At 39.3% G+C, this 57,671-nt stretch carries 44 protein-coding genes (1 of these 44 running past the window's edge); 14 read left to right on the forward strand and 30 right to left on the reverse strand.

Annotated elements, in window-relative coordinates:
- Window positions 1–210: 210 nt before the first annotated feature.
- The 5 genes from AAC026_RS13415 to AAC026_RS13435 form a co-directional block, all read right to left on the reverse strand.
- Window positions 211–1,077, reverse strand: coding sequence for a hypothetical protein (locus tag AAC026_RS13415; RefSeq protein ID WP_339698919.1), 867 nt, complete (start codon window positions 1,075–1,077; stop codon window positions 211–213).
- A gap of 124 nt (window positions 1,078–1,201) precedes the next feature.
- On the reverse strand, window positions 1,202–2,077 hold the full coding sequence (locus tag AAC026_RS13420; protein WP_339698922.1) for a DUF2279 domain-containing protein: 876 nt from the start codon (window positions 2,075–2,077) through the stop codon (window positions 1,202–1,204).
- A gap of 169 nt (window positions 2,078–2,246) precedes the next feature.
- Window positions 2,247–3,740: a BCCT family transporter gene (locus tag AAC026_RS13425; RefSeq protein ID WP_339698925.1), complete on the reverse strand. Its 1,494-nt coding sequence runs from the start codon at window positions 3,738–3,740 to the stop codon at window positions 2,247–2,249.
- Between the two features lie 84 nt (window positions 3,741–3,824).
- Window positions 3,825–4,772, reverse strand: coding sequence for an endo alpha-1,4 polygalactosaminidase (locus tag AAC026_RS13430; protein ID WP_339698928.1), 948 nt, complete (start codon window positions 4,770–4,772; stop codon window positions 3,825–3,827).
- 159 nt (window positions 4,773–4,931) lie between these two features.
- Window positions 4,932–5,996 (reverse strand): glycoside hydrolase family 43 protein, encoded by a 1,065-nt coding sequence (locus tag AAC026_RS13435; RefSeq protein WP_339698931.1) that lies wholly within the window; start codon window positions 5,994–5,996, stop codon window positions 4,932–4,934.
- Window positions 5,997–6,202: 206 nt separating this feature from the next.
- Here AAC026_RS13435 and AAC026_RS13440 point away from each other — a divergent pair, with 206 nt between their 5' ends.
- Complete coding sequence (locus tag AAC026_RS13440) at window positions 6,203–8,464, forward strand: prolyl oligopeptidase family serine peptidase (RefSeq protein WP_339698934.1); 2,262 nt, start codon at window positions 6,203–6,205, stop codon at window positions 8,462–8,464.
- Here the strand turns inward: AAC026_RS13440 and AAC026_RS13445 are convergent.
- The 4 genes from AAC026_RS13445 to AAC026_RS13460 form a co-directional block, all read right to left on the reverse strand.
- A complete protein-coding gene (locus tag AAC026_RS13445) occupies window positions 8,461–9,558 on the reverse strand; it encodes an MBL fold metallo-hydrolase (RefSeq protein WP_339698937.1) in 1,098 nt (365 codons plus the stop codon). The genes AAC026_RS13440 and AAC026_RS13445 overlap by 4 nt on opposite strands.
- A 56-nt stretch (window positions 9,559–9,614) precedes the next feature.
- On the reverse strand, window positions 9,615–11,681 hold the full coding sequence (locus AAC026_RS13450; protein ID WP_339698940.1) for a M48 family metallopeptidase: 2,067 nt from the start codon (window positions 11,679–11,681) through the stop codon (window positions 9,615–9,617).
- A 222-nt stretch (window positions 11,682–11,903) separates the two neighbouring features.
- The gene (locus AAC026_RS13455) at window positions 11,904–12,755 is read right to left on the reverse strand and encodes a DUF5694 domain-containing protein (RefSeq protein ID WP_339698943.1); all 852 of its coding nucleotides are present in this window, start codon (window positions 12,753–12,755) and stop codon (window positions 11,904–11,906) included.
- Between the two features lie 286 nt (window positions 12,756–13,041).
- The gene (locus AAC026_RS13460) at window positions 13,042–13,728 is read right to left on the reverse strand and encodes a tetratricopeptide repeat protein (protein WP_339698946.1); all 687 of its coding nucleotides are present in this window, start codon (window positions 13,726–13,728) and stop codon (window positions 13,042–13,044) included.
- 224 nt (window positions 13,729–13,952) lie between these two features.
- Here AAC026_RS13460 and holA point away from each other — a divergent pair, with 224 nt between their 5' ends.
- From holA to AAC026_RS13500, 8 genes are all read left to right on the forward strand, one after another.
- Window positions 13,953–14,975, forward strand: coding sequence for a DNA polymerase III subunit delta (gene holA / locus AAC026_RS13465; RefSeq protein WP_339698948.1), 1,023 nt, complete (start codon window positions 13,953–13,955; stop codon window positions 14,973–14,975).
- 96 nt (window positions 14,976–15,071) lie between these two features.
- Window positions 15,072–18,134, forward strand: coding sequence for a tetratricopeptide repeat protein (locus AAC026_RS13470; protein ID WP_339698950.1), 3,063 nt, complete (start codon window positions 15,072–15,074; stop codon window positions 18,132–18,134).
- Window positions 18,103–19,794, forward strand: a complete 1,692-nt coding sequence (locus AAC026_RS13475) for a hypothetical protein (protein ID WP_339607159.1) — start codon at window positions 18,103–18,105, stop codon at window positions 19,792–19,794. The genes AAC026_RS13470 and AAC026_RS13475 overlap by 32 nt, the downstream gene beginning before the upstream one ends.
- Before the next feature lie 85 nt (window positions 19,795–19,879).
- Window positions 19,880–20,686, forward strand: coding sequence for a hypothetical protein (locus AAC026_RS13480; protein WP_339698953.1), 807 nt, complete (start codon window positions 19,880–19,882; stop codon window positions 20,684–20,686).
- Between the two features lies 1 nt (window position 20,687).
- A complete protein-coding gene (locus AAC026_RS13485) occupies window positions 20,688–21,368 on the forward strand; it encodes a MotA/TolQ/ExbB proton channel family protein (protein WP_339607157.1) in 681 nt (226 codons plus the stop codon).
- Window positions 21,368–21,757 (forward strand): biopolymer transporter ExbD, encoded by a 390-nt coding sequence (locus AAC026_RS13490; RefSeq protein ID WP_339607156.1) that lies wholly within the window; start codon window positions 21,368–21,370, stop codon window positions 21,755–21,757. The genes AAC026_RS13485 and AAC026_RS13490 overlap by 1 nt, the downstream gene beginning before the upstream one ends.
- A gap of 2 nt (window positions 21,758–21,759) precedes the next feature.
- Window positions 21,760–22,737 carry a hypothetical protein gene (locus AAC026_RS13495; RefSeq protein WP_339607155.1) on the forward strand — a complete coding sequence of 326 codons (978 nt, stop codon included), beginning with the start codon at window positions 21,760–21,762 and terminating at the stop codon, window positions 22,735–22,737.
- Window positions 22,738–22,932: 195 nt separating this feature from the next.
- Window positions 22,933–24,345 carry an alanine/glycine:cation symporter family protein gene (locus AAC026_RS13500; RefSeq protein ID WP_339699288.1) on the forward strand — a complete coding sequence of 471 codons (1,413 nt, stop codon included), beginning with the start codon at window positions 22,933–22,935 and terminating at the stop codon, window positions 24,343–24,345.
- 66 nt (window positions 24,346–24,411) lie between these two features.
- On the opposite strand, the gene recN is transcribed toward AAC026_RS13500, so the two are convergent.
- The 6 genes from recN to AAC026_RS13530 all read right to left on the reverse strand — a co-directional run bounded on the left by recN (window position 24,412) and on the right by AAC026_RS13530 (window position 30,993).
- Window positions 24,412–26,061: a DNA repair protein RecN gene (gene recN / locus AAC026_RS13505; protein WP_339698955.1), complete on the reverse strand. Its 1,650-nt coding sequence runs from the start codon at window positions 26,059–26,061 to the stop codon at window positions 24,412–24,414.
- Window positions 26,062–26,098: 37 nt separating this feature from the next.
- Window positions 26,099–27,016, reverse strand: a complete 918-nt coding sequence (locus AAC026_RS13510) for a DUF4835 family protein (protein ID WP_339607153.1) — start codon at window positions 27,014–27,016, stop codon at window positions 26,099–26,101.
- Window positions 26,988–28,193, reverse strand: coding sequence for a bifunctional phosphopantothenoylcysteine decarboxylase/phosphopantothenate--cysteine ligase CoaBC (gene coaBC / locus AAC026_RS13515; RefSeq protein WP_339698958.1), 1,206 nt, complete (start codon window positions 28,191–28,193; stop codon window positions 26,988–26,990). The genes AAC026_RS13510 and coaBC overlap by 29 nt, the downstream gene beginning before the upstream one ends.
- A gap of 6 nt (window positions 28,194–28,199) precedes the next feature.
- The gene (locus AAC026_RS13520; RefSeq protein ID WP_339607151.1) at window positions 28,200–28,523 is read right to left on the reverse strand and encodes a DNA-directed RNA polymerase subunit omega; all 324 of its coding nucleotides are present in this window, start codon (window positions 28,521–28,523) and stop codon (window positions 28,200–28,202) included.
- Between the two features lie 2 nt (window positions 28,524–28,525).
- Window positions 28,526–29,356: an outer membrane protein assembly factor BamD gene (gene bamD, locus AAC026_RS13525; protein ID WP_339607150.1), complete on the reverse strand. Its 831-nt coding sequence runs from the start codon at window positions 29,354–29,356 to the stop codon at window positions 28,526–28,528.
- A gap of 107 nt (window positions 29,357–29,463) precedes the next feature.
- Entirely contained in the window at window positions 29,464–30,993 is a 1,530-nt protein-coding gene (locus AAC026_RS13530) for an OstA-like protein (RefSeq protein WP_339698961.1), read from the reverse strand.
- 44 nt (window positions 30,994–31,037) lie between these two features.
- On the opposite strand from AAC026_RS13530, the gene tilS reads away from it, so the two are divergent.
- The 3 genes from tilS to mdh all read left to right on the forward strand — a co-directional run bounded on the left by tilS (window position 31,038) and on the right by mdh (window position 33,905).
- A complete protein-coding gene (tilS, locus tag AAC026_RS13535; RefSeq protein WP_339698963.1) occupies window positions 31,038–32,354 on the forward strand; it encodes a tRNA lysidine(34) synthetase TilS in 1,317 nt (438 codons plus the stop codon).
- Between the two features lie 3 nt (window positions 32,355–32,357).
- Entirely contained in the window at window positions 32,358–32,906 is a 549-nt protein-coding gene (locus AAC026_RS13540; RefSeq protein ID WP_339698965.1) for a cyclic nucleotide-binding domain-containing protein, read from the forward strand.
- Between the two features lie 69 nt (window positions 32,907–32,975).
- Window positions 32,976–33,905, forward strand: coding sequence for a malate dehydrogenase (gene mdh / locus AAC026_RS13545; RefSeq protein WP_053222033.1), 930 nt, complete (start codon window positions 32,976–32,978; stop codon window positions 33,903–33,905).
- 88 nt (window positions 33,906–33,993) lie between these two features.
- On the opposite strand, the gene AAC026_RS13550 is transcribed toward mdh, so the two are convergent.
- The 7 genes from AAC026_RS13550 to AAC026_RS13580 form a co-directional block, all read right to left on the reverse strand.
- A complete protein-coding gene (locus AAC026_RS13550; protein ID WP_339698967.1) occupies window positions 33,994–34,554 on the reverse strand; it encodes a hypothetical protein in 561 nt (186 codons plus the stop codon).
- A gap of 292 nt (window positions 34,555–34,846) precedes the next feature.
- Entirely contained in the window at window positions 34,847–36,742 is a 1,896-nt protein-coding gene (locus tag AAC026_RS13555; protein WP_339698970.1) for a monovalent cation:proton antiporter-2 (CPA2) family protein, read from the reverse strand.
- Window positions 36,739–37,344 carry an NAD(P)H-dependent oxidoreductase gene (locus AAC026_RS13560; protein ID WP_339698973.1) on the reverse strand — a complete coding sequence of 202 codons (606 nt, stop codon included), beginning with the start codon at window positions 37,342–37,344 and terminating at the stop codon, window positions 36,739–36,741. Before AAC026_RS13560 ends, AAC026_RS13555 begins: the two co-directional genes overlap by 4 nt.
- Window positions 37,345–37,459: 115 nt before the next feature.
- Window positions 37,460–38,749 carry a serine hydrolase domain-containing protein gene (locus AAC026_RS13565; protein ID WP_339698976.1) on the reverse strand — a complete coding sequence of 430 codons (1,290 nt, stop codon included), beginning with the start codon at window positions 38,747–38,749 and terminating at the stop codon, window positions 37,460–37,462.
- 115 nt (window positions 38,750–38,864) lie between these two features.
- Window positions 38,865–39,959, reverse strand: coding sequence for an ATP-dependent 6-phosphofructokinase (locus tag AAC026_RS13570; protein WP_339698979.1), 1,095 nt, complete (start codon window positions 39,957–39,959; stop codon window positions 38,865–38,867).
- 208 nt (window positions 39,960–40,167) lie between these two features.
- Window positions 40,168–41,970, reverse strand: a complete 1,803-nt coding sequence (typA, locus tag AAC026_RS13575; RefSeq protein WP_339698982.1) for a translational GTPase TypA — start codon at window positions 41,968–41,970, stop codon at window positions 40,168–40,170.
- Between the two features lie 260 nt (window positions 41,971–42,230).
- Complete coding sequence (locus AAC026_RS13580) at window positions 42,231–44,270, reverse strand: S9 family peptidase (RefSeq protein WP_339698985.1); 2,040 nt, start codon at window positions 44,268–44,270, stop codon at window positions 42,231–42,233.
- Window positions 44,271–44,481: 211 nt separating this feature from the next.
- Here AAC026_RS13580 and AAC026_RS13585 point away from each other — a divergent pair, with 211 nt between their 5' ends.
- Entirely contained in the window at window positions 44,482–45,534 is a 1,053-nt protein-coding gene (locus tag AAC026_RS13585) for an AI-2E family transporter (RefSeq protein ID WP_339698988.1), read from the forward strand.
- A 21-nt stretch (window positions 45,535–45,555) separates the two neighbouring features.
- On the opposite strand, the gene AAC026_RS13590 is transcribed toward AAC026_RS13585, so the two are convergent.
- From AAC026_RS13590 to hrpB, 8 genes are all read right to left on the reverse strand, one after another.
- Window positions 45,556–46,146: an SCO family protein gene (locus AAC026_RS13590; RefSeq protein WP_339698990.1), complete on the reverse strand. Its 591-nt coding sequence runs from the start codon at window positions 46,144–46,146 to the stop codon at window positions 45,556–45,558.
- A gap of 46 nt (window positions 46,147–46,192) precedes the next feature.
- Window positions 46,193–46,978: a formylglycine-generating enzyme family protein gene (locus tag AAC026_RS13595; protein ID WP_339698993.1), complete on the reverse strand. Its 786-nt coding sequence runs from the start codon at window positions 46,976–46,978 to the stop codon at window positions 46,193–46,195.
- Between the two features lie 14 nt (window positions 46,979–46,992).
- Window positions 46,993–48,459, reverse strand: a complete 1,467-nt coding sequence (gene nirK, locus AAC026_RS13600; protein ID WP_339698997.1) for a copper-containing nitrite reductase — start codon at window positions 48,457–48,459, stop codon at window positions 46,993–46,995.
- 206 nt (window positions 48,460–48,665) lie between these two features.
- Window positions 48,666–49,928: an alginate export family protein gene (locus AAC026_RS13605; protein ID WP_339699000.1), complete on the reverse strand. Its 1,263-nt coding sequence runs from the start codon at window positions 49,926–49,928 to the stop codon at window positions 48,666–48,668.
- Between the two features lie 392 nt (window positions 49,929–50,320).
- Entirely contained in the window at window positions 50,321–50,917 is a 597-nt protein-coding gene (locus tag AAC026_RS13610) for a hypothetical protein (RefSeq protein ID WP_339699003.1), read from the reverse strand.
- 69 nt (window positions 50,918–50,986) lie between these two features.
- Window positions 50,987–51,610: a hypothetical protein gene (locus AAC026_RS13615; RefSeq protein ID WP_339699006.1), complete on the reverse strand. Its 624-nt coding sequence runs from the start codon at window positions 51,608–51,610 to the stop codon at window positions 50,987–50,989.
- 34 nt (window positions 51,611–51,644) lie between these two features.
- Complete coding sequence (locus AAC026_RS13620; protein ID WP_339699009.1) at window positions 51,645–53,888, reverse strand: T9SS type A sorting domain-containing protein; 2,244 nt, start codon at window positions 53,886–53,888, stop codon at window positions 51,645–51,647.
- 246 nt (window positions 53,889–54,134) lie between these two features.
- The gene (hrpB, locus tag AAC026_RS13625; RefSeq protein WP_339699011.1) at window positions 54,135–56,618 is read right to left on the reverse strand and encodes an ATP-dependent helicase HrpB; all 2,484 of its coding nucleotides are present in this window, start codon (window positions 56,616–56,618) and stop codon (window positions 54,135–54,137) included.
- Between the two features lie 157 nt (window positions 56,619–56,775).
- On the opposite strand from hrpB, the gene AAC026_RS13630 reads away from it, so the two are divergent.
- Window positions 56,776–57,671 carry the 5' portion of a M20/M25/M40 family metallo-hydrolase gene (locus tag AAC026_RS13630; protein ID WP_339699013.1) on the forward strand. Its footprint extends 412 nt past the window's final position, so the window shows 896 of its 1,308 coding nt (coding positions 1–896); the start codon lies at window positions 56,776–56,778; its stop codon lies beyond the right edge, outside the window.

A 57,671-nucleotide genomic window follows, 5' to 3' on the forward strand; every position in this document is an offset into this window, starting at 1 on the left:
TTACCTGGTTTCACTACAGCATTACCTGTACATACTTTCTGTTGCACTTGTCCTCTCCGCCTTCGCTAAAGCTATGACGGATGACGGCCGTTAGCCGCTATGCTTCCCTATGGTGCCCGGACTTTCCTCTCCGATTTTGATTACTCTAGTCGCAGCGATAAGGTGGCTTGTATCAGCTGCAAAGTTAGGGAAGTATTATGAATTGGCTCTTTATTGATTGATAAACAATTCGCTTAGATCCATGGTGTATGCTTCTGCATCGCCTACCACAACAAAGGCTTGAGTGCCACAGTTTTGGGGCTTAAGTTCTATGGTTTTGTTCACCCCTTCGCTACTTATTCTGAATTTTCCACCAGTCATTTGACCAACTCCAATTTTAAAACAATTGGAATTGTAGGTGATCTGTGTGAAAGAGGCACTCTCGAAACTGATGTTGTCTCGATTAATTCCTGACTTCGTGAATTCAGTAACGAAGTAAAACTCTGTTTCTGCTTGGTTTGTAAAGTCCCATAGGGTGTTTCTATCGGAATTGTATGTGTAAGTGCTAAGGTCATCAAAGGTTAAAGTACCATTATTAACTGTTGATTGAATTTCAGCATATTGTCTGTGCGTACCTCTATTGTTTGTTATTGTTCTATCGCCAGTTACCAATACACTTTCGTATTGATAGTTTTCTAAGGTGATTTCCACCCTTCCAAAAACATTTTCTTTTCGTTCGAAGAGGTTGGCGGTTACTTTTCCGGCCCTGAACCTGCCCATTTCATCTCTACAGCCCGCACCAAAGTCGATCACTACTTGCATATTATTGTTGGTGGTAGTTTTTACTGCGCAACGGGTTCGGAACTCATAAGGGTTGTTTAATTCATGGGTTTGGGTTCCTGCGGCCACACCACGTATGAGTGTAAAGTTGAAAAGCTGTGAGAGTACAATTTTCTCAATGTCATCGTCAATAAACTCGGCAATTATTTCTGTGGCTACTTCTGAATCATATTTTGGAGAAGGGAGTTCTTCCGGGGCTTGGCGACATGATATGCAGGCCATAGAGAGTAAAAGCAAACCGTATTTCAGAGGTTTCATGATGGTTTATTAAGGCTGATGGTTAAATAACTCATAAGCGACATAATATATTACGTTACGCTGAAATTATTTAAATTAATCAGTTATTTATGTTTTCTACAGTAGAATCCTGCTGTTGCTCAACTTAATAAGCAAACCAATGCATCTTCGACTTCTTCGAATTAAACTCGAATGCCGGGGCAGGAATATGAATGCCATCTAAGATAAAGAGCAGCGTTTTGAGCCACTTTTTATCAGTTTCAATGTAAGAAAGGTCGAAATCTACGCCCAAGTAAAGCTGACGGTAACTGTCAAAACCAGCTTGATCGTTTTGTACAATTCTGGCGCGAATCATGTCTTCCGCCCCAAAACCAACGCCCAAGTTCAGCCATTTTGGAAAATTGGATTGCTTTGCGAAAGCATGAATATCTATACTGAACCAATAGGTTTGGCCATTGTAATCCTTAAAGAGTTCTTCTGCCAGCCCATTGCCTAAGAGGTGTCGGCTTTGTTGCGCTAAGGCCGTTCGGTGAAAGGAGAACTTGGGTTTTATGCGTTGCTCATTCCAAAGTAAATCTTGCCCAAGGAAGAAGGCAGAACCAGCCGTGTTGGCGATCATGTCACCATAAGAAAAACCGAAATCAGGTGAAAACCCGTCCAGTATTTCGATGGGGAGAAGTAAACCAGTTCCAGCCACACTCGCCCAAAAAACAGCTTTTTTCTCTTCAACACCAGCCCATTGCAGAAGGCCATCTCCAATGCGCGAAAACTGATAGGTGGAATAGAAGTGCCCAAATTTATCTACTTGATGCCATTCTGCATTGTCATTGAAAAACTTGAACCTTTCCAAGCCTTGTTCTTTATACCAAAGCTGACTGAGCCCGATTAATGTAGCTCCGTAAGTAACGCCACTAACGGTCAGTATGGTGTTTAGCCGTCTATTTGGGATGCTATCATTTTGGAATGCATGTACTTTTGCCGTGAGCAGAAATGAAAGTAGTAATAGGGCAGTCAAGCGCATGGGCAAAGGTAAAACGATTAAGGGGGCTTTTCGAGTGATTTTGAGAATTTAGACCCTTCCTGCGTCAGGGAAGGAAAACAGTCGTCTTTAGGCATTCGAAGCTAAGAATTTAAAGTACCCTCACTTGTAATTCTATGTACAATGTTTTTCATCCTGAGGAACGAAGGATCTAATTCTTGACACCCTTCTTTTTGGAAATGAAAAGCACTTTCAACAAGCCTAAGTTTACTACGATAATGAGTAACAAAGCAGGTAATCCACCTAAATTGGAGAGCATTTTTATACCGTCAATTCCTGCCATACTGACCATAACAAAGGCCACAGCACCAATGGTTAAACCCCAAATGATTTTAATAAAAATGGGTGGTGAAGGGGCTTCTGGTGAAATGCCTGTTGAACTAATGCCGCCCATGGCTTCGGTATTCGAGTCTGCTGCCGTGACGTAGGAAAGAAAAGCGGTAAATAGAAAAACCACGGCCACAATATTACTCCATGGCAATTCTTCAAATACCCGATAAATAATAGATTCTGGTCCTGCTGCTTCTAATAATTTACCCAAACCAATGCCTTGGTTGATTTGCATATCAATGGCTGTTCCGCTAAAAATGGACATCCAAATTACGCCAAACAGGCTGGGTAAAATCCAGTTGACGATCATGAACTGTTTTACGGTATAGCCATAACTCAATCGCCCAAGAAAAAGGGCAGTGATGGGTGCCCAAGCCAACCAGTTAGCCCAGTTAAACGATGTCCAACTTTTTGGCCATGGGTCATCAGGATGATGCATAGAAATAAGACTGAACTCTGGCAGGTTCTGAAAGTACAGCCCTAGTGACTTAATACTCTGAATTAAAATACTTCCCGTAGGGCCAAATACAAAAATGAAAATGGCCAAAATAATGAAGATTCGAACATTAATATCTGACAAAATTCTAATTCCTTTCATTAAGCCTGTAATGGCAGAAATGACAAAAGCCGCCACAATGGTTATAGTTATGAAGATTAAGATGAAATCGGATTCCAGACCAAAAATGCTTTTTAAACCACCTGAGAGTGTAAGGATTCCAGCCCCAAGCGATGCGGCCATACCTGCCACTAAAGCATATAAGCAAATTCCATCAATACCAATGCCTAACCATTTGTGTTTGCCAGATTTGATAAAAGGGTAGAGGGTAGATTTTAAACTAAAAGATCGCTTTTCATTGTAGAAAGCCAAAGCAAACATGACTGCCGGAATGGTGTAAATGGCGTATGGCGTAAAAGTCCAATGTAAATACATTACCGAAAGTGCATATTCTCCAGCGGCAGGAGTGTTGGCTTCAACACCACTAAAACTGGGAGGCGACATTACATGGAAAATGGGTTCGGCTGTTCCCCAAAATATAATGCCGGTGGCAATGGTAGTACAGATTACGATTGAGAACCATCGCCATTTGGTAAGCAGAGGTTTGGCGCCTTCTCCTCCAATTCTTCTTTTGGAAACAGGATGAAGAAATATAATCAAGCAACTCAGTAGCATCATTAGTGTGCCTGCGCTAAAGAGCCACCCGAATCTATCTAGAATGAAATCGTTTATGTGGGTGGTAATCTTTAAGAAATCATTAACATCCACCAAACTATAGACAAGAGCCACCAAAAGTAGAATAAAAGGTGGCCAGAACACTTGGTGTCGAAAACTTTTGAAGATGGATTTTAGGTGATTTTTGGAGCCGATAGTATTAGTTGTTTTGATTTCAAGTTAAGAATTCTACTTTTCAAAGTATTCAAAAGCATCTATAATGTCTAGGTAAGCACCATCAAAACCTGCGTTTAAAATCTTTTTAAGGTATGAGTTTTCGTTGCCATAAATAATAGACTTCCAATCGTTATTCCAGTACTTTACTTTATAATTCCCTTCCCAATTAGAGTTTTCGTCAGCCATCCATTCTGGTGAAGTACTGTGCCAGTCTTCTTGCCAATAATAACGGTAGTCTTCTGCCTCGCCAATAGACAAATATGAAATAACTAACCTACTTCCTCCATTGGCTTTTACTTTAAGTCGGCTCACATCACTAGTATTGAAAGCTGAATCGTTAAAAAAGAAATCTATAATGATAAGGTCATAATTGGTTGCGGCTACCGCATTTATGAATGATTCTTTGGAGTCGAATTTTTCAGGGTTGATAATGTAAAGAAAATTCTTTGCCTTCGATATATGGTCGATGTTTGTGTTGTTTTCAGCATAAACAGGTGCAGGATAACTCGGAATACTGTTGAGCATACGTTCCCGTGAAGAGAAAGAAACAAACTGATTTGAATGATTTTTAACGTATGAGTTACTCATTTTTGAACGAGTAGAACAGTAGTCAGTCACCAAAATAGTATTACCCGCTTTTTGTGAGATATTCAATAGATCAATCAAGCGATTCGTCTCACTTTTGGGTGTTGCTTTATTGTCTCTGTTATAACCATAAAACAGACTTTCTTGTCCATTGGCATCTATGGCATTTAAGTAGGGGGTATGGATAACACCGTTTTCTTCACTGATCAATTCAATTCCATTTTGCGGAATTATCAAAAAATCAGGATCAACAGCTTTAGCATACTCGCTAATTTCTATGACGAAATCTCTCATTTCTTGCCTGTAATTCAGAGACTCATCTATTCCATCATCTTTATTATCCGTATTGCAAGAAGGAATGGGGGTACCAATCATTAAAATTAGGAGTATATAAACAGGCTTTATAATCACTGATTTAAGTTTGGGTTACGGTTTACTAACGAACAATAGCTGAAAGTACATATCGAATTAAGTGTAAACTTAATTTCTCAATCGCTTCCTTTCCATATTGTCAATGGACTTTAACCTTCTATTTCAATTCTCTATCTTCTTACTTTTCACACCTTCAAAAGTTAGTTTTACGGGCTTGATAAAACCATTTTCATCAAACTCCATCTTGTCTAAACTCGTTTGTCTGTGATGTGGGTTGTTAACACCTAACGGCCTACGATGATACACAATATAGTAATCGTCAGAATTAGGACTGATAAGCACTGAATGGTGTCCAGCTCCAGTAGCAACCGTAGAGTCTTGTTGTAGTATTTTGCCTATTCGTTCAAAAGGGCCAGTAGGAGTATCTCCAATTGCATAGGCTACACTATAGTTTGGTCCGCCCCAGCCACCTTCTGACCACATGAAATAATACTTCCCATTTCGCTTGAATACAAAAGGCCCTTCTACATAGTTTTCAGGAGTAATTTCTTTATAAACCTCACCATCGTCAAAAGGCTCAATGCTCAATAAATCATCACTGAGTTTCACGATATTACAATGTCTCCATCCACCATAGTACATGTAGATTTGGCCATCATCATCTTTAAAAGCAAATTGGTCGATGGGCTGCGCTCCGTTATGAAATTCATTGATCAATGGCTTGCCCAATGCATCTTTAAAAGGGCCTGCTGGTGTTGAAGCTACAGCTACCCCAATTCCTCCCGGTTCATCATTACTTTGAATGTCGTTAGCAGAGAAAAAAAGATAGTATTGATCATTTGCTTCAATAATTGAAGGTGCCCAAAGAGAGTATGATGCCCATTTTACATCTTTCACATCTAGTACATGAGAGTGTTTAGTCCAGTTGGTAAGGTCTTTTGATGAAAACGCATTAAAAAAGGTTTGCATTAAGTACTGATTGTTAATGGCATTTTTACGCACTGCCAATTGTTCAGGGCTAAATACAGAAGAAGTATCGGGCTGCTCAAAATGATCTGAATAAGTAGGGTAAATCCAGTATTCATCTCCAAATATGATAGCCTCAGGGTCGGCATACCAACCGGGAAACAGAGGGTTGCCAGAAAATGCGACTTCGCTGACTTCTTTCTTAGCGTTGCAAGAAAGGAGAACTGTAAAAATGAGGAAGGAAAACAATGGCTTTTTCATTGAACTAGGTTGATTTAATCTTCAATATAAAAGGAATTTTGCTAGACCTTAAACTCTGAATCATTTAAGTCTGGTAAACAAAGCCATTTGAATATTTCTGCTGCTGTTCAAGTCTCTTCCATTATTCAAAGTGTATTTACCGCTAGTGTATTTGGCAGGAAGGCTATGATTTTAATGAGTAAATTATTGCTTTAAAACCTTCAGCCATGAAAAAGAACTTATTCTGTAGTACACTTATTTGTTTAGGCTTATTGCTCTCAATGGGCTTGTTTGCTCAAAAAACCAATTTCACAATTGCGGACGCCATCAACGTAAAGTCACTTGGTAGTCAAGCCCTTTCGCCAAATGGTCAATTTTTGGCGGGTACAATTTCTGATGGTCGAAGCAGGTTCGGCACCGACCATTTTAGATTTCGCGACCCTAGCTATTTAAGAACTAGCGCTGGCGAATTGGTGATTATTGATACCAATACTGGTGTTGAAACTCGGCCGTTTACCAGTCCTGTGATGATAACAGGTTTGCAATGGACTAAGGATGCTGAGAAACTGGTTTTCTTTCAACAGAAAGGAGATAAGATGACCATTGCTTACTTTGATATGAAGAGTAAAAAAGTAAGAGAAGTAAAAATGAACGACAGCAGGTCGCTGACCACCAGTAACGGAATGGAACTGCTGCCAAATGGAGATGAAGTAATAGTTGGTGTGAGAAAAGAAGGCTGGATGGAAAAGGCCATGGCTGAATACAAAGAGGCCACGGAAGGTCCGATTGTGGTGTATGATGGTAATGCGCCTTTCTTAAAATGGGATAAAATCAATGTAACTAATGGGCTTACTGAAATTGTAAAAGTGAACTTAAAGTCAGGTAAGGTTGAAAATCTGTTACCAGAATCTGACTATGGCGGATTAAGGGTAGACACTGAAGGTCAGTACTTATCGTATACCGAGAGTTTTCCAATAAAAACTACTTATGACAGAAGTGAAGGCGGAACGGAATACCAAGCAGGATTTAAAGCATTATCCTCAAGTAGTGATCCAACGATATTCTATAAGCGAACAAAAAAACGTAGGTCTTTCAATTGGGACGATGACGGAAGTCAGTTTGTATGGGCAGATTCTGGCAATGTGTACCTACAAACCATTGAAGCGTTTGGGAAGAATGATCCCATTAACCTTACGAAAGGCAAAGCTTTTGAAGATAAGGAGCAGAAGAAAGCCGTAAAATTTTCTGTAATGCGATGGCATCCACAAGGCGAAAAACTTTTACTGAGTTCGAGTAAAGGTTGGTGGACAATAGACACTAATGGTGAAAATCTTAAAATGGTGTATGCCTTACCTGAAGACAAAGAAGAAAAGAAAAATGCGCCTAGTAGAAGTGTAATAAAATGGTCGGAAGACGGTAATTACCTCTATGTCAGCTATTCAGAAAAAGACAAATGGAATCGTGGAATCCAACGCTATAACATCAACAGCGGTCAGTTTGAGAACCTGATGAGCAACAGTAATCTTTACAATGGTTGGCGTTTTGCAGATGAAGGAAACACTGTGGTGTATAGCAAATCTGATGGCGATTACCCTTCTGATGTGTATGTAAATAAGCTTGATTTCAATTCAGAAAAGCAATTAACAAACCTAAATCCATGGGTAGTCAATAAAAAATGGACCAAGACTGAATTGATCACCTACCGAGATGCCGATGGCGTTGAACTTCAGGGCATTCTATACTATCCAGTAGATTACGACCCGAATAAAAAGTACCCGTTGGTATTAGAAGTATATGAAACCTTCTTCGATAACGGTTACCGTTCCAGTCTGAATTTACTGGCCAACCAAGGCTATTTCGGTTTAAGGCCTTCTGTAGACTTAGAGCAGGGTTACCCAGGAGAAGCTTGGCTAAAAGGGGTGACTTCGGCCATTAATAAATTGGTAGACGAAGGGAAAGTAGACAACGACAAAGTAGGGATTCAGGGCACTAGTTATGGTGGTTATGCAGCTTCATTGCTCATTACCCAAACCGATCGATTTGCTGCGGCAATCAATATTTCAGGTAAGGTGAATATTATAAGCTTTCTGGGCGATAGCCCTAAAATTGGCACTAGAAACTATGCTGCGGCTGAAAATGGGCAAGACAGAATTGGTGGGTCGTTTTGGGACGAACCTCTCAAGTACTTCCAAACCACCGCAGTGTATTATGCCGATAGAATTACTACGCCACATTTGTTGCTTACAGGCGAGGGAGACTGGAACGTACCGGGCACGAACACCCGTGAGCTTTACTATGCTATGCGCAGACTAGGTAAAGATGTAACTTGGGTCAACTATATGAATGGCGGACATGGCGCAGGGGGCGCCAGTAACGAAAGTGATTATCATGACCAATGGAATAGGATTTTCGCATTCTACGAAAAGCACTTCAACCCCAAAGAAGAAAAGAAGGAAAGTGATGCCATAGAAGCAGGGCAGGGGAATTAATCAAGCGTTTTCCACCACTGACTGTTAGGCTCTTTACCCATTATGACTACCTCGCCAATTTGCGGGGTAGTGGTTTTTTGACCCAAGCGCTTTGCTTCTGCTGAGCTGCGTTCAATAGGGTCTTTCCAAGTGTGTAAAGACAGTGGAAAGCCAGCCCAATGGACAGGAATCATGATATTTGATTTAGAATCTAGCGCAGCCTGAACCGCTTCTTCGGGGAACATGTGAATGGCATGCCAACGCTCGTTGTATTGGCCACATTCCACAAAAGCCCAATCAAAGGGGCCTAATTTTTCGCCTACAGTTTTAAATACATCGCTTTCACCGCTATCGCCTGTCCAGTAAATGGAATGTGTTGGCGTTTTAAAAACCCAGCCTCCCCAAAGTGATTTGGCCCTGTCGGTTAAGCCACGGCCAGAGAAGTGACGAGAAGGGGTGAAGGTCATGGAAATCCCTTCGAATTCAATATGATCCCACCAGTCAAACTCTTGGATTTGGCTCGTAGGAATACCCCAAGCTTCTAAATGACGCGCCACACCCAATGCCACAAACCATGTATCCACTTTCGATTTCAGTTTTTTAATGCTCGCCAAATCAAGGTGGTCGTAATGGTCATGCGTAAGCAGTATAGCGTCAAGCTTTGGTAGTTGGTCGATGATGGCTAAAGTATTTTCACTGAATCTTTTGGTTTTGAAAGGCGCAATAGGTGAAGTGTCTGGGCCAAGCATAGGGTCGATAAGGATGTTCTTTGAGTCTAATTGAAGTAGCACCACAGAGTGACCATACCATACAAATTTGGGTTTTTCTGGCTCACTTTTCCATGTAGAATTGTCGAAGGGTATAACTGGGATAGGCAGTTTTGGCTTGCGCGAATGACTGTCCCTAAACTGCTCCTTCATAAGCCCAATAATGGAACCAAAGCTCATGTCCATTTCGGTAAGAGTTTCATTCACGAATTTCTTTCCATCCCATTGCTTGGACTGGGTATAACGAGCCTTGTGCGCTTGCGTAATCTTACCTCCAAATTGTGGATTGAAATTGAGAAAGAGCAGAAAGGCCATAATTAAGGCAGCAAGAACAATGAGAAAGAGCATAAGGTAATGGAATGTAGTTACTGATAAACAATACTCTAAACTATAGGTTGAGGTTATTATGCAATCATTGATTTTGTAGCTAGGCCCAGCTGATATGTTAGTAAGTTTTTCTTTATTAAAAAGTAACCCCTAGATAGCAGGTATGCATAATTGTTTAATGCTGTAAACAACACAGTTAAATTGTAATCCAAGTATTTTTCACGCCCAAAGTATTCCCAGTTTTTAGAAAGATATAGTTCCAGTTTTTCTCTTAATTCAGGGGTTATTTCCTCTTTATAATGCTCACTTGTTAGTATATCTTTGATTGCATTTTTGAGTTTTTCTTCAATTGGTTTAATGTGTTGGAAGTTTTTTAATATTCTTTCAAAAGGTAGTGTTTCATAGGTGAAATTAAGAAGCCCGCTTAATTGTGTGTATAGCTCATATTTATTATCAAATTCTTTGTCAAAAATCTCGAACTCTTCATAAAGTGAAGTCAAGCTTGAAATGTTGCCCTGCTCTTTACTTAATTTGTTGAAAAATAGATAAATAGCCTTGTCATTCAGTTCTATTTCATCATTCAATGTTTTTAAATCACTTTGAATTTTTGGCAATAATGATTTCACCTCTTTTCGGCTGTACTTTTTACCGTCATAATCAAAAGTCTTAATGTTTAAGCTCTTGTCAGAAATTTGTTTGAGAACCTCAATATCATTGCGTATAGCAATTTCTTTATAAATCAAACCTACATTATAATCTGAAAATAGAGACTCAATTGGTGCTGTGCTCTGTAAAGAATCTAGGTGTATGGAATCATACCTTTTTGGGCTCTTACTATCATAGTAACCATTAAATACTTCAGGAAAGGAATTAGCATAAAAATCATTTTGAAATTGAGTTTCAAACTCGCTAATATCTATTAAAGATGTTTCAGAGGGATATTTCACCTTGCTGAATATCTTGCTAGTCATTGTCTCTTCTAACAATAAACTGTTTTTAAATATATTCATAGCAGGGATGAATTCTTCATTATTGAATTCGATTTCAGTCAGTTTGAGTTTTTCAACCCTGTCTTCTGTACTAGGGTGGGACGACCATTGATCCTCTATTACTAATTTTGATTTATTATACCTGTTCAACTCTTCCAAAGGGACTAGTGGGAGTCCATTAGTCTGAGGGATATTGCTTCGATTAGCCAAGAGCTGGACAACATAAAGGTGTTCTCTGTAAATGTTACTGGTTTTTACATTTTGTTCAACTCGCTCATCATAAAAACTAAGTACGGAGTTAAATGCATGTTCAGATAATGACATTCTCAGCAGGGCATTAGCCAAGGGTTTATATCCCGTAATATGAGCAGCAATTTCGTCAGCTTGGAACTCCATTTCTCTAGATAAACCTAAATAATTTCGGTTTACCACATCATATAGCTTTCTTAAACACCATTGAATAGCAGCAATAATTTTGACTGCTACTACAACAAAAATTGAGAAATAGCTACTAATGTTAGCCCATTTTTGGATGAGGTTATCGTAAGAATCATTATCGTAGAGTAGGTTATAAATTACATGGTTAACATTATACACATAACTTCCTAGTTTCATTGTTTTTTGTGAAAAATGTCCGAATTCGTGAGCCAATATGGCTTTCAATTCTATTTTAGATATGGTATTGATTAAGCCCAAGCCGATTTGAAGGTTTTTTCTAATGGGGAAAAACATACTCCAAAAACTGGAGTCATAGAAAACAGAAGCGTTCACATCTCCAGAGAGATAGACCTTCTTTGGGAAATCTGTTCCTACTTCTGTTACAATTTCTTCAATCATTCTAAATAGCTCGGGTTCATCTTTTCGGTTTATTTCCACCAGATGCGAGCGATCTATTGTGTGTGACTTAAAAATAAACTTTAACAAAAACATTAAGATAAATAGCCCTGAGCTAGCTACTCCAATACCTAAGGCTAGAGTTACAAGTCCGGGTAGTGCAGTTACTAGATATATACCAGCGTAAATACACAGAACGGTTAAACCCACCGTGAATGTCAGTAGAAGTGCATAAGCAATAGCAAAAAACACTATTGAAAAAATAGCTTTTTTGGCTTGAGATTTAAATTCCGAGGATGGTTGGATTTGACTTATTGACATAGATAATGTATTAGCAAGGTACGATTTGATTACGAATGAAATTTGCTAAAAAGGAGGGTGCTATCCTACTTAATCAGCAAATATTGCAGATTGAAAAATGTATATGAAAAAGTATAAAAATCATCTAAGCTCAGTATAAGCTATTTAACTCTACGCTATTGGATATTTATCAAGGAAGGCGGAAAATTCGATCAGAATTTTTTACTATGTATAAGCCCTTAATTACTTCAAATAATCAAGTGTATTTACCATTTCGAATTTAGGGCTTCTCTCAAGTAATTCTCTTAAAAACGAAGCATGAGCCGCGCCCATAAGAATGAAGACTCTGTCATCTTTAGTCATCGGGATTCGGTTAAGATTTGAGTAAATTCTCAGGTTTCTTTGGTAGAATTTAGTGGCTTCGTCTGCACCTTCAAAACCATCTTGAGTACCTACGTATAGCAGATTATCTGCATTGATGTTGATATTGAAATCCAGAACTTTTGGATGGTTGTAAAACCTCAATTTTTCTAAGAGTGTTAGGTTTTCAAAGTTTTTATCAAGCTCGGCCAACTCAGGTGAATCTTTGAACGGGTTGTTCATGTAATCTCGGTAGGTGGTGGAGTCTATTGTATTGACGATTTGCTCCCCAATCAGATAATTGTAATCCATATAACTGTCGATTCCATATAATTGAGCTAGATTATTCAATCTAGCCACATCAAAAGCGACCATGCTTCTTTCTCCATAATTGGTATTCAATTGAGATGGATCCTTTAGGTATTCCTGATACACCCGATTGATTTCTGCATCATATTGAGGATGGTTTTCTATGCAAATAATGGTGGGTTTAAACTCTGCTAACATTTTGGAAAGGGTACGAATTTCCTCCTGTATTTTACGGTCATCTTCATCAAAATCTACCTTGTTGGCATCTGAGGTATAACCAAAATGGAAGGTGGCTACATTTAGCACTTTAATTTTATCAGATGTTTCCTTGGTTGCTTCAGTTGGTGTCTGAGTAGTTTTCTTTTGGTCGCAACCCAATAGGGTGATGAAGAACAATGACAGTAATAGTGTTGTTGTTTTATGCATGAAATTTTGTGATTTGATCTTATTTGAATTTAGCGCGGAAGATGAAGAAAACTGATTTATGAATCAACGATATGGCGTATTAAAGTATAGAATAGCTAAGAAGATTGAAGATTTGTCTCGTCCCTACAGGACTTTAATAAAAGTGCAGATATGTGTCTCGAAGGGCTTCACCCTTCGTTAGGGTATTAGGTTCTTTAGGGGGCTCTTAATTAAAACCGGGTCATAGACTCTGTCGATGTTAGAAAAGTTAGAGAACCTGTAAAAGGGTTCTGTTAATATCTTAAGGTTAGCCATTCTTCTCACTTACCAAACCTTTGGTAAACTTGGCAAAGTCTTTAAACCCTTCTTTGGTGAAAACAGATTTGACTACTTCCCAGCGGTTAGTAGGTTTGGTCGACTCAGATTTTGGTGCTTTGGTTTCTGTTTTGGGCAGCGGATTGGTCTTTGAAGGGTCATAACCTACAAGGTTATTTGAGCGATCGAAACTTTGTTTTGCTTTGTCTTTATAGCCCAGTTTTTCTTCCACCAAACCTTTGTTGTTTAAAGCAATAGCATCTTCTGGATCTAATTCCACTGCCTTTTCATAATCGGCTATGGCGCCTTCTAAGTCACCCGTTCTGTCTTTAAAAAAGGCACGGCTAGAGTAACGATAAGGATTGGTAGGCTCAAGTTGGAGTGCTTTCTCAAAGTGAAATAAGGCCAATTCATTTTTGTCATTGAGGTGGAGGGCAACGGCATAATCGCCAATAAAAGAAGCATGGGTAGGGAAGAGCTCGGTCAGTTTTTCGAAGTCCGCTAAAGCTGCTTCCAGTTGGCCAATTCTAGAAAGTGCCCTGGCGCGGTTATGTAAACCTGTGGTATGGTTCGGTTCTTTTTCCAGCGCTTTATTAAAGCATTTTACGCCTTCTTCAAACTTTGCATTCTCGCAGTGTTTAACCCCTTCTTCAATCCACTTTTCAACCATTTCTCTCATTTTGTGCAAATATAATCAGTCAACCCAAGCATTCCCCAAATTGATTCCATTGTTCACCAGTTTTTCCTTTTCAGCCTACTTTTCATACTCTTTCTTAGAGATGATTGGAATATTTAGTTTTATGGTCGATGGTTGAAGTTTATTTCTAAAACCAACCAGCAGATACTTGCTTTTGTATATGCTAAAACGGAATGCGAATTGTATATTCGTGACAAATTGATTCCATGAGTTTGCATCCTGATCAGGTCTTACAATCATTAAAATCCGGTGACTTCAAACCAGTCTATTTTTTGCAGGGTGAAGAACCTTTTTACATCGATCAAATCGTAGATTATATCGAGGACAATTGTCTTCAAGAAGCTGAAAAAGGTTTTAATCAAACCATTCTGTATGGTAAGGATGTGAGTATGGCCGAAGTGCTGACCCACGCCCGAAGGTTTCCGATGATGGCCGAAAGGCAAGTGGTGATTGTAAAAGAGGCCAAGGATATTCAGGATTTGAATAAAGAAGATGGCCAAAAATTATTGATTCAATATTTAGAAAAACCTGTGCCCAGTACGGTATTGGTTTTTGGGCATAAGCATAAAAAAGTAGACGGCAGACGGCCTTTAGCCAAAGCCTTGAAAGATAAATCGGTGTTGGTAACCACTACACCATTAAGAGATTACGAGTTGCCTGCTTGGATTGATAAGTATGTGAAGTCTCAGGGCTACAGCATCAATCAAAATTCGGTACAAATGCTGGCTGAATATATTGGAACGAACCTAGAAAGGCTTTCTAATGAAATTAGCAAAGTGATTGTGAACCTTGGAGAAGGGAAAACCATCAACGAAGACCTGATTCAAAAGTACGTTGGGATTAGTAAAGAGTACAATGTTTTTGAATTGCAAAAGGCCATTTCGCAACGCGATATATTAAAGGCCAATAAGATGGTGAATTATTTTGCGGCTAATTCAAAAGCCAATCCTATTATTCCAATGGTGGCGGCTTTGTATTCTTATTACGCCAAACTGCTGATTCTTCACGGAAGTAAAGATCAGTCGGATAAAGGCTTGGCGGCTGCTATGGGCACAAATCCTTTTTTTATAAAGGAGTATAAGCTTGCTGCTCGAAATTACCCAGTAGGTAAGGTAATGCAGAATGTAAGTATTCTTCGCGAAGCAGATTTAAGGAGCAAAGGAGTAGGAGCCGGCAGTATGTCGGATGGAGATATTTTTAAGGAATTGGTGTATCGGTTGATGCATTAATAAATAGGTTGAATAAATTATTCTTGGTGGTAATTGTTCAACAGCAATATTCATAAGAGATTAGAGTTTAGATAAGGAGTGAACAAACAGAGATAAATGAAGCACAAAATTCTTTTGATCGCCACACTGTTTTGTCTTCACGGGTCATTAAACGCACAAAATACACTACATCCATCTAACCCGAATATTTATTTTTCTTCGGGACTGGAGCTTTTGGAGATGGAAAAGTATAGCGCAGCCCGTGATCAGTTTGAGCGATATTTGGCCCAAGGCGATGACGAAATTAAAAAGGCAGATGCTGAATACTATATGGCATTTTGCGCCCTCAACCTAGACAATGGCGATGGAGCACAATTAATATCACAATTTGTAAGAAACCGACCCAACCACCCTAAGGCGGCAAAAGCCTATTATAATTTAGGTGTGGTGAGTTTTAAAAATGGTGATTTTACCACTGCTGAAAGATACTTTAAACTGGTAAACGCTTCGGCTCTGAATGGAGAAGAAAGAGTGGAAACCAATTTTAAAATTGCCTATTCTCTCTATGCTTTAAGACGATACGAAGAGTCTGTTCCTTATTTCGATAAAGCCAAAGGAAGCAAAGGGCCTTACTTTGCTGATGCTAACTATTACGCGGGCTATTTGGCTTATGCTTATAAAGATTACGACAAGGCTTTAGTAGACTTGAAAAATGCAGGCACTACTGAAAAGTATAAGAATAGAGTGCCAATTATGGTAGCTAGTGCTTATTATCAGCAGAAACGTTATGGTGAATTGGTGCAATACGCTTCTCAATTCAAAACAGCAATAGCCGAAAATAGAAAGCTGGATTATCTGTATCAGATCTACCAAATGACCGCTGAGTCTTACTACAATCAGGGGCAGTATAAAGAGAGTTTAGAGTATTATGATTTGTACAGCCAGTTGGCGCAGCAAAACGTAACACAAGAGACATTGTACAGAATGGGCTTTGCTTATTATAGCACAGGTCAGGCTGAAGAATCCATTGAGCAGTTTAAGAAAGTGGCGCTCAATAGCGATACGCTTGCTCAAAATGCTTCGTATTATTTAGGAAGACTTTATGTAGAACAAGAAAACTTCCTTTTTGCCATTGCTGCTTTCGATAAGGCTGCAAGCTTAGGTTTCAATAAAGAAATTCAAGAAGAAGCTGCTTTCAATTCGGCCAAGGTTAATTTCCAAGCCAGTAAATACTCTCAGTCCATTATTGCTTTGGATAAGTTTATGAGAGATTATCCGACCAGTGATTACATTCCTGAAGCAAACAATTTATTGAGTGAAGCTTTTTTGAATACGAATGATTATTCGAGGGCAATTACTTTTATTGAAAGAATTGAAAACAAGTCTGACCGATTAAAAGAAGCCTATCAAAAAGTGACCTTCTTTAAAGGAACTGAGTTTTACAATGCTAGAAAGTATGACAACGCGGTGCAGTTGTTCGATAAGTCATTACAATATCCAATAGATAAGGATTTGGCCACTGCCACATACTTTTGGAAAGGAGAGGCATTTGCCACCGCTCGAAATTATCCACAAGCGATTGCTTCTTATAAGAAAGTGATTACGTCAGGAAGTAGAGATTCAGAATATTTAGTGAAAGCCAATTATGGTTTGGGCTATGCTTACTATAACGGTAAATCATATACAGATGCAAGGATTTACTTTAAGCGATATGTAGATGCGCTTGAAAATGCTCGCGACAAACAAAACTATAATGATGCCCTTATAAGGCTTGCCGATTGCTATTATGTCGAAAAGGAGTATAGCGCAGCCATTAATTATTACGACAGGGCTATTGGAACAAGCAACCCAAATATCGATTATGCTTACTTCCAGAAAGGAGTAGTATATGATTTTGAAGGAAAGCCATCAGAGGCCATTGCTAGCTTAGATGTGGTAATCAATCGTTTTGCTGATTCACGTTATTACGATGATGCCATTTATAAAAAAGCGCAAATTCAGTTAGAAGACCGTCAGTTCCGAAATTCTATTCAAGGTTTTAATCGAATTATTGACAGATTAAGTCAAAGCCCATTTATTCCTTATGCTTATGAAAGCCGAGCTTTGGCCTACTTTAATTTAGAAGATTATGATCAAGCAGAGCGTGACTACAAAACCATTTTAGATAATTATATCACCAGCTCGGTTTCTAATTCGGCATTGCTCGGTTTGCAGAATACTTTAAAGCTTCAGAATAAAACCATTCAGTTCGATCAGTATTTGGCACGTTATAAGAGTGCTCACCCTGAGAATCAGGCTTTGGAAAATATTGAATTTGAATCGGCCAAAAACTTATTCTTTGGACAAGAATACAGTGCTGCCATTGGTGCTTTAGAAGATTATAGAAAGAATTACCCTAACAGTGGTTTAGTGCACGAAGCCAAATACTACCAAGCGGAAAGCTACTATCGTTTGAGCGACACTGAAAAAGCTTTGGAGATGTTCTATGAGATTAATCGTGACAGCAAAATCACTGGAATGGATCGTGTATACGAACGTATTGGTGAACTGCAATTGAAAGCAGGTGACTTTAAAGAAGCAACTAATTTCTACGGTCAATTAGAAAAAGTAGCCAAAAGTAAAAGACAAGAGAACGATGCGTGGTTGGGTCTGTTAGAAGCCCATTACCGATTGAGTGAATACACTCAAATGCGAGTTTACGCTAAGAATATCATTACCAAAGGGTCTGTTACTCAAGAAGCTACTGATAAAGCACAACTTTATTTAGGTAAAGCAGCTTATGCTGAAGGCAATTTTAATGAGGCTATCGATCAATTCTTGACTACCCTGAATACGGCAAAAAATCAGTATGGAGCCGAGGCGCAGTTTATGGTTGGTCAGATTTTCTATCAACAAAAACAGTATCAGCAGTCATTGAATACACTTTTTGAAATGAATGAAAACTTCTCGGCCTATGACGAATGGTTGGGTAAAGCTTTCTTACTAATTGCTGATAACTACATTGCCTTGAATGAGATTTTCCAAGCAAAAGCCACGGTGAATTCAATCATTCAATATTCTCAATTAGATAATATAAAAGAAGATGCGAGAGCCAAACTGAAACAGATAGAGAAGTTGGAGGCAGAGGCGCCATCGCAAGAAGAAGTAAATGCAGACACAACAAGAAAAGGAGGGAACTAAGATGAAAAACTTCAGATATATCGTAACTCTTGTTTTTGGACTGTTGGCTTTTACTGCTTATAGCCAAGAAGAAGGTCAGTTGGAAGAGTCAGAAATTGTAATTCGAAAGGACAGGAAGATTACACTTCCGCCTGCCACTAGAAATTTTGAAAAAATTCCGCAGTTACCAGTGCAAAAAGCGCAGTCGCAACAAACCTATACTTTCCATGAATATGTATTGAGTTTAACACCAATTCAGCCCAATTTTAGAGCCGTTAATTTAACCATTAACCAAAAAGAAAAGGCCATTACTGGCAACTACTTTAAATTAGGTTATGGTAACTATGGAACACTGTTGGGTGAGGCTTATTTAGGTTCTACCCGAAACCCAAACTATCTCTATAATTTATATATAAGACATCGCTCTTCAGCTAAAGGTCCGGTGTTTGATAAAAATTCTGGTGATGCTAAAACCGATGTGGTATTAGGAGGGAAGTTTTTTAATGGCACAAATACTATTTCTGGCGACATTCAATATGGAGAAAGAAAAGTCCATTTCTATGGCTATAATCCAGCATTAGATTTAACACCAGATTTAGTAGAGCGTAAGTTCAACAGTTTTACAGCTAGGGCTGGCGTAGAGAAAACGGCATTGGATGAAGTGACAACTTATCATTTTAAGACGGATTGGAATTTCTTTAGAGATAACTTCGAAGCAAAAGAAAGTCGATTCAATTTTGACTTAGGATTAGGTTATAAATTTTCAGAAGAGCTGCGTTTCAAAGTGGGTGGCCAGGTTACATTTTCTAGCAAGGAAGACACCGAGAAAATTGGCAGAAATTTCTACAATGCTAAGCCGCGTTTAGAATACGCAACTAGAAGCTTCAAAATAAACGTAGGAGCCAACCTTGCCGGAGATAATGATGACTTGACTCAAATTACTACAGTGGCAAAAGATGGTTTTAAAGTATACCCTTATGCTAGGCTAGATATCAACCCAACGAGTAGTATTAATATTTACGGAGGTTATCAAGGCGATTTGGAGTATAATTCCTTCCAGTCTTTTTCTGGAGAAAACGCCTTTTTGCAAAAAGATTTCATTTTACTCAATACAGATAAAGAGAGCGATATTTTCGCAGGAATTAACCTGGACCTGACCAATGGTGTTAGGTTGAATGCTGGCCTTTCAATGGCCTCTATTCAGCGCATGCCATTCTTTACCAACAGTATAACAGATTCTACTAGGTTTGAGGTTTTGTATGACAACGATGCGGTAGATCGCACCAATGTTTATGGAGAAGTAGTTTTCGAAAAAACAGAAAGTGTAAGAAGCGGTCTTCGATTCGATTACTTTGATTACACCCTAAGCGCTTTAGCAGATCCATACCATAAGCCACAGTATCAAGCAGTATTTAATAATATCTTTTATCCAATATCAGGGCTAAAGGTAACTGCTGACCTATATTATATGGGAGGTTTGGTTGGCTTGAATAGAGAAAGCAGCACAAGAGTAGAGATGGATGATATTATTGATATGAACTTGGGTGGTGATTACGATTTGAATAATAAGATTTCTGTGTTTCTACAATTCAAAAATGTTTTTGGAAAAGAATATGAGCGATACCTAAATTACCCATCCAGAGGCATTCAAGTGTTGGGGGGGATTACAGTATCCTTCTAATTTTGTAGATTCGCGTTAGCCAGACCTTTAATATGGTGGCTATATTTTGTTAATTTGAACGAATATCAACCAATAACTATTTCTTATGGCTGCTAAAAAGAAGAACAGTTCTTCGGACAATAATAAAAAAGGAGGCAAAACACCAGCAAATTCTGGTAGAAAGAGAGCCCCTAAAAAGGAAGAACCTAAGGTATCAGATGATGACTTTGGTTTAGATGATATTGATGATTTAAGCACTACAGAAGATGGTACTGAAGAACTAGAACTGGCAGACGATAGTACTGTAGAAACTGAAACACCAGTTGAGCCACCTGTTGAAGAAGTGCCTCCAGTAGAAGAAGAAAAAGAAGAACCAGTTCCTGTAGTTGTAGCCCCTGTTGTAGTAGAAGAAAAAAAGCCAGTTGCTGAAAAAAAGGTAGTTATGGTAGAAAAGAAAGAAGAAGAAAAAAAGGGCGGTGGTATCTGGATCGTGCTCATAGTATTATTGATTGTCGCTGCTGCGATATATTACTTTGGGTTCTACCAAAAAGAAGAACCTAAACCAATACCTGTTGAAAAGCCTAAAACTGAACAGCCAAAAGTGGAACCACAACCTGAGCCAGAGCCAGTAAAAGTTGAGACACCAAAAGCTGAATTAATTACAATTTCTGCACGTCAAGGGCGTTATTTTGCCGTAGTCGGTAGCTTCTTTGATGGCGACTTAGCAGAAGATAAAGGAAACGAATTGGTTGCTTCTGGAATTACAGCACACATTTTAAAACCTATTGGAGATGTAAGTTTCCATAGGGTAGGAATAATGATTCCAAATGTAAGTTCTATAAAGGAAGCGGAAGCTGAATTGGCATCCTACAGAGAAAAATACGGAAACGAAGTCTGGGCACTTAAATATTAAAATGACATTTATTCAAGAACTCGCAGCATCTGATTCATTGAACGTTTCAGGTAGCGAAGGAGGAGCTTTATTTTGGTTCGATTTATTGTTGAAAGGTGGAATCTGGTTGATCCCCTTGGTAGCACTTTGGATTACAGCGATTTATATATTTTTTGAACGATACAGAAACATCAATAGGGCTTCTAAAACTCCTTTTGAGTTTATGGACAAAATCAAAAATTTGGTTTTAGCTGGCGATATTAATGGGGCAAAATTGCTTTGTTCTCAAACTGAATCACCTATTGCCAAAATGATTGAGAAGGGAATCCATAGAATTGGAAGCCCACTAAAAACCATTGAAGCTTCTATCGAAAATGTAGGTAAAATCGAAGTATATAAGCTTGAGAAGAACTTATCCATGTTGGCAACTATAGCAGGAGCCGCCCCAATGGTAGGATTCTTAGGTACGGTAACAGGAATGATTCAAGCCTTTATTGCTATTGCGCAAGAAGAGGGTTCGGTGAGTCCTAAGCTTTTGTCTACAGGTATTTACGAGGCCATGATTACAACGGCCTTAGGTTTAGTTGTAGGAATTATTGCTTACCTAGGTTATAACTACTTGGTTTCTAGGGTTCAAAAGGCTATTCATTATATGGAGTATACTTCTGTAGACTTTATTGACTTACTTCAAGAACCTCAATAATGGATATTAAATCGAAACTTAAAGTAGACGCCAACTTCAGTATGTCTTCAATGACAGACATTGTGTTCTTGTTGTTGATCTTCTTTATGTTGACAGCTTCCTTTATTACTCCTTCCGGACTGCCGGTAAATTTACCTTCTGCAGCTGCTTCAAATATCGTTATGCAGAAGAATAGCGTTACGATAACAGAAGATTTACGCTACTATGTAAATGATAAGGAGGTGACTCTTTCAAACTTGGAACAAGAATTGCGTAAAGTAATAAGCGGACCAGACGGTTCGGTTACCTTACATGTTGACAAAAGTGTAGCTTCTGAATACCTAATTAAAATTGCGGGTATAGCTTCTACGTTAAAACAAAAGGTAACGGTAGTTACAAAACCTGAGTAAGAATGTCAGATCAAGAAAAGAAAGATAAGAAGTTCAGTATGATCATGTCCGTATTGGTGCATGGTACTATACTGACATTTCTTTTGTTTCTAGTCGCTTGGCGTCAGCCCGACCCACCAATTCCAGAATATGGTATCGAATTAAACTTTGGCTTCGAAGAAGCTGGCTCTGGAGATATTGAAAGAGAAAATAAAGCCGAAATTGAAGAAACTGAAAATGACACTCCGCCTGAATCTGAACAAGAAACGGAGGAAGTGATAGAAGATCCGGTGGAAGAAACCCCAGTGGTAGAAGAAGTAAAAGAGGTGGTTCAGCCTAAACAAGAGGTGGTGAAGGAAGTAGCCAAGGAAGCACCCAAAGAAGAAGTAAAAGCCGAAGTTGTTCAACAAAAGGAGAGCGAAGTTAAGGCGGAAGAAAAGAAAGTAGAAGAGGTTGTTGAGAAGAAGGAAGAAGTGAAACCACCAGTTGAGGTGAAAAAAGAGGTAACTAAGCCTGTTGAAGAAAAAAAGGAAGAAGTAAAGCCTAAACCAAAACCAGTAGTAGACCAACGTGCTATTATGGGGGGCGGTAAGAAAGCCGAATCAGAGAGTAAGGAAGCCGCTTCTAACAATCAAGGTAAAGAAGTAGATAAAAGAGGCAACATGGGTGACCCTAAAGGGAAGACTACCGCCAATGGTACGCAACCTGGTGGTGCCGATTTTGGAGTTAACTTGAGCCTTGATGGCTGGAAATGGGATAACCCACCAACAGAAAAGGATGATTCCCAAATAGAAGGAGTGATTAAGTTTAGAATCGAAGTAGACGATCGAGGAACAGTGATTAACGTAACTAAAATTCCTGGTACCACGATTAGTGATAACACCATTATAGAATTCTATAAAAAACAAGTAGAGAAGTTGACTTTTAAACAAACAGACCCTTCTAAAATGGCTGCTAATATTTCTAAAGGTGAAATCACCTTTAATATCAAAACGAATTAATCAGCCATAGCTTGAAGCTCAACTGAAAATTTGCATTAATGAAGAGGAAATGATTTGTCATTTCCTCTTCATTGTTTATGACCACATTAGGTCGCCTAATCTACCGTTAGTCTACAAAAAGACTATACTTCTTGTACGGTTACACGGATTGAACTAATATAGTAGCTTAACTAAAAAATTACTGACTTGGGTTTTATAGAAGAAGCTGTAACAGACTTTAGTGGCTGGATTTGGGGAGTTCCCCTTTTGATATTGGTAATGGGTGGAGGATTAATTTTTATGCTCTACTCTCGATTTTTACCCTTTAAATACTTAGGGCATGCCATCAATGTTTTAAGAGGTAAATACGATACTCATGAAGAAGAAGGACAAATAACCCATTATGAAGCGCTTTCCACGGCAATTGCAGCCACAGTGGGGATGGGTAATATTAGTGGAGTAGCAGTTGCCATTACTATGGGAGGCCCTGGTGCTATTTTTTGGATGTGGGTTTCAGCTTTCTTTGGTATGGCTACTAAATTTTTCACTTGTACGCTTTCCGTGATGTATCGAGGGAAAGACAGCGATGGTGAAGTTAGGGGCGGGCCCATGTATGTAATTACTGAGGGATTAGGAAAGAAATGGAAGCCGCTGGCTGTGTTCTTTTGTGTATTTACTCTAATTGGAGCACTGCCTATTTTTCAAGCAAATCAGCTAACAGCAGCAATGAATGCTGTTTTAGGCCCAGCAATCGGGTATGACACCACAGCTTCCTTTAGCTTGTTTGGAGCACCTGTGGGTATAGCATCATTTATTACAGGGCTTATCTTAATGATTTTAGTTTCCATGGTTGTTTTTGGAGGAATCAAAAGAATCAGTAGCGTTGCTGCTAGAATGGTACCTTCAATGGTTGTGCTGTATTTTGTATTGGTAGTCTATATTTTGCTTCAAAATCTAGGTGGAATTCCTGATATTTTTGCTTCTATTTTCGAAGAAGCTTTTTCTGGTAATGCTATGCTTGGAGGTGGTATTGGTGCTGTAATTATTATTGGAGCTAAACGAGCTGCTTTCTCAAATGAGGCGGGTATTGGTACAGCACCTATGGTACATGGTGATACTAAGACAGAAGAACCCGTACGTGAAGGTTTGGTGGCCATGCTTGGACCAGCTATCGACACACTTTTGGTATGTACGCTTACAGCTTTGGTAATTTTAGGTACTGGAGTTCATAATGAATTTATTGGCGCTGCTGATACTGGTTTGTTGGGAGTGACATTGACATTAAAGGCTTTTAATGCTGCTATACCGGGCGTTGGCGGTTATTTACTTGGACTTTGTATTTTGGTTTTTGCGGTGTCAAGCTTGCTCTCTTATTCATACTATGGAGTAAAAAGTGTGTCTTACTTATTCGGAGCGAAAAAAGGAGAGTATTATAACTACGTATACATCGGTACCATTATTCTTGGGGCGGTGGCTTCCTTAGGCTTTGTAGTGAGTTTGATCGATGGAAGCTTTGCTTTGATGGCAATTCCTACCATGGTTTCGGCACTTATTCTAGCACCTAAAGTAATGAAGGCTACTAAAGTATATCTGACTCGATACAAAGCAGGAGAGTTTAAGAAGAAATAAAATATTGAAAGAAATAATAGAAAGTCGGTTTGGTTTCCAAATCGACTTTTTTGTTTTGAAGAGGGGTTATTTCATTAGCTCTTTAGCGCTTTCTAAAGAACTTTCAGAAAATTGCTTACCACCAATCATTTGTGCCAATTCAGTCAAGCGTTCGTCATGATTTAGCTTTCTAATGTTACTTGCTGTTACATCTTGTGCATTGTCTTTGTAAACATAGTAATGCGACTTTCCGCGAGCAGCAATTTGTGGCAAATGCGTAATGGTAATTACTTGATGGTTTTGGGCCATCTTATTCATCATTTCAGCCATTTGAATAGATATTTCACCTGAAATACCCGAGTCAATTTCATCAAATACAATTGTTGGTAGAGCAGTTTTATCTGCCAGAATGTACTTTACAGCAAACATTAACCTTGAAAATTCACCACCAGAAGCTACTTGCTTTAAAGGTTGTGGAGCAATTCCTTTATTAGCAGAAAACAATAAATTGATTTTATCTACTCCAGATTCAGAAGGCGACTGTTTCTCATGCTGAATAGCTAATTTAGCATGTGGCATTCCAAGGTCATCGAGCAACTCGCCAATTTGCTTTTCAAAGCTGGTAAATACTGTTGTTCTGGATTGACTTAAAGTATCTCCAGAAGACTTTACTAATTCAAAGGCTTGATTCGCTTCTTTTTCAGCAGCTTCAATCGCGTCATCTAGGTTTCCAACCCTAAGTACTTTATCTCCCAACTCTTCATAAATAGAAAGGAGGGAATCAATATCTGGCACTTGATGCTTTTGCTGTAGTTTATAAATCAGACTTAGTCTTTCTTGTACTTCTTCCGCTCTTCGAGGCTCGTATTCTACTTGCTCTTCTTCGCTTTCTAGTTCAGCAATAATATCTTTTAACTCAATCCAACTACTGTTTAGTCGCTCAAAAAGTGCGTCATACTCCTTTGAGAATTTGTTGATTTGTCCCAAAGCTGCTTTTGCTCCTTGTAGCATTTGGTTGGCATTAAACTCCGACTGGTCTAGAGCACTTAATGCTTCATTCAATTTAAGCTTAATTTCTTCAGCGTTTTCAAGCTTATTTAGTTCAGCTTCTAGCACTTCTTGCTCGTCTGCTTGCAGTTGAGCTTTATCTAATTCATCAAATAGAAATTGATGATAATCAGCTTCTTTTCTTAATTCTGCCGACTCTGTTCTAAGCTGCTCCAGTATTTCATGCTTTTCGCGATAGTCAGAAAAGGCTTCACTATACTTTTGTAACAAACTATTGTTTTGGGCGAAAGCATCTATTAGACCCAATTGATAGCTATTCGCGCTCAAAAGCAGGTTGTCATGCTGAGAATGGATGTCCATTAACTTTCTTCCCAATAACTTTAAAAAGTCAAGGTTGGTTAATCCATCGTTTACAAATGCTCTTGATTTACCACTGGTGCTAATTTCTCTCCTAATGACACATTCTGAATCGTAATCCATGTCATGTTCTTCAAAAAGTAATTTGAGCTGGTAGGCAGAGATATCAAAAGTGCCTTCAATTACGCACTTTTTATCTTGGTCCAATAACGATTTCGTATCTGCCCGATTACCTAGTAGCAAACCGAGCGCTCCTAAAATAATAGATTTTCCAGCGCCAGTTTCACCTGTGATAATATTCAGCTGGGCATCGGGGTTGATTTCCAGTTGTTGAATAAGGGCGTAATTTTCTATACTCAGGCGTTGAAGCATATCACAAATGTATCAATTACATGGTGTTGTGACAATACTAGTTTTGAACGATTTTCTGGTATTTACTTCTGCGTGTGGGATCAAGTTTTAGCAACTCATTATATACCTCTTTTCGGGTATTCATTAGACCTTCTGAAAAAATACTAGTGATCTCTTCGTTTTTAGTGTCTAAAAAGGCGGTAATCAATATTGCGTTGGGGAGTATCTCATTAACAGCTTGAATGTTCTTAATGACTTGTGTAATGGTTTCTCTGCAAGCTTTGGGATCGTCTTTGAACTTGTCTAAACCATTGATATGATAATCATAAAGGCCTTTTCTCACAGCTTCATACTGTGTATTAATGGCTAAATTTTCAACCAACCAATAGCGATTTCTTCGGCTCTGAAATTGCCCCCAACCAGCACCTCCGTTGTTTTGGGCATTATTCACTACGTTTAAAGCAGACCTAAAATATGGTGTTCCTCCTAAAGGACTAAAGGAATCGTAATCTAAACCAATTGCAATGTAAGCGTAGAAGCCTAAAAGTGAGGTGATATTATTAAGGTATCTGTTTTCACTAAAATCCATGTTTTGCCCTTGACTAAACTGAAACTCCCAATCGCGATCGGCAAAATTTAAAAGTAGCGTTTCATATGAAGCACCATAAACTGGTCTAATGATTTGAATTTGGGCATTGGCCTTGAATTGACCAATAGAGGGCTGATCTTGAATGTTGAGAATTAAATTGCCTTTTATTTTTTCGTTGGGCTGAAAGTTGTCACTTGTCCAAACGCGGTCGTTAAAAAAACGCTGCATAGCCGTTTCCATTTCTGAAAAAATTGCCCTTTCGGTGGTTTGTACATTCGAAGCGTTGACACTCACTGTAAAGTCTAGCTCTTGAGCGACCATTTGGAGTGGGAGCGTGGCCAAGAATAGGCCTAAGAAACTAAACTTCCAATTTTTGAACAATGGCATTGATGATGTCTTTGGCAACTTCTCTTTTTGACTTTAACTCAAAATGCTGAATATTATTTTGATTGTCAATGATCGTAATTTTATTCGTGTCGTGACCAAAACCTGCACCTTTATCGTTGAGGGAGTTAAGTACGATGAGGTCGAAATTCTTACTTTTTATTTTTTGCTGGGCATGTTCTAGTTCTGCTTCAGTTTCTAATGCAAAACCAACATTTAACTGGTTACTCTTTTTAATAGCACCAAGCGATTTGGCTATATCGGTGGTTTTTACCAATTCAATAGTCATTGCATCACCTTTCTTCTTTATTTTTTGATTGGCTACGGTTTTTGGGGTATAATCTGCCACTGCAGCCGCCATAATGTTGATGTCGGAGAATTGGTTTGCTTTAGAGCATGCTTCATACATTTCATTCCCCGATTTAACCCGAATAAGTTTAATGTTTGAGTGTTCAATGGAAAGATGTGTTGGCCCTGATATTAAAGTAACTTCTGCTCCTTGATTTGCTGCAGCTTCTGCAAGGGCGAAGCCCATTTTACCAGTAGAATGATTACCAATAAAGCGAACAGGATCAATAGCCTCGTAAGTTGGGCCTGCTGTAATCATTACTTTTTTACCCTTAAGGGCTGATTTGCTCGCAAAGAAGTCTGAAAGATAAGCCACGAGATTTTCCGTCTCGGCCATTCGCCCTTGACCAATAAGGCCGCTGGCTAACTCTCCGTGTTCAGCTTCAATTAAATGATTTCCAAAGCCAATAAGCTTTTGAATATTTGCTAAAACCGAAGGATGCTGATACATATCTAAGTCCATTGCTGGGGCAAAAAAGACTGGGCATCTAGCAGAAAGGTAAGTAGCTAAAAGCAGGTTGTCACAAAGTCCATTAGCCATTTTGCCAATAGTATTGGCACTGGCTGGAGCCATTATAATGGCATCTGCCCAAAGCCCTAAATCAACGTGATTGTTCCATTCACCTGTTTTGTCTTTTTTGAAATCAATTAAAACAGGGTTTTTTGAAAGGGTAGATAATGTTAGAGGTGTTATGAAATCACAAGCTGAATTGGTCATTATAACCTTTACTTCAGCTTCTTCTTTCACCAGTAACCTAACGAAAATAGCAGCCTTGTAAGCTGCTATACTTCCGGTTACTCCCAGAATAATTTTCTTACCCTTTAGTAACATAGGGGATTATTTTGCTTCGTTAGCTGCTTCAGCTTCTTTCATTCTCCAATAGATCTCTCCATTTGCGAATTCTTCCATAGCCATTGCTGTTGGCTTCGGCATTCTCTCGTAGAACTTAGAAATTTCGATTTGCTCTCTGTTTTCAAAAATCTCTTCAAGATTATCTACAGTAGAGGCAAATTCTGAAAGTTTTCCGTTTAGTTCTTCTTTCATATCACTCGCAATTTGCTTTGCTCTTTTAGAGATCACTGCGATTGATTCGTAAAGGTTACCAGTTGGCTCAGCGATTTTGTCTGTGTCTCTAGTAATGATTGATGGGCTAGCTGCCATAATTATTGCGTTTTATTAAGTTCTTTTAATTCTTTAATCGATCGGTCGTACCAATCTGTTACTTTGCTCATGTATTGGCTTTCAGGGTATCTCTCTGAAAACTCTTTATAGAAAGCTATAGTTTTGTTAAGCCTTTCTTTTTTCTTTGACTGAATACTATTATCGGCTAGTTTAAATTCTGTTTCAACAGCCAAGTAAAGTAGTTCTTCATTGTATTTTGAGTCGGGATAATCATGTTTAAATGCCTCGATTGTAACGATAGCGGCTTCTAAATAGTTTTTATATGATAATCCAGTAGTAAGCTTGTGGTAAAGCTTAGCTTTTAAATATGCTTTGGTTTCAAATCTTACTTGCAACTCATCAATAATCTTGTTGGCATCATCATAATACTTTGAAGCTGGCCATCTGTTAAGGAAAGTTTGCATAGCTACAACGGCCTCTTCAGAACTAGTTTGATCTAAGTTTGCATCTGGTGCATCCTTGTAGAGAGAATATGCCGCCATGTATTCCGATTCTTCAGCATATTGGCTTCTTCCGTAAGTTTGGTAGAAACTTTTGAATCGAAATGAAGCTAGTTGATAAAGTCTTTGGTAGTATAAGCTATAAGCCCAATAGAACTGAACTTTTTCTGCTTCAATATTTCCTCGGTAATAAGGAGATATCTTTTCAAAAAGTATTTGCGCCTTGCCATATTTACCTTGTTCGTAAAAAGCAATGGCCCCTTTGTATAGTTCTTCGTAGTCATCACTTTTTTCAAGCTTGGACAAACTGTTGGCGCAACTTGATAGTGAAATGATTACTGCGAAAAGGGTTAGAAATACCGTTTTTTTCATAAGCCTGCAAAGTTATTAGTTAAGTCCGATAATTCCAATCTTATTGAACTCTCTTACTGTAGCAAATAAAACGAGTTTTTTGGCTTGTATTAAGCGATTAACCTTTTTTAACGCTGCTTAATTTTCTCTATTTCCATCTGCTTCGGGTTTCCAGTGATGCCTTCTAGCGTGGGTTTTTGATCTAAGAGCCATTTAAATCCTTTGAGTCTCCGGTCGGGTTGAACGATTTGAGGGCCAGGAATTAGCCTTCCATCTACTTCACGATAGGTTCTTAACTCCGTTACAACGTTCTGTTCAAAGTAAAGCGCCATGTTGCTACAGCTTAATTTGTTCATGGTTACTGCTCCATTTTTATCAAAAGCAAAATAGATACTTTCTCCATTTCCAAATACATCAGTTTTACTAATTAAGCCTTCATCAAAGTCTACCACCATATTTCTACCCTTCACTTGATTAAAGTTTGCGGCAGAATCTTGTGAGATAACAAATGAGCTTTGGTTCAGAAACATTTTTGAGATTCGATTATTGGCCAACTGTATTTTGATGGAGTCGGCTGAAATTTGACTATCTGCATTCCAAATTAACGGAGACTGATACATGTAAATCGTGGAGTCCATCATATTATAGGAAAGCGAATCGGCTGCGCCCTGAAAATCCGATTTATACAACTGAACATTATGAAATGCGCTGAGATATTTCTTTCCAATTTCTTCGTTCTGAACCGATTTAAGCGTATCGCCTTTAATAAATAGGCTGTCGCCTTTCATGATTTTGCGTATATAAGCATTGTCATAGACGATTGCCGTATTTTCGATTTTATTGTACCGTACATGATCTCCAAAAGCGGTGAGAGAATCTGAGAACGACTCCATTTTTACGTTCATGTCGCCTTGGTAATATTTTATGCTGTCATCGGCAATGAGTTTGTCTCCGTAAATGCGATAATCCTCAGTTTTGATCCAACCAAAGTAAACTTCGCTATACTTTTCTTGAGATTTATAAAGAAAGCCAACATTGGTAGAAAGCGAATCTCCATCTACAGAAACTGCTAAAGTTCGTCCTTTGGTAATGGCTACTTTTTCTACGGTGGTATATTCTAGGGAATCTGTGTCTAGCACAAAATCTGGGTTGGTGAGGTTAACGGAATCTAGGAACAACGCTGATTTCGTTTTTGAGTAGTAATAACCACGCGCGCTTTTAAGCACATTGGTACTATCCACTAGCTTACCGCCATTGTAGTAATATCCTGTTTGTGTGTTTCGGTCGTAATCTAGAAAATCGGTATAAAGATTAGTACTGTCATCTTTCAAAACCACATTCTTCCGCATTTTGGCCATGCCATTACTTCCTGTGTATTCCATATAGTCGCCAGAAAGGTCTAGTGAATCAACAGTATCGATAATTCTTACATTGCCGTAAGCAATAGCTCTATTCGTTCTTGAGTATAAGTAGGCCGAATCGCAATAAATCACGGTACTGCCTTGCACCAATCTTACTGAGCTAATCAGCCTCTGAAGTGGCTCTCCGTTCTGGGTTCCATAATGTAGGTATACAGCAGTATCGACTCGCACCCTCTTTTGGGCTGAAACCCAAGTGGTAGTAATTAGAAATAAAAATAAAAATAAGGGTCTGACCATGTTTTCGAAAGTGCAAAATTATCGATTTATGCTAATTTTGATTCATGTTGAATAGGTTTTTGAGTTTTATCAAAAAACATGCCCTCAATTCGGAGGGAAATAAATGGCTGTTAGCGGTGAGTGGGGGCATGGATTCCATGGTGCTTTTGAACCTTTGTTATCAAGCAGGTTTTAATATTTCCGTAGCACATTGCAATTTTAACTTGAGGGGAGAAGAGTCTGATGCAGATGCTCAATTTGTGAAAGATACTTGTTACAAGCTCAAAATACCCTATTTCGAAAAACACTTCGCTACTAAAGAATATGCGTCAGAGCATGGGATTTCTACCCAAATGGCTGCACGTGATTTACGTTATGCTTGGTTCAACGAACTTTTAAGTGAACAAAATTTAGATCAATTGGCCGTGGCACATCACGCCCAAGATAATTTAGAAACCGTGTTACTTAATTTGGCTAGAGGAACATCAATTTCTGGTTTAAGAGGTATGTTGCCGAAATCTGGAAACATTGTTCGTCCACTTTTAAGTTTTGAAAGATCAGAAATCGAAAACTTCGCGAAGCAAGAGAATATTGAATGGAGAGAGGATAGCTCTAATGCTTCGGATGACTATAAGAGAAATTACTTAAGACATCAAGTTATCCCTGCTTTGACTGAATTGAATGCTGGGTTCTATTCAACCTTTCAAAATACTTTGGAAAAAAACTTAGAGGTTGAGCGGGTTTTTCAGGAAAAGGTAAATGCATTAAAGCCTTATATTGAGGAAGTTGAGAATGGCTACCGATTTTCTAAAGATCAAATCGTTCAAAGTGGCATAGGTGCTCTTCAGCTTTCTGAATTATTAAAGCCTTTTGGTTTGAACTATGAGCAAAGCAAGGAGCTTTTGGGCGCACTAGAAGGAATTTCCGGAAAAGTTTTCGCAAGTATTTCGCATCAGTTTCTGGTAGATCGTGAGTATGTTTTTATTTCTGAACATCAAACAAAAGAGTTTGATCCATTTCTAATTGAGGAAGAGCAGGAGCAATTCACACTTTCTGAACAAAACTATAGAATAGAACGGCTGAATAGCAATAGTGAGATTGATAGAAACTCTTCAAATGCTTTTTTAGACTTTGATAAGCTGACTTTCCCTTTAAGAATTAGAGCTTGGGAAGAAGGAGATTATTTTTTTCCATTGGGTATGAAGGGTAAAAAAAAGTTGAGCGACTTTATGATTGACCAGAAAATTCCTCTAAACTTAAAAGACCAGATAAGAGTATTAACTTCTGATGAAAATATTGTTTGGGTGATTGGTTATAGAATTGATGATCGATATAAGACCAACGATTTAACTAAAGAAATTTTACGCATTAGCCGAAATTAGATAATGTATAACCCATTTAAGAAAACCTACAGTCAGTCCGAAAAGGAACAAATTAACTTCTTGAAGGGGGTTGGCCCCTTTAGAAAACTGACGGATGATCAGCTTTTTGCTTTTGTACCTTATTTGTATATCAGAAAATACAGGAAGGACGAGGCGGTTTTCTTTGCTAAAGACCCTAGCCAAGCAGTATATATTGTTAACCATGGATTGGTTTCTCTTAGCCTAGAACGAAATGGTTCTTTTGAAGAGTTAGACCAAGCTGGAAAAAAAGAGTGTTTTGGCGATAATGCCTTTGTTTTAGATAACCATCGGTTATATAGCGCCATTGTAATAAGTGAGGATGCTGAACTCTTTGTGTTACCACAGGGTAATATCATGGATATTTTTGAGTCCTATCCTGAAATTAAAGCCTCAGTTTTGGAATGCTTAATGGAACGCTATAACCATTATACTGAAAGCTTGTTTAAGGCTTATAAAGAGTCCTTCGGATTTTTCGAACTAAAACAAGCCTATTCCGATCATCACAATTCGGAAAGAAACCGTAGCCTCTAAGTTTCATTTAGCCGTTTCGCTTGTTATCTTTGTTCATCGAAATTATTTAAATCAAATCCAGTATACCCTATGAAAGTTACAGTAGTCGGTGCCGGAAATGTAGGCGCAACCTGCGCAGACGTTTTGGCCTACAGAGAAATTGCAAACGAAGTGGTGCTTTTGGACATTAAAGAAGGTGTTGCAGAAGGAAAAGCATTAGATATTTGGCAAAAAGCTCCTATCAATCTTTATGACACAAGAACAGTTGGTTCTACCAACGATTATGCTAAAACAGCAGATTCTGATGTTGTAGTTATTACTTCGGGTTTACCAAGAAAACCGGGTATGACTAGGGATGATTTAATTCAAACCAACGCTGGTATTGTAAAAAGCGTAACTGAAAATGTAGTAAAACATTCTCCTAACGCAATTATCATTATCGTTTCAAATCCTTTGGACGTAATGACTTACCAAGCGCACATTACTTCTAAATTTCCAAGAACTAGAGTAATGGGTATGGCTGGTATTTTAGATACCGCAAGATATAGAGCGTTTTTAGCTGAGGCTTTAAATGTTTCTCCAAAAGACATCCAGGCAGTATTGATGGGTGGTCATGGTGACACTATGGTGCCACTTCCGCGCTACACTACTGTTGGTGGTATTCCTGTAACTGAGTTGATCGGTAAGGAAGAGCTAGACGCAATCATCGAAAGAACTAAAACTGGTGGTGGCGAATTGGTAAAACTAATGGGTACTTCAGCTTGGTATGCGCCAGGTTCGGCAGCTGCTCAAATGGTTGAGGCTATTGCAAGAGATCAAAGAAGAGTATTCCCCGTTTGCGTTAAGCTAGAAGGTGAGTACGGAATCAAAGATTGCTATTTAGGTGTGCCTGTAATTTTGGGTAAAAATGGTATCGAAAAAGTAATTGAACTTGATTTGAACGCTGAAGAGATGGAGCTATTGAAAGTTTCAGAAGGCCACGTAAAAGAAGTAATGAACGTATTGGATAACCTAGCGTAACCAATACCGATTTCAAATAAAACAAAAATCCCGATTCGTAAGAGTCGGGATTTTTTTGTTGGCAACGCAGCCGTTCTTGTATTACTACTTAGAATCTAAATGCTATAGAAAGCAAAGCTGATCCATTTGATAAACCGTAACTATACCCTGAAGTATCTGCCTTCATTTCAATTCCGTTGTTGGTATTAGAGTCTTTTTCAGTTAATGTTCCAGAGAAATAATTAAAGCTAGGTAAGATTTCAGCACCAAGGATAAGATTTTCATTCAGCATATAATTAAAACCAATAATCACATTAATCCCAGGTTCATAAGTTGTTCTGTTACTTGACCTAAAGTCATTTGGAACTGATTTATTTTCAAATTCACTTTTTACCTGTCTATAGTTGAAAGAAATATCTCCACCATATCGAAGCTCTAATTTATCAGCCAATTCCTTTCTGAATTCTTTTCCAACTCTAAAATTAAAGCCTGAGTTTATGTGTTTATTTACGGTAGTGCTAGTGCTATTGTCAGTGTTGTTTCCAGATATGATTAATGTGTTAAATCTCCAAAGTGATTGCTCTGTTCCGGTTCTGTAGGTTAAGCCGAAACTATCGATGTTATAGAATGTCAGTCCTGCTTCTTGTTGTTTAGCAGGCTTTTGTGCCATTAAACAATAGGACATAGAAAGCGATAAAAGTACAAGTAATGATTTCCTTATTTTAATTAATTTTAGATGAATAAATAGGATATTTTAAAAATGATTGTTTACTGAGATAAACAATCTTCACACCATAAATCTCTTAATTAAGAGAGTGAAGTGATTTTTTGTAAAAAAGTTATTCGCTTAAGGTGTAAATCACTGAGAGATAATTGATTGGTGCAATGAGTTTGATTCAATTTTTCCCAGTACTAGAAAAAGGGTTAGTAAGTTATAACGTAGTTATTATATGAAGGGGGGCTTAGGTGTCTCCATTTTTCTTGGCAGCCAATCGCATTTCATCGCTATTCCATTGGGTGCTATCGTCTATAATTCCTCGCTTTAAGTCTTCTTCTAATTGCTCTTCTTGTTTTTTTATTTCTTCCCTTACTTTAAAAATATACTCTTTCGTGTCTTTCGGTCTTTCAGTTAGTTTTCGGAGCATTTCTTCATCATACTGAATAAATTTTTGCGATTGACGATGTACTGTATATTTTCTGTGTCCCATATTTGTTAATACATCTGCAGCCATTTTCACAGAAGTATCGAGAGATTCTCGGTATACATCATGAATACCGAGGTCTAGAAGTTCATAGGCATCGTTACGATTCTTAGCCCTAAACATTAGCTTTAAATGAGGGTATTTTTTAATCAACACTTTGGCAAAGGGAACAGCGATGTCGGGATTGTCAATAGAGCAAACTAGTATTTTGGCCTCTTCAATGCCTGCTGATTCCAAAATGTCCAATCTTGTAGCATCACCATAATAAACTTCAAAACCCATCTTTCTCAGTAAATCAACCCGATTAGAGTCTTGATCTAGAATTGTAGCTTCAACACCAGAAGCCCTAAGAAAGCGCCCAATGGTGCTGCCGAAATGGCCAAAACCTACAAGGATAACTTTGTGTGTTTTAGCAATGTGATCGACTGGTCGTTTTTCAGCCTGCTTGGTACCTACATTGGGTAGAACAAGGCGCTCGTTTATAATACCTAAAATAGGAGCTAAGGTCATACTTAAAGCAGTTACTACCAACATCATGTCCAATTGCTCTGCGTTCAGAATCTTTAGATCAAAAGCAAAAGAGAGTAACACAAAGGCAAATTCTCCCACTTGTGCCAAACCAACAGTAAGTAATAATTTTTGGTCAAGCTTAATTTTAAAAATGGAAGCTACTATAAAGAGAACAATACCTTTGAGCAGAATTGTACCTAGAAGAAGCCCCGTAATTGTTAATGGATAAGTACTTAAGACAATAAAATTAATAGATGCTCCAACGGCCATAAAGAACAGCCCCAGCAATAGGCCTTTGAAAGGATCTAATGTGCTTTCTAATTCGTGTTTAAACTCACTTGTGGCCAAAACCACTCCTGCTAAAAAGGCACCTAAAGCAGGGCTAAGCCCAACCAATTCCATTAAAAAGGAAATGGTTACAACAATTAACAGAGAGGAAGCTGTTAACAACTCTCTTACCCTAGTTTTAGCTACCCATCTTAGCATGGGCACAATAACATACCGACCTAAGATTACGACTAATACCACAGAAGCAATAACAGCGAGAGCTTGTAATCCAATAGGCAGACTATCTAGGAATGAGCTATGATCTTCACTTACAACTTGTTGGGTTGTAGGAGTTTCATCGGCTTTTGCTAGCAATGGAATTACTGCTAACATAACAATGACTATGATGTCTTGAAAAAGTAAGATGGAAAAAGAAGAAGCACCATAAGTAGTGTTCATTAGTCCTTTTTCTTTTAAGGTTTGAAGTGTTATGGCGGTAGATGACAAAGCTATGGCCATGGAAATAGTAAGGGATACTTGCCATTCTAACCCAAGAAGAGTTAAGATAAAGTAGGATAGAAGCATGGTGAGTATTACCTGAGCGCCTCCCATTCCTAGGATGGTTTTACGCATCTCCCAGAAGTTTTTGGGCTCTATTTCTAGGCCAATCAAAAAGAGCATCATCACCACACCAAACTCAGCAAAGTGCATAATATCCTCGCCTTCTTGCCCAATAAAACCTAAAACGTATGGGCCAACAATTATACCTGCGAGTAAATAACCAAGCACAGAACTCAGTCCTAATTTTTTGGCAATGGGCACGCAGATTACAGCACCAGCCAAAAGAACAATTGCGTTAAAAAGGATGCTGCCACTCATTTTTTTGGAGTTTGATTGATGAGTTGGGTGTCATTCAAGAATTCGCAATGCTTGGTAATATCAAACGTTTTTCCCTGTTGTAAAGCATCAATAAGTCGTTCATATTGGTGTGTGTGAAGCTCTAAATCCTCAGTTGTTATTTTATGTGTTCCCATCACAGCAAAAGGGGGTAAATACTCCATGCCACACAATCGGGCTGTTTGCTCAAAAGGTCTTAAAAATTCATTTACCGAATAGTGGTTGTTTCCACTCGTACAATATACTTCTCTGGCACCTCCAGTAGTAATCACATTTAGACATTTCTTGTTCTCTAATGCATTTCCTTGAGGGCCATAAGCCCAGTTAAACTCTAAAACTACATCTATCCACTGTTTCATAAGCGGGGGACAGTTGTACCAATAAAAGGGGTGATGCCAAATAATTACATCATGCTTTGTAAGTAGCTCTTTTTCTCGCTGTAGATCAATATTGAAATCAGGGTATAGCTCATAGAGGTCATGAAAAGTAACACCTTCGCGGTTCTGTATTTTACTCACAAGTGCCTTATTGGTCTTTGAGTGTTCGAATTTTGGGTGTGCGAAAAGGACTAAAATACTTTGCATGCTTATAATTTAGATAAGAAAGAACTGGATCGGGGCGATAGTTCCCACCACTTCAAATTTCTGTTTAATTATATCGCTTATCATATTCAAAATAGAAGTGTTGCACTGTGCTGTCTTAATCTTCTATTGCCTCATAAATTAGCTTATACATGTTGTTCCAAAAAGCATTGTCATTGAAAGGCACAATCTGCGTCATACCCACGAACACCATTTCTTCTTTAGGGTCAATAAAGAATTTGGTATTGAAGTATCCGCTCCATTCGTAAGTGCCTGCTGATTTTGGACTTCTCTTGTTTTCGCTATCCAAATACACCGTAAAGCCCAAACCAAAGGATTGGCCAGCATTATTGTCTTTGTAATCAGTAATCACATTGGGCATTTGATCACTCGACATTTCTTTCAGGGCTTCTGCCCCTAAAATATCACCACCGCCTATGGCAAGTGTATTGATGAACTTGGCGTAATCCATTGCGGTAGATGTAAGGCCTCCGCCTCCTGCAAAAATATTTCTAGGCCCTTCCATTGGATAACTGGCTTGAGTAGCCATTCCCATTTCATCTAAAGTGATCAGTTGCCCTTGCGCTTTGGTATATACAGGTACCAAACGATCGAACTTTTCTTTGGGTAAGTAGAAATAGGTGTCTGTCATTCCAGCCTTGTCGAAAATGTGTTGCTTGAAATATTCGTCCAAAGGCTGACCTGAAACCACTTCAATCACCCTACCTAAAACATCCATGCTGAGGCCGTAAGAAAACTTTGCTCCAGGTTGATGTGCTAAAGGTACTTTGGCCAGTTTGTCAATCCACTCTTCGGTGGACCAAGTAGGGTGCGAGAAACCTACGTTCATATTGTATTTTTCGTAAACTGCCATCAGTTTTCCAGGGTTAAAGCTTCCGTAAACAATACCCGAAGTGTGGGTTAGGAGGTTGCGGATGGTCACGGGTTTTTCTACAGGTACTGTTGTAAAACTTGAGTCGGAAGGCTCGAACGTATCAAGTACTACTTGATCTTTAAATGAAGGGATGTATTGATGCACAGGGTCATCCAAACCTATTTTTCCTTGCTCGTAAAGCTGCATAATACTTACTGAGGTAATGGCCTTGGTCATTGAAGCAATTCTGTAAATATCATCGTTTTGGTAAGCTTTTTCTTTTTTAGAAGTTCTGTAGCCAAAGCTTTTGTTATACACCACTTGGCCATTTTTGGCGAGTAAAAATGTTCCCCCAGGAAGCTTTTTATCATTAATGGCTTTCAGAATGAGTTGATCAATTTCTGCCAGTTTTTCTGATGAAACACCTACACTTTCAGTCTCGAAGCTTCCAGGAGAGTGGACTTTTAGCTCAGTGCTTTTGGTACAGGAATAGATTGAAATACAAAGGAGGAGAAGTAAGGCTAGTTTTTTCATTGGTCGAATTTGAGGAGAAGATAAGGACAATGGTTGAAAAGAGTTCTACCTCTTGCCAATTTCCTAAAAAGGAGATAGCTGTTAAGTTGTGATAGAGGCTGTGAAGTAAGGTGTATTAGTCTCCAAAGGAAATCCCAATTCCTTTGGCTGCATGTACCAAATAGGAGAGTGGGTCTACATTATTGTAGGCTTCGGTGGCTGCTTCCAATGACACCGAACTGATCTCATTGTTTTTGAAGGTCACCATTTTACCGAATTCTCCTGCCAAAGCCATTTCCATGGCCTTAACACCATATTGAGTAGCCAAAACTCTGTCGAAGGCATTTGGACTACCGCCTCTTTGTAAGTGGCCGAGCACCATTTCACGGATATCGGCTTTGCAGCCTACCTCTTTCAATTGTTGGGTAAGTTGGAAAGCTACACCTCCAAGACGCAAGTTTTGGTAGCCTGCCTCATCACTTTTTCTGGCTGTAATGGTTCCGTCTTTAGGTTTAGCGCCTTCTGCAATAACGATGTTCACAAATCCTCTACCGTCTTTGTACCGAGATTCGATTCTTTCTTTGACGGCTTCAATATCATAAGGTATTTCTGGAATAAGGCAGATTTCAGCTCCGCCAGCAATGGCAGAGTGTAAAGCTATCCAGCCTGCACTTCGACCCATAACTTCCAAAATAATCACCCTGTGGTGGCTTTCTGCAGTAGAAACCAATTTGTCTACCGCATCTGTAGCTTCTTGCACTGCGGTTTGAAAGCCGAAGGTGTAATCGGTAGCGGAGAGATCATTGTCAATGGTTTTAGGAACGCCCACTACAGGCATGCCTTTATCGAATAAGGCTTTACTGATGCGTTGAGAGCCATCGCCTCCTATGCTAATCACACAGTCGAAGCCCATGTTTTTGATCATTTGCACCATTTCATCTGAACGGTCAATGGTTTCTATCTTACCATTTTCTTTTGTAATAGTGTAATGGAAAGGATCGGATTTGGTGGTCGTACCTATAATGGTACCGCCTTTTACGTGAATACCGGCCACTGTTTTGTTAGTGAGTCTGATAATTTCTTGTGGAGAGCGAAGTACGCCATTGTAGGCCTCTATGCTACCGTATACTTCTACATCGCCTTCATGGTCGGCTCTTTTTACGATCGCTCGGATGACGGCATTTAAGCCAGGACAATCGCCACCTCCAGTAAGTACAAGTATCTTCTTCATGCTACCTTTCTTAATTACCAATTTCAGGATAAACGAACCCTCCAAAAGTTGCTGTTTAAGCTTTAAGTGAAACCATCTAGGTTTGAATGTTCGTTTGAATTTAACTTTTGGAGGGTTTCTCTAAATCCAGCTCAATGTTAAAGCTAATAAACAAAAAAACTCCTGAAATTGATTTCAGGAGTTTTGAATTTTGGAGGTTGAAAAGGAATTAATCCTTTTTCGCCATTCTTAAACGAGTGCTCTCGTCTAACCATATTTTTCTCATTCTTATCGACTTAGGAGTTATTTCTAAGTATTCATCTTTTTGGATGTACTCCATAGACTCTTCCAAAGAGAACCTACGAGGAGGAACGATTTTAGAGTTGTCATCTGAACCTGACGCACGCATGTTCGTCAGTTTTTTTCCTTTTTGGATGTTTACTACGATGTCGTTTTCACGGCTATGTTCTCCGATTACCTGACCTGTGTAAAGCTCTTCGCCCGGAGCAACAAAGAATACGCCTCTGTCTTGAAGTTTATCAATTGAATAGGCAGTTCCAGGGCCAGTTTCCATAGAGATCAATGATCCTACTGAACGTCCTTTGATCTCACCTTTCAATGGTTGGTATTCTTTGAAACGGTGGTTCATAACGGCCTCACCAGCAGTTGCGGTAAGCACGTTGTTTCTTAAACCGATCAAACCTCTTGAAGGAATTTCGAACTCTAAATGTTGTTGGTCGCCTTTTGGCTCCATAATCTTAAGCTCACCTTTTCTTTGGGTGGCCAATTCAATTACTTTACCAGCAACGTGATCAGGTACATCTACTACCAATGTTTCGATTGGTTCGCATTTCTTACCATCAATTTCCTTATAAATAACCTGTGGCTGACCTACCATAAGCTCGTAACCTTCTCTACGCATCGTTTCGATCAATACAGAAAGGTGGAGAATACCACGGCCAAACACCAAGAACTTATCTTCAGAATCAGTCTCCTGAATCTTAAGTGCTAGGTTCTTTTCAATTTCTTTGTAAAGTCTTTCTCTCAAGTGTCTTGAAGTCACGAATTTACCTTCGGTACCAAAGCCAGGAGAGTTATTGATGGTGAACAACATGTTCATTGTTGGCTCATCAATTTTAAGTCTTTTTAGTGGTTGTGGGTTGTCGAAGTCAGTAAGTGTATCACCAATCTCAAAACCTTCAAGTCCTACAATAGCACAAAGATCACCTGCTTTAACTTCGGTAACTTTTACTCTACCCAAGCCTTCAAAAACTTGTAGTTCTTTAATTCTAACTCTTTTTACAGTGCCATCAGCTTTGGTTAAGCCCATTGCTTTTCCTTCTTCAATCTTACCTTGGTATACTCTACCAATGGCAATCCTTCCTACGAAAGAAGAGTAGTCAAGTGAAGTTACTTGGAACTGTGGAATACCTTCTGGAGAAGGTGCTTCTGGAATTACTTCCAATATTTTATCTAAAAGCGCAAAGATGTTGTCAGTTGGTTGCTTCCAATCAGTACTCATCCAGCCATGCTTAGAAGAACCATAAATGGTATGGAAACCTAGTTGCTCTTCTGTAGCGTCAAGGTTGAACATTAGGTCGAAGACCTGCTCATGAACCTCATCAGGTCTACAGTTTTCTTTGTCTACTTTGTTGACTACTACAATAGGAGTTAATCCAAGTGCTAATGCTTTACCTAATACGAATCGAGTTTGAGGCATTGCACCTTCAAAAGCATCAACAAGCAAAAGAACACCATCGGCCATTCTTAGAACACGCTCTACTTCACCGCCAAAATCTGCGTGACCAGGAGTGTCAATAATGTTGATCTTAACACCATGGTAAACGACAGAAACGTTTTTAGAAAGAATGGTAATTCCTCTTTCACGTTCTAAGTCGTTGTTATCCAGTATTAAGTCACCAGTTTCTTGATTCTCTCTGAAAATCTGAGAAGCGTGGATAATTTTATCTACCAAGGTTGTCTTACCGTGGTCAACGTGTGCGATAATCGCGATGTTTCTAATGCTTTGCATGACAGCTTAAAATTGAAGCCGCAAAGGTAGGGATTCCGATTTAATAATTGTGCTTTCTTTATTAAATGAATATGAAGGAGATGTGAGAATATGCAAATTGGTTATTGAACGAGTAGTAGATTCTGATGAAATTTATAAAATGGAAAACTTTATATGGCTATTTATAAGAAATAGAGCCACTTATGACTCTATTTCTTATGGAAAGCAAGGTGTTTTCATCCTTGCTCTAAATAGTTTTGTCGCTTGAGTAATTATGAATTCTAGTTCTTGTGATTTTCGAACCAAGTAAGAATTGCACTTACTTTGGCTATTAAATTGCTCGGTCTTGAGGCAATTCCGTGATAGGCATTTGGTATTCTTACCATGGCCGATTCAACTTTTTGCAACTTCAAAGCGGTATAGTACTGTTCGGTTTCATGGATTGGTGTGCGCAGGTCAGATTCGCCAGTCAATAGCATGGTTGGAGTGGTGACATTGCCGACTAATGAAATAGGGGAGCGCGCCATAAATTCTTCTGGGGCTTCCCAAGGCATTTTATCGAACCAATACTTTGTAGCGACTATCGGTAAATCAGCATTAAGCGCCCAACTGTACCAATTGATTACCGGTTTTGCTACTACGGCCGCAGCAAATCTTTTTGTTTTCCCAATGATCCATGCGGTCAGCACTCCGCCACCACTTCCTCCAGTTACAAACAACTGCTTATCGTTAATATAGCCTCGACTGATCACTTCGTCAACACCAGAAATTAAATCATCGTAATCTTCTCCTGGGTATTTTTTGTCGATGAGGTTGCCAAACTCCTCTCCGTAGCTTGTGCTTCCTCTAGGGTTGGTGTAAAGCACTACATAGCCAGCTGCGGCCATCAATTGGATCTCACCCGAGAATGATGCTCCATAGCTCGAAAATGGTCCGCCATGGATCTCTAAAATTAGGGGATACTTTTTGTTGGGATCGAATTTGGGAGGCTTCACAATCCAGCCTTGGATTTTTCTTCCATCAGCTGATGACTCGTACCATATTTCTTCCACTATACCGAGTTCTTTATACTCAAATAGGTCTTCGTTTACTTTTGTGATGCGTTGGTTTTTGCCATTATTTCCAACCCCTAAATCGGAGGGCTCATAAGTCTCTGCCCAGGTGTAGGCATAGTTTCCGTTGCCACTAACGCTAAATTCACCAGTGGTATAGGGTCTGCCGAGTGATTGGCCACCCAAGCCTTCTGTGATATCCGTTACTTTCCCATTCGTAGCGATTTCCGCAATTTTAGTATGCCCAAATTCTGTATACTGAAAATATAAGGCTTTCCCATCTGCAGCCCATTCAATACCATTTACATCTCTATCAAATTTCTCTGAAATGATAGTGGAGTTTGACCCATCAACATTAGCAATGTACAATTGACTCAATTGATAGCCTTTGAATTTATCGTCATAGCCGATGTAGGCTATTTTTTTTCCGTCTGGGGATATTTTAGGGTTTCCATCTGGGCCATATCGATTTGTTAGTTTGGTGAGTTTTCCGTCTGCAATGCTGAGAGAGTACAGGTCTGAATCTTGGCTTTCATATTCAGCATCTTCGCGCATGTTTGCACTGAAATATAAATGCTTTCCGTCTTTCCCCCATTCAGGGTTAGAGTGGTTAAAAGGGGTGTCAGTTAATTGCCTTGGTGTTCCGCCAGTAGCGGGTACTGTAAACAATTGTTGATTTCCTGAAGGTAATTCTCCAACGCCATCACTTCTCCAGTTCAGGTTGTCTATATATTTTGGTGGAGCATTCCATACGGCACCTGCTGGTTTGGCTGGCATTTTTATAGGTGAAACTTTGGTTGTTCCAACGAACATACTAAAGGCCAAGTACCGGTCATCTGGTGACCATTTTACTCCGGATGGAGATTTTTCTGAGTTAACGATTACTTGCTCTTCGCCCGAATCCATCCACTTTAAGTAAAGTTCGGTTTCACCAGATTTGTTTGAGAAGTAAACGATCTTCTTACCATCGTGTGACCAGACTGGAGATCGGTCGCTTTGTTCGCCTGTGGTGAGGGGGCGATTATTTGTACCATCAAAGTTGACCATCCACAGGTTTGATAAGCCTTTGTCAGTCATAATATCTGAGAAATTTCTCACATAGATTATTCTCATTCCATCCGGTGAAATTTGAGGGTCAGAAATGTATTCTAGGTTGAAAATATCCAACATTTCAAATTTGTCGGAAACCTGAGATTTAAGCGGAAGCGAAATAATAATGGCCAATAACGTGAATAAGGCCACTCGAGTGGCTGTGGTTGATCTTGTCATCTATCGTAGGTTTTGGTGGTGGTGTTGAAGTTAGTTAAATCGGCAATGGTGGGCAATCGAATTGACGAAATATGTAATACTAATGACTAAGTCAATTGGTGATAAAATACCCATGTGTGGATAAATTACGCTATTATGAAAAAGGTTAATCGTGGCTCTTTAACAAATTAGGCTATTTGTACTGTGGCAGGGTTTTAGAAATGTTCGAAATATGAAAATCTCTCTCTCAAAGACAGCATACACTCTTATCGTTATTGTATTAGGGGTGCTCATCCTTAAGCAAGGTGGCTTTTTATTTATTCCCTTGGCTTTTTCTTTTATTGGCGTTTCTTTCTACCTACGGCCAGTACAATGGTTGGAGTCCAAAGGCTTTAATTCCATTTTGTCGATTTTTATACCGCTGTTAACAGGGAGTATTATCGTTTTTTTTGTAGGTTATTTAATGACTTTCCAAATCTTTCAAGTGGCACAGTCTATGGATTCCGATGTCAATATTGAGAATACTTCAGCAAAAATTGCTGAGTTTTTTAATGACAAAGTACCCGCTGGAATGATGTCGATTGATGAAAAAGAAGTGTCTGAAAATATGAAGAACATGCTTGGTGATGTTGGAATGCCACTGATAGGAGGTACCTTCAAAACCACGGGTTTATTGCTGACTTATGGTACTCTAGCCTTAGTTTTTACCTTTCTTATTTTACTTTACCGAAAGGGTATAGCGGATGTGATAACTCATTTAGGCAGTAAAGCCAATGCTAAAGAACATACTCAGTTACTACTGAGGTTAGCTAAAACAGGGCAACAGTATATGTCTGGTTTGGGCTTACTAATCATTATTCTCACCACACTGTATACCATCACTTTTTATGCGTTTGGTCTAAAATATTCACTAGTCTTTGCTTTTGTGGCCGCTACATTGGCCATAATTCCTTACATCGGTACAACCATTGGCGCCTCACTGCCTGTGATTTACGCTTATATTACCTACGATAACCACTTTATTGCGCTTGGCCTTATTGGCTGTATTGTTCTAATTCAGTCCTTAGAGGGTAATTTTCTTACCCCAAAAATTGTTGGGGGAAGCATGAAGTTGAACCCAATGGCTTCGCTTATGGCCTTGGTTATTGGGAATTACATTTGGGGCTTGGCGGGAATGGTTTTGTTTCTGCCTTTGGCTGCAATGGCGCGTATTGTCATTAAAGAAATAGAGCCATTAAAGCCTTTGGCTGAACTGTCAGGGGATAAAATCACCAATAGCGAATGACAAAGGTAAGTACAAGTGCAATCACTTTGCTAAGTCTATTATGGCTTGTACCGTTTCTCCATTGTTAACCCCAAGTCCTTCTTTTTGGTGAACTAATTCTCCTTCTTGATTGAATACACTGATGATGTTAGAGTGGGAGAAATCCATGGGAGAAATTTTCTTATAGTTTACTGCCAATACCGCGGCAAACTCTCGGGTATCGTCTTCTGAACCTCTAAGGAAAAGCCATTGATCGGAATCCATTTCATTTTCAATAGCGAACTCCATTAATCTTTCAGGCGTATCAGTTTCAGGGTCTATGCTGACCAAGATGAACTTTACGTTTTTCTTCTTGTTGTTCGGTAATTTGGATTCAATGTCTCTCATGTCGGCCACTAATCTTGGGCAGGCGACTTGGCAAGTAGTATAAATCATCACCATCACTAGCACATCGCCTCTTAGGTCTTTAAGTTCAGTAGTCTCATTGTTTTGAGAAGTCCAAACCGAGGGGAGGTTGTAGATGGAGAGCTCGGAAATATCTTTACTCACTTCTGCTACTTCTTGCTTTTTTTGACTTCCACAAGAAGAGAATAGAATGGTTAAACTTATCGCAAATATGGAGAGTTTTTTCATCTTGAAGGTTTGTTTAAGTATGCGTTTAACCATTTTGTGAAATGGGTTATTGGTTTGTATTGACTTCTTGAATACACCTGAAACCTAGGTTCTTGATTGAGTATCGTGCTTTAATGCTGCCTCTAAAGGCATACCTCATAAAGGCTGCATAATTCATAAGGTCAGAAGCACCAACTGCTGCGCTACCACAGAAAAGATCACTGTCTTTGTCTACATCTTTTCTAGACTCACCTGAAATAAGCACTGAGTTAAAGTCCAAAGCCCATTCCCATGCCGAGCCATGCAAATCGTATACTCCCCAATAGTTCTTGAAAGTGGAACCCACTGGTTTCTTTACAGTATTTGAGGTTTCGTACCATGCTAAAATGAACTTGTTGTATTCTTCCTTTCTCCTCGCATCTGCGGTGGTTTCATCGGCCATGGCGGCATATTCCCATTCGTCTACGGTAGGAAGTCTTTTGCCCTGACATTCACAGTAGTTTTTGGCGGCAAACCATGATACACTAGTAATAGGCGCGTTAGGAAGGAAGTTTCTACTGAAAGTGGTGTCATTTTCCCAGTCTACTAAATAGCTGTCGTCTGCATATAACTTTATTACGCGGCTTTTTTGCCATTCAGGGTGTTCAATCACAAACTGTCGATATTCTGCATTTGTAACCGGATATACATCCATTAAAAATGAACTCACTTTTACGGTCATAGTATCCACACCATATAAGGGAATAAATTCACCGCCTTTCACTAAAGCCATATTGTCTTTCTGCGCAAAGGCAGTAAACGGTAAGGCTAAGCAAAGGCATGATGCGAGTACTTTTTTGTAAAAGGAGTTCATTTCTGTTTTATAATTTATTTAGCGTTTCTTCTACTTTTCACCATGGCTGAAGTAACTTCTTTCTTGGAGTTACCCCAGTTGTTATAAACGAAGGTAAGTACACTGGCCACCTCAGTATCGGTCAGGGTTTGCTTTGTCATCACACTATTATACTTTGTGCCATTTACAGTAATTTCTCCTGACTTTCCGTGCAATACAACATCTATTGCTCGATCAACATCTGCATTTAAATAATCAGCCTTCGCCAATGGAGGGAAGATACCTGGGATACCCTGACCCTCAGGTTGGTGACAAGCAAAGCAAGTTTGTTGATAAACACTTTTACCAAGGTTCAGTCTTTCTGCAAGCGATAATTCTTGAGGTGCCTCTTCCTTGGCTGTAGCTGTGGACGGCATTGTTTGGATTCCACTACCTTCAGGTAGGTAAATACCTTCCATTTGTGTTCCTGAATAAACTTTCTCATCCTCTTCTCCTGAAACCTTTAGCATGCCCAAAGCTCCTTTATTGAAGGCTCTGAAGATGGAGTGGTCTACTAGGACTAAGGTGCCGGGAACGTCTACTTGAAACTCAACCATGGCCGCGCCACCTGCTGGAATTAGTGTGGTTTGCACATTTTTATTTACCAAAGTGCCGCCTTCAACGAATACTCTGTCAAAAATTTCACCGATAACATGGAAAGAAGAAACCAAGTTAGGGCCACCGTTACCCATAAATATTCTAACAGTTTCACCAACATTTGCAGTAAGTGCATTATCGCCAGTAAGCCCATTTACTTTGCCATTGAAAACCACGTAATCGGCATCTTCATTTACAGCCTTTTGCATGTCGAATGCTTGTAAACCACGCTCACCATTCGCTCCTTTTGTATAGAAATCACCTTGCATAACATAATACTCTTTGTCGACAGGAGGTAAACCACCTTCTGGCTCCACTAAGATTAGACCATACATTCCGTTGGCAATATGCATTCCCACAGGCGCTGTAGCACAGTGGTACACATACAACCCTGGGTTTAACGTTTTAAAAGAAAATGTTTTTTCGTGACCCGGTGCAACGAAAGAAGATTCTGCACCACCTCCAGGGCCTGTTACTGCATGTAAATCAATATTGTGAGGTAATTTGTTGTCTGGGTGATTTGATAATGTAAACTCTACTTCATCTCCTACACGAGTTCTAATGAAACTACCCGGTACTGAACCACCGAAGGTCCAATAGATGTATTTTACGCCATCGGTCATGGTGCCTTCTTGTTCAAGGATTTCCATATTCACAATTAGCTTTTTGGCTTTTCTATCCCCAATCGGAACAGGAACTTTTGGTGGAGAGGTAAGATCCGCAGTAATCTGCCCAGTAATAAGCATATCCTTAGCGTTCTTGGTTTTAGGTTTGTCATCTGAACATGATGCCAGAGTGACTAGAAAAAGCACCAATAATGTGGCCCTTTTTATGTCCTTGAGCGGTTTAAACGAGATGTTTTTCATAGTGTTAATTTGTTTGTTGTGTATGGCTTCTTTTCTTGTAATAAAGGTAAGTGTGGGGCAAGCGTCACTACATGATTTAGGTCATGTTTTTGTATGATTTATACTCATATTGGACGTGCTTTTTTCACTGTTTTTCAATGAGTTAAGTGCTTGATTTCTTTGTGTTTAAATTGGCTGTTGATCAACTCTGTTGAAGAGCAGTCAAATCAGTCAGTTCCTTTGAAAAGGGTAGGAGTAATGTCCAGCATAACCCAAAACCAATTGTTGGTGTTTTTGTCAGAATTTCCTTTTAAAACCTCCATACCGTCAGAAGCGAAAAGCTGTGAGTAGCCCACCTTCAAGGAGATACTCTTTTGTACCGCATGAGAAAACACCAAATCTATTTCATTGCCCAATTGCTTTTGAGTACTGCCGGCTATTTCAGAAGCTGCTGAGAAGTTGTGTAAGGTCACTGCTAAGCTGCTTTTGGTGTTTAATTTGGTGGTATTGGTAAAGTAAATATCGGTTAAGCCTACGTTGGGATAATGGTTGCCCACATAGAAGTAATCCATATACCCATTGAACTTATGGTTGGTGCCATACAGTGGGCTAAAAGCTTTGTTTTTCTGGTTACTAGGCGTCCCATTATCATTGCCGCTGATCATTTCCGCACCAAGTACAACTTTCGATTTTCCCGAAACTTGATAGTCAGCAGATAAGGCTAGGAGGTAGGCGTTCAGGCTACTGTTGGTGATGTCTTTCCCGCCTTGGTAATAAAGGTTAGAGGATAGCCCGAGTTTGTCCTTTTTGTAGTTGGTGTGGATTCCAACAGTTTGGCTGTATCGTACTTCATTGTTCTGACTGTTGGCATTGTCAATGTGTTGTAAACCATTGTTCAGGAATAGAAAGCTTCCAGAAAAATTATTCCAATCCTTGTGAAGCCACATGTACTGAAAGGTTTTATATGTCCCTAAAATGTTATAGTCGTTTCCTGTGAGTTGCTCGTTCGTTTGGTTGTAAGCCAAGCCAACATCTAGTTTGAAGCCCTTGTTTTGCCATTTCAACTGCAAGGCGTCATGGCTTCTTCCTTGGGTTGACCAATCCACATTGCCAAAGATCCGACTGTCGTCATAATCAATTTCTTGACGACCAGCCTTAATCGCAAATGCTTCGGTCAAATGAATTTTTGCCCAAGCTTGATAAATCATGAGGCCATTTCTATCCGCGGTATTCAATTGGGGTACATCGCCCCAAACGCTAATATTTTGAAAACTCAGTAACACATCGAGATTTTCACTCTTATAGTCAACATTTAGGCGGGTGCGCTGCCCAATAAATGCAGCGGGGTCTGTATTGTCTGGAAATAGCGTTTTGTAGCCGTGACGGTATTCAAAACGACTTCTCAGCTGCGCATCTACACTGATCTGCGCATGGAGGTTTGAAAAAAAGAGTAAAAAAAACACTACGGATATTCCTTTCAGTATTCTCATGACATTTTTGTTTTATTGTCGAATACAAAAGTTGTTTGAAATCATAGTGTACACTATGACTTATATCAGCTTAAGAGGTGATATAGAATGGCAGATTCGAAAGGTGTTAATTTTACGGTCTCTTCTTTACTCCTTTAATCGCAAGGTTGTTAGAAGGGTATTCTCTCCAATAAAATCTAGTGTGAGGCTCTTCAAGTATACAAAAAACCTTCATTCTTATTTAGAATTAAGATCCATACCTGATCAATATCATTGATCATCCAAAAGCTAAAAATGACTTTGTCAACCTAATTAAATGAGTGTGTGAATTGCCTTTTTTGATTAAATGGTTCGTTGTCTTTATGAAGCTTTAGGTTAACAGATCAAGCTTTGCCTATCGTAAAGATCACTTCCTAATTCACAGTAAAATCAATGGAAAAACTCAATACATCTGTTTCATAAACTCTTCCACTATCACTGAACTCAAATGATTGATCGAATGCTGTTCTATAGCTGCCTTTCTCCAATGGTGGGGCGTTACGACCTATACACCATAAGTGACCACCATCAATGCCATCTGCAGGCACAACCCAAGGCAACTCAAACTTGATTAAACCTTGTGAGTTGAAGTATCTGCCACCGCTTTTATTACAAAACATCCCAATATGTGGTTGACCCAAATCAGCCCTGCTATCAACGCCTACTAATTTGTAGACTCTAAAAAAATCTTCATACTGCGCCCAATCTAAAAAACTATCTACATTACCATTATTGACAATCCAAAAGCTAAAAATTATTTTATCACCTTGATTAAACTTTGTTGTTGGTTGGCCTTGATCATTAAACAAGCCGTATTTAAATTCGAACTGACCATCAACACGTTCCACTTGATGCCCGCCAGTAATTTGAATTTCTTCAATGACTTGTATTTCATCACCACTGCAAGCCGATAGGATTGCAATGGAGAGTGTTAATGTCAGCTTGAAGTAAAGCTTAAAAATCTCTTTCATTACTCTTTATTAACAACTCAAACTTTAAACTACCATGTTTTAAGTTTTACAGATAGCGACAACCACCTTCTAATTCACAGTAAAATCAATGATAAAACTTAACAAGGCTGTTTCATAGGTTTGCCCACCAATACGGAAATCAAATGACTGATCGAATGTTGTTTTATAGACCCCTTTTTCTAAAGGTGGTGCATTTCTGCCTTGTTTCCACAATGTCTTATCAAGCTTAGCACTTTCTGGTACAATCCAAGGTAATTCAAACTTAAGAACCTTGTCCGAACTTGGTTCCACCCCAAGTTGTTTTGTAAAGAACATTCCATCATGGGGCTGTCCCATATCAACTTGATGAGCAATTCCCTCTAGTTTATATACCCTAAAAAAATCTTTATATTCAGATTGCAGTAAGTCCCAATATTGCTCCGTATCGTTTTTGATCCAAAAGCTAAAAATAATTATGTCACCCTGCTTAAACTCAGTGGTGGGTTGACCTTGGTCATTGAATAACCCGTATTTGAATTCGAAATCACCATCGGTGCGCTGCACTTGATGACCGCCTTCAATTTGTACTTCCTCAATTGTTTTTAAATCATCACTACTGCATGCTGACAACATTGAAAATGATAATAATAAAATTAGTTTGGCATAAGGTGCGCAGAATAAATGCCGAGACAGTTTAAGTTTGAAGTTTTTCATTGCCTGATAATTTAATTTTAAAGCGTAACTCAAGTTACTGAATAATTAGACCTTTAGTAAATAATCCTTTGTCTGTTTCTATCAAAACCTGATAAACACCGGTTTTTAGTCTGCTAACGTCAACCGTAACTTCTGATTGTGGCTTGTTGAGTCGCATGCTTATTTTTTCGATCATTTGTGCATCGAGTATTTTGATAGCCGTAATTTGAGTTGGGTTTTCCGTTTGTTTGGCTGTTGTCTCTATTGGTGCAATGGCAACCGTGGTTTTATTTTCAGCGGGGTTAGGATAAATGTTTATACCATCTGAGTTACTCACCCTTAGATCGTAAGGCCCTCCAGGGCCTCCCAGTACTCCCGAGTGCTCTACCCATAAAATTTTCGCTCCACCAGTACCACAGTCATTAACACCCATCAATTGAACATATCCGCTATTTCCGTCTATACCAGTATAGGCCAATAACTGAGAATGGATTGTGGTATTCTCCATTTGCCAGTCGTTTGCTGGACCACCTAAGGATGGAACGACTTGAAAAGGGTAGGGTAACCACCACAGATAAGAAGTGGCACCATCAGCAGGGCTGCCTTGATAAAGGTGGGTGGTACTGGCATCTACTTCAGTAGGGCCAGTAACATTCCCAGATGGGGCCGCAGGTTCTCCTATCCAAATTGTTTTTGAAAGCACAACTGGGCCACAACTGGCATTTACAGTGGCCCAAATTTCCCTAAAACCAGAAACGTAAGCGTCCGATGCTTTTACAGTAAGACTATTAGTTCCTTGACCAGACACTATATCAATATCGGCCCCTACCACCCAAGTAACGGTCGCCCCCACAGGAGCATTAGAAATGGTATAGACACCTCCCGTTGGATTAACGCTGCACAGAATAGGAGGGGCAATATTAATAGATATTGGGCTTTTGGTATTGATAGATAATGCCCCTGTGTTGCCTGGGTCAAGCCAATCGCTTAGGCGTGTCTGGGGAGTGCCGCCACCAGTCCATGATATGTCAAAACGGCCATATAAGTCTTTTGCAAATGGTGTTGCACAAGATGAATCTCCGCCCTCCAATTGGCCAATTAAGCGATGATTCTGGTCAAAAAGCCCAGACCCTGAAGAACCACCCTCAGTTACTCCTTGGTTCCAACGGACACTCCAGAAGTTATCACTTGGTACTACATTAATATTCGGGCTAGCCTCTTTAACTGGGCTATTGATATCAAGTGATATTTTCATGACATCACCTGATGGGTGATGAATTCCAGTTGCTGAAGTGGCAGGAAGAGTGCCACGATTCCAACCCGCCATTTTTGTACATACTTCGGGCTGTTGATCTAATTCCAGCAGTGCAAAATCGGAATTATACCATCCAGATCTAAAAGTACTACCGCTATAACTCATAAAATTAGTATCATCTCCACCGCCACAAGTGGGGCTTTTGTATTGAAACCGAAATACAAAGTCTTCCGCACGATCAATTTCTTGCTGGGACAAAATAGTATTTTTTGGAAATTCAACATTAAGGCAATGAAAGGCAGTTAAGAAATTAGGGGTGAAATCTTGACTCGTGTTATTGAGTAATGTCCCTGAACACTTCCTTGTACCATTTGCCAATAGCACCATTGCCACGGCATCAGATTCATCCTGCCAATCAGTGCCTTGTGGACAGTTAATATCTATGTTACAGTCACCAGAGAATCCAGTGCCGCCAGCCTTAAAAGTATTTTTATATCCGTGGATTACTTTCTCCAAGTGTAATTGGCTTTCACCATTTGACTCTGAAGGCTCAAATAGCTCAAGAACTATTCCCTCTCCTTGAATTAAATCTGTGGAAAATCTTTTGCTTTTCTTATTATCCTTGGGGGTGATTGGCCCCATAAGCATGGTTTGCTCTTGATTGTAGATGTACAATTCTGCGCCTTTGGCCAAAAAGAAGCTCTTGAAAATTAAATTAATGGAGTATGCATTTTCAGAGGTAATGGGTAATTTCCAAATACGTCCACCCTGAACATTTTTCCATTCTCCAGCATTTTCTAAGCCCAAATCAACATCTATGGCTTTTCCAAAACGAAAAGGGAGGCCTAAGCCTTTTTCAAGCTCATCTTCAGCTAGTAAAGCGTTAACGTCAACTACGGGCATTTTAACAGCCGCTGGCAAAGATTTAGGGTTGAATCTTTTTACGCTTTTAAGTTCTTGTGGGCTTAATCTTTGAGTTTGGACTTGTGCAACCCCTGTTGCGATGGATAACATGAGTACAGCTAGAGTGACGATATATTTCATATGAGTTGGTATTTATACTTATAGTGCAAGAAGTTAAAGGTATAAATTGAAAGTTCCAAATAGATGTAGCTGGTACTGCGTAGCTTATATAATTGATTTTTTAAATTTGGTTTTAAAATAGCACTAAAATATTTGATTATTTGTATTAATGAGGCTAGTGTTGGATATGGCTAGTGTACTATATAGGCAAAGCAGATTCAAAGAGGGGCATAAGATAAATGAAGACAACAAAGAATCACTTACTTCTTATACCTTCTTCTTGATTCCTTTAATCGCAGGCTCATTCCATGGGTCATCGGGCCAAACGTGTTTAGGGTAACGCCTTTTCAGCTCTTTCTTTACTTCAAAATAGGCATCAGCCCAAAAGCTCTTTAAATCGGAAGTGATTTGAACAGGTTTAAAACCAGGAGAAAGCAGATGTAGCAAAATGGATTGTTTACCGTCATTTACTTTTGGAGTTTCGGTCAAACCAAATACTTCCTGAATACGAACAGCCAATACAGGCGGTTCGGCATTGTCGCGGTACATTAGCTTGATTTTAGAACCGCTGGGAACGTTGATATGTGTTGGAGCCTGTTTGTCTAACTGTTGCTGTTGCTCAAAAGTAAGGCTGTGTTGCAATACTTCTTTTAAGTTAATTTTCTTTAAATCTTCAGGTCGTTTTACATTGGTTAAATAGGGGCTGAGCCATTCGGCATTGGTTTGTAGAAGGCTAGAAGTGCTTACCTCTGGCCATTGGTATTGTGGATTCCATTTTCTTAAACTAAGAATCCTGTTTTGCCATTGTTGAACGTCTTCATTAAAATCAAGAAGTTTCTCACCTTCTTTTTTCAAAGCTTCAGAAATGGCCGCAACCAAATGACTTTCGTCTGGAGCGGGCAGAGGCTTACTTTGTAATACAATGCTTCCAATGCGTAAATCCTTGGTAGCAATTAGGCCACCCTCATCAGTGTCCCAAGTAATAACTTCCTTTTCCTTTACCAAAGGGGCTAAATCACGAGGGTTCAATGGAGAAGCCATAAAGATTTTCCCCATCCCTTCTCTGGCGTCAATATGGCAAATGGCCAGCCAAGGTTCATCTGCCAAGTCTTCTCTATGGTCTGCCATGGCATAGCGTCCATTAGAAAGTTGGAATTGAGCATTGTTGCCGGGGCGTGCAAAAGCAATCCTTTCAGGGTAGGCCCTCGTCAGCAAAACACCAGTTTCAAATGGGTCGATGCCATTATTGTCGGGCTCAATATTAAAAAGGCTTCTGTATTGACTAGCAATTTTCTCAATACGTCCCATTTTGCGGTTGTCTCGGTTTTCTCTTCTGTGGGTTCTGAGGGCTTCAATTCTAGTATTGATATCAATACCCGCCTCTCTGCCAAGTGGGTCGCGTTCTTCAAGTAAGGCTGCAATATCTGTAGCCAATTCTAGTTGATCATCTTCTTCAGCCATAAGCAACATATGAGCGATTCGTGGATGGCAGGGTAATCGGAGCATGCTTTTTCCATGCTCGGTGATTCTACCGTTTTCCAGAGCTTCTAACTGATGGAGTAAATCAGTGGCTTGAGATAAAGGGCCCTTTGGAGGAGGAGTGAGCCAAGTCATTTGCTGCACATCTGTAATGCCCCACTGCGACATGTCGAGTACCAATGAAGCTAAATCTGCTTCAAGTATTTCTGGCGTAATATGCTCAGTTAATCGCTGTTGGGTTACCATGGACCACATACGATAACAAACTCCTGGGCTTAATCGGCCAGCCCTTCCTGCCCGTTGATCAGCCGAATCTCTTGAAATACGAACAGTTTCTAATCGAGATAAGCCAGAATTGGGGTCGAATTTAGAGGTGCGGCCAAAACCACTGTCTACCACTACCTTAATGCCCTCAATGGTCAAACTGGTTTCTGCAATAGAGGTAGCCAAAACTACTTTTCTCTTCCCGTCTCTATCAGGAAGAATGGCTGCGGCTTGTTGCCTTTGGGGCAACGAACCGTAGAGCATGTGGATAGAAAAGCCTCTTAGTTCTTTTCTTAGTATTTCGTTGGCGGTGTGGATTTCCCGTTGGCCGGGTAAGAAAATCAAAATATCACCTTCATTGCTTTTAGCAGCCTTAATTACAGTTCTGGCACAGAGTTCGGCCATTAAAAACTCGTCAATGTCGTTTTCATAGCGCACATCAACAGGATATTGCTTGCCTTTGCTTATTACTGCAGGTGCCTTCAACAACGAAGTTAGTTGTGGCATATTCAGGGTGGCCGACATGACCATGATTCTTAAATCGGTACGTAATACCTGCTGAGCCTCACGACACAATGCTAAAGCTACATCGGCATGAATGCTGCGTTCGTGAAATTCATCAAAAATAACCAAGCCTACATTTTCAAGCGCATTATCGCTTTGGATCATTCTTGTTAGAATTCCTTCGGTAAGCACTTCTATTTTGGTTTTTTCAGAGGTTCTATTTTCAAACCTAATCCTAAACCCAACTGTTTGTCCTACTGGTTCACCTAAAAAATAAGAGAGACGTTCAGCAATGGTTCTGGCGGCCAACCTTCTTGGCTCCAACATCAAAATTTTCTTTCCCTCTAGCCAAGGTTCGTTTAATAAAGCAAGGGGTAAAAGGGTGCTTTTTCCTGCTCCAGGAGGCGCGTTTACAATAAGTGTGTTTGCGTTAGAAAGGTGTTGACGTACATCGTCAATAATTTCGGTAACTGGAAGCTGGATAGAATATGGGTCGAAAGACAAAGTCTGCTGAGTTATGAGGTATAAGTGAACGTAAAATTAAGATGCTTTTATTAAGGTTAAAATGGTTTGGGGTAAAAGCTTTGAATGACATCAGCGGTTGCAATGGTTGAAGAAAATTATTCTAAATTCACACCATAAACAAATTGATGATTATACCATGAAAAAGCCCATTTTATCGCTCCTCACATTTTTTGCAGCTTCCTCGTTAAGCATTACTAGTTGCCAAACCCCGCCAGAAGTTAATCAAGAAGATGTAACCAGAATTATTACCACTTTGGCCTCTGATGAGATGGAAGGCCGAATGATTTTTACTCCGGGAATTGAAAAAGCCTCGCAATTTATTCAAGAGGAATTTAAGAAAGCTGGGTTAGAATACTTGGAAGGAATGGATAGCTATAATCAGCAGTTTAATATTTATTCGATTACTCCAGGGAATGCGATTATATCGGTAGATGGAAAGGTTGTTGAACCTCAAAACTTTCTCACCATGTCAAGTGCCGAAAGCCTAGAATGGCCAGAGCTTGAAGGGGTAACTGTGCATACCGTGGCTGCTAGTGATAATTTTCAGTCAAAGTATGGTGAAATCAGCCGAATGTCGGGTAAAAATTTAGTGCTGGTTGATCCTGCTCACAAAGACTTTTTTGGTAGAGTAAAGAACTTTACGCTAAGAGCAAATAGGGCAACAGAAGTGAATAATAATGATGCTACTGTAATGGTTTTGACGAATAACACGGCTATCAAAAGCCTTAATGTTAAAATTGAAAACACGGTTAAGGCCCAAAGTCTTTCTAATGTAACAGGTAAGATTACAGGTAATAGAGAGAATGAAATTGTTTTATTTGGTGCGCATTATGATCACCTAGGCATTAGAGAGGGAATGGAAGGGGATAACCTTTTCAATGGTGCTAATGACGATGCTTCTGGAACTACAGCGGTAATTACTTTGGCGAAGTATTTTGCCGCAATGGGCAAGAAGCCCGAAAGAACAATTGTTTTTGTTGCTTTTACTGCCGAAGAAAGTGGTGGGTATGGTTCAAGACATTTCTCTGAGCA

This window comes from uncultured Roseivirga sp., assembly GCF_963973945.1.
In the GTDB taxonomy this organism is placed as follows: Bacteria; Bacteroidota; Bacteroidia; order Cytophagales; family Cyclobacteriaceae; genus Roseivirga.

Bases quoted from the DNA above. Each gene is read 5' to 3' on its own strand.
- AAC026_RS13415 (WP_339698919.1), bottom strand. From the start codon at position 1,077: ATGAAACCTCTGAAATACGGTTTGCTTTTACTCTCTATGGCCTGCATA.
- AAC026_RS13420 (WP_339698922.1), bottom strand. From the start codon at position 2,077: ATGCGCTTGACTGCCCTATTACTACTTTCATTTCTGCTCACGGCAAAA.
- AAC026_RS13430 (WP_339698928.1), bottom strand. From the start codon at position 4,772: ATGATTGGTACCCCCATTCCTTCTTGCAATACGGATAATAAAGATGAT.
- AAC026_RS13435 (WP_339698931.1), bottom strand. From the start codon at position 5,996: ATGAAAAAGCCATTGTTTTCCTTCCTCATTTTTACAGTTCTCCTTTCT.
- AAC026_RS13440 (WP_339698934.1), top strand. From the start codon at position 6,203: ATGAAAAAGAACTTATTCTGTAGTACACTTATTTGTTTAGGCTTATTG.
- AAC026_RS13445 (WP_339698937.1), bottom strand. From the start codon at position 9,558: ATGCTCTTTCTCATTGTTCTTGCTGCCTTAATTATGGCCTTTCTGCTC.
- AAC026_RS13450 (WP_339698940.1), bottom strand. From the start codon at position 11,681: ATGTCAATAAGTCAAATCCAACCATCCTCGGAATTTAAATCTCAAGCC.
- AAC026_RS13455 (WP_339698943.1), bottom strand. From the start codon at position 12,755: ATGCATAAAACAACAACACTATTACTGTCATTGTTCTTCATCACCCTA.
- AAC026_RS13460 (WP_339698946.1), bottom strand. From the start codon at position 13,728: ATGAGAGAAATGGTTGAAAAGTGGATTGAAGAAGGGGTTAAACACTGC.
- holA (WP_339698948.1), top strand. From the start codon at position 13,953: ATGAGTTTGCATCCTGATCAGGTCTTACAATCATTAAAATCCGGTGAC.
- AAC026_RS13470 (WP_339698950.1), top strand. From the start codon at position 15,072: ATGAAGCACAAAATTCTTTTGATCGCCACACTGTTTTGTCTTCACGGG.
- AAC026_RS13475 (WP_339607159.1), top strand. From the start codon at position 18,103: ATGCAGACACAACAAGAAAAGGAGGGAACTAAGATGAAAAACTTCAGA.
- AAC026_RS13480 (WP_339698953.1), top strand. From the start codon at position 19,880: ATGGCTGCTAAAAAGAAGAACAGTTCTTCGGACAATAATAAAAAAGGA.
- AAC026_RS13485 (WP_339607157.1), top strand. From the start codon at position 20,688: ATGACATTTATTCAAGAACTCGCAGCATCTGATTCATTGAACGTTTCA.
- AAC026_RS13490 (WP_339607156.1), top strand. From the start codon at position 21,368: ATGGATATTAAATCGAAACTTAAAGTAGACGCCAACTTCAGTATGTCT.
- AAC026_RS13495 (WP_339607155.1), top strand. From the start codon at position 21,760: ATGTCAGATCAAGAAAAGAAAGATAAGAAGTTCAGTATGATCATGTCC.
- recN (WP_339698955.1), bottom strand. From the start codon at position 26,061: ATGCTTCAACGCCTGAGTATAGAAAATTACGCCCTTATTCAACAACTG.
- AAC026_RS13510 (WP_339607153.1), bottom strand. From the start codon at position 27,016: ATGCCATTGTTCAAAAATTGGAAGTTTAGTTTCTTAGGCCTATTCTTG.
- coaBC (WP_339698958.1), bottom strand. From the start codon at position 28,193: ATGTTACTAAAGGGTAAGAAAATTATTCTGGGAGTAACCGGAAGTATA.
- AAC026_RS13520 (WP_339607151.1), bottom strand. From the start codon at position 28,523: ATGGCAGCTAGCCCATCAATCATTACTAGAGACACAGACAAAATCGCT.
- bamD (WP_339607150.1), bottom strand. From the start codon at position 29,356: ATGAAAAAAACGGTATTTCTAACCCTTTTCGCAGTAATCATTTCACTA.
- AAC026_RS13530 (WP_339698961.1), bottom strand. From the start codon at position 30,993: ATGGTCAGACCCTTATTTTTATTTTTATTTCTAATTACTACCACTTGG.
- tilS (WP_339698963.1), top strand. From the start codon at position 31,038: ATGTTGAATAGGTTTTTGAGTTTTATCAAAAAACATGCCCTCAATTCG.
- AAC026_RS13540 (WP_339698965.1), top strand. From the start codon at position 32,358: ATGTATAACCCATTTAAGAAAACCTACAGTCAGTCCGAAAAGGAACAA.
- mdh (WP_053222033.1), top strand. From the start codon at position 32,976: ATGAAAGTTACAGTAGTCGGTGCCGGAAATGTAGGCGCAACCTGCGCA.
- AAC026_RS13550 (WP_339698967.1), bottom strand. From the start codon at position 34,554: ATGGCACAAAAGCCTGCTAAACAACAAGAAGCAGGACTGACATTCTAT.
- AAC026_RS13555 (WP_339698970.1), bottom strand. From the start codon at position 36,742: ATGAGTGGCAGCATCCTTTTTAACGCAATTGTTCTTTTGGCTGGTGCT.
- AAC026_RS13560 (WP_339698973.1), bottom strand. From the start codon at position 37,344: ATGCAAAGTATTTTAGTCCTTTTCGCACACCCAAAATTCGAACACTCA.
- AAC026_RS13565 (WP_339698976.1), bottom strand. From the start codon at position 38,749: ATGAAAAAACTAGCCTTACTTCTCCTCCTTTGTATTTCAATCTATTCC.
- AAC026_RS13570 (WP_339698979.1), bottom strand. From the start codon at position 39,959: ATGAAGAAGATACTTGTACTTACTGGAGGTGGCGATTGTCCTGGCTTA.
- typA (WP_339698982.1), bottom strand. From the start codon at position 41,970: ATGCAAAGCATTAGAAACATCGCGATTATCGCACACGTTGACCACGGT.
- AAC026_RS13580 (WP_339698985.1), bottom strand. From the start codon at position 44,270: ATGACAAGATCAACCACAGCCACTCGAGTGGCCTTATTCACGTTATTG.
- AAC026_RS13585 (WP_339698988.1), top strand. From the start codon at position 44,482: ATGAAAATCTCTCTCTCAAAGACAGCATACACTCTTATCGTTATTGTA.
- AAC026_RS13590 (WP_339698990.1), bottom strand. From the start codon at position 46,146: ATGAAAAAACTCTCCATATTTGCGATAAGTTTAACCATTCTATTCTCT.
- AAC026_RS13595 (WP_339698993.1), bottom strand. From the start codon at position 46,978: ATGAACTCCTTTTACAAAAAAGTACTCGCATCATGCCTTTGCTTAGCC.
- nirK (WP_339698997.1), bottom strand. From the start codon at position 48,459: ATGAAAAACATCTCGTTTAAACCGCTCAAGGACATAAAAAGGGCCACA.
- AAC026_RS13605 (WP_339699000.1), bottom strand. From the start codon at position 49,928: ATGAGAATACTGAAAGGAATATCCGTAGTGTTTTTTTTACTCTTTTTT.
- AAC026_RS13610 (WP_339699003.1), bottom strand. From the start codon at position 50,917: ATGAAAGAGATTTTTAAGCTTTACTTCAAGCTGACATTAACACTCTCC.
- AAC026_RS13615 (WP_339699006.1), bottom strand. From the start codon at position 51,610: ATGAAAAACTTCAAACTTAAACTGTCTCGGCATTTATTCTGCGCACCT.
- AAC026_RS13620 (WP_339699009.1), bottom strand. From the start codon at position 53,888: ATGAAATATATCGTCACTCTAGCTGTACTCATGTTATCCATCGCAACA.